The 56214-nt window shown below is 64.0% G+C and carries 57 protein-coding genes and 1 pseudogene; 37 read left to right on the top strand and 21 right to left on the bottom strand.

The annotated features are described in order from the left end of the window. Nucleotides 1-90: 90 nt before the first annotated feature. Together IVA82_RS45155 and IVA82_RS45150 are read right to left on the bottom strand one after the other, a co-directional pair. Complete coding sequence (locus tag IVA82_RS45155; RefSeq protein ID WP_247388151.1) at nt 91-237, bottom strand: hypothetical protein; 147 nt, start codon at nt 235-237, stop codon at nt 91-93. A 70-nt stretch (nt 238-307) separates the two neighbouring features. Continuing rightward, a complete protein-coding gene (locus tag IVA82_RS45150) occupies nt 308-472 on the bottom strand; it encodes a Flp family type IVb pilin (RefSeq protein ID WP_148739057.1) in 165 nt (54 codons plus the stop codon). 266 nt (nt 473-738) lie between these two features. Here IVA82_RS45150 and IVA82_RS45145 point away from each other — a divergent pair, with 266 nt between their 5' ends. Further along, nucleotides 739-1566: a sterol desaturase family protein gene (locus tag IVA82_RS45145; RefSeq protein WP_247388150.1), complete on the top strand. Its 828-nt coding sequence runs from the start codon at nt 739-741 to the stop codon at nt 1564-1566. A 161-nt stretch (nt 1567-1727) separates the two neighbouring features. Then, on the top strand, nt 1728-2222 hold the full coding sequence (locus IVA82_RS45140) for a pilus assembly protein N-terminal domain-containing protein (protein ID WP_148739055.1): 495 nt from the start codon (nt 1728-1730) through the stop codon (nt 2220-2222). Nucleotides 2223-2360: 138 nt separating this feature from the next. Here the strand turns inward: IVA82_RS45140 and IVA82_RS45135 are convergent, their stop codons facing one another. The 3 genes from IVA82_RS45135 to IVA82_RS45125 form a co-directional block, all read right to left on the bottom strand. Beyond that, the gene (locus IVA82_RS45135) at nt 2361-2573 is read right to left on the bottom strand and encodes a cold-shock protein (protein WP_007599788.1); all 213 of its coding nucleotides are present in this window, start codon (nt 2571-2573) and stop codon (nt 2361-2363) included. Between the two features lie 269 nt (nt 2574-2842). Further along, on the bottom strand, nt 2843-3127 hold the full coding sequence (gene infA, locus IVA82_RS45130) for a translation initiation factor IF-1 (RefSeq protein ID WP_247388149.1): 285 nt from the start codon (nt 3125-3127) through the stop codon (nt 2843-2845). 24 nt (nt 3128-3151) lie between these two features. Then, entirely contained in the window at nt 3152-4720 is a 1569-nt protein-coding gene (locus IVA82_RS45125; protein WP_247388147.1) for a DEAD/DEAH box helicase, read from the bottom strand. Nucleotides 4721-5224: 504 nt separating this feature from the next. On the opposite strand from IVA82_RS45125, the gene urtA reads away from it, so the two are divergent. The 15 genes from urtA to IVA82_RS45050 all read left to right on the top strand — a co-directional run bounded on the left by urtA (nt 5225) and on the right by IVA82_RS45050 (nt 19269). Next, nucleotides 5225-6547, top strand: coding sequence for an urea ABC transporter substrate-binding protein (urtA, locus tag IVA82_RS45120; RefSeq protein ID WP_247388146.1), 1323 nt, complete (start codon nt 5225-5227; stop codon nt 6545-6547). Between the two features lie 84 nt (nt 6548-6631). After that, nucleotides 6632-8242: an urea ABC transporter permease subunit UrtB gene (gene urtB, locus IVA82_RS45115; protein ID WP_148739052.1), complete on the top strand. Its 1611-nt coding sequence runs from the start codon at nt 6632-6634 to the stop codon at nt 8240-8242. Next, on the top strand, nt 8239-9408 hold the full coding sequence (urtC, locus tag IVA82_RS45110) for an urea ABC transporter permease subunit UrtC (protein WP_247388145.1): 1170 nt from the start codon (nt 8239-8241) through the stop codon (nt 9406-9408). Before urtB ends, urtC begins: the two co-directional genes overlap by 4 nt. A gap of 5 nt (nt 9409-9413) precedes the next feature. Beyond that, a complete protein-coding gene (gene urtD, locus IVA82_RS45105; RefSeq protein WP_247388144.1) occupies nt 9414-10175 on the top strand; it encodes an urea ABC transporter ATP-binding protein UrtD in 762 nt (253 codons plus the stop codon). Between the two features lie 3 nt (nt 10176-10178). Then, entirely contained in the window at nt 10179-10874 is a 696-nt protein-coding gene (gene urtE, locus IVA82_RS45100; protein WP_148739049.1) for an urea ABC transporter ATP-binding subunit UrtE, read from the top strand. Nucleotides 10875-10924: 50 nt separating this feature from the next. Continuing rightward, a complete protein-coding gene (locus IVA82_RS45095) occupies nt 10925-11770 on the top strand; it encodes an urease accessory protein UreD (RefSeq protein ID WP_247388143.1) in 846 nt (281 codons plus the stop codon). Between the two features lie 39 nt (nt 11771-11809). Then, nucleotides 11810-12112, top strand: a complete 303-nt coding sequence (locus IVA82_RS45090; RefSeq protein ID WP_247388142.1) for an urease subunit gamma — start codon at nt 11810-11812, stop codon at nt 12110-12112. A 9-nt stretch (nt 12113-12121) separates the two neighbouring features. After that, nucleotides 12122-12427, top strand: coding sequence for an urease subunit beta (locus tag IVA82_RS45085; RefSeq protein WP_247388141.1), 306 nt, complete (start codon nt 12122-12124; stop codon nt 12425-12427). A gap of 55 nt (nt 12428-12482) precedes the next feature. Beyond that, nucleotides 12483-13022 (top strand): HD domain-containing protein, encoded by a 540-nt coding sequence (locus IVA82_RS45080; RefSeq protein WP_247388140.1) that lies wholly within the window; start codon nt 12483-12485, stop codon nt 13020-13022. Between the two features lie 37 nt (nt 13023-13059). Further along, nucleotides 13060-14775, top strand: coding sequence for an urease subunit alpha (gene ureC / locus IVA82_RS45075; protein WP_247388139.1), 1716 nt, complete (start codon nt 13060-13062; stop codon nt 14773-14775). 129 nt (nt 14776-14904) lie between these two features. After that, a complete protein-coding gene (locus IVA82_RS45070) occupies nt 14905-15204 on the top strand; it encodes a putative quinol monooxygenase (protein ID WP_247388138.1) in 300 nt (99 codons plus the stop codon). A gap of 12 nt (nt 15205-15216) precedes the next feature. Then, a complete protein-coding gene (gene ureE / locus IVA82_RS45065; protein ID WP_247388137.1) occupies nt 15217-15831 on the top strand; it encodes an urease accessory protein UreE in 615 nt (204 codons plus the stop codon). After that, on the top strand, nt 15812-16540 hold the full coding sequence (locus IVA82_RS45060; protein ID WP_247388178.1) for an urease accessory protein UreF: 729 nt from the start codon (nt 15812-15814) through the stop codon (nt 16538-16540). Before ureE ends, IVA82_RS45060 begins: the two co-directional genes overlap by 20 nt. A 156-nt stretch (nt 16541-16696) precedes the next feature. Then, nucleotides 16697-17320: an urease accessory protein UreG gene (ureG, locus tag IVA82_RS45055; protein ID WP_247388135.1), complete on the top strand. Its 624-nt coding sequence runs from the start codon at nt 16697-16699 to the stop codon at nt 17318-17320. A 299-nt stretch (nt 17321-17619) separates the two neighbouring features. After that, nucleotides 17620-19269: an HWE histidine kinase domain-containing protein gene (locus IVA82_RS45050; protein WP_247388134.1), complete on the top strand. Its 1650-nt coding sequence runs from the start codon at nt 17620-17622 to the stop codon at nt 19267-19269. A 7-nt stretch (nt 19270-19276) separates the two neighbouring features. Here IVA82_RS45050 and IVA82_RS45045 read toward each other — a convergent pair whose 3' ends face one another. The 5 genes from IVA82_RS45045 to IVA82_RS45025 form a co-directional block, all read right to left on the bottom strand. Further along, entirely contained in the window at nt 19277-19930 is a 654-nt protein-coding gene (locus IVA82_RS45045; protein ID WP_247388132.1) for a TetR/AcrR family transcriptional regulator, read from the bottom strand. A 47-nt stretch (nt 19931-19977) separates the two neighbouring features. Further along, the gene (locus IVA82_RS45040; protein WP_247388131.1) at nt 19978-21120 is read right to left on the bottom strand and encodes an OpgC domain-containing protein; all 1143 of its coding nucleotides are present in this window, start codon (nt 21118-21120) and stop codon (nt 19978-19980) included. A 194-nt stretch (nt 21121-21314) separates the two neighbouring features. Next, entirely contained in the window at nt 21315-21770 is a 456-nt protein-coding gene (locus IVA82_RS45035) for a hypothetical protein (RefSeq protein ID WP_247388129.1), read from the bottom strand. Nucleotides 21771-21836: 66 nt separating this feature from the next. Then, nucleotides 21837-22208 carry a DUF883 family protein gene (locus IVA82_RS45030; protein WP_247388128.1) on the bottom strand — a complete coding sequence of 124 codons (372 nt, stop codon included), beginning with the start codon at nt 22206-22208 and terminating at the stop codon, nt 21837-21839. A gap of 78 nt (nt 22209-22286) precedes the next feature. Continuing rightward, complete coding sequence (locus IVA82_RS45025) at nt 22287-23399, bottom strand: AI-2E family transporter (RefSeq protein WP_247493941.1); 1113 nt, start codon at nt 23397-23399, stop codon at nt 22287-22289. A gap of 210 nt (nt 23400-23609) precedes the next feature. On the opposite strand from IVA82_RS45025, the gene IVA82_RS45020 reads away from it, so the two are divergent. From IVA82_RS45020 to IVA82_RS45010, 3 genes are all read left to right on the top strand, one after another. Beyond that, nucleotides 23610-24386 carry a L,D-transpeptidase gene (locus IVA82_RS45020; protein WP_247388126.1) on the top strand — a complete coding sequence of 259 codons (777 nt, stop codon included), beginning with the start codon at nt 23610-23612 and terminating at the stop codon, nt 24384-24386. A gap of 17 nt (nt 24387-24403) precedes the next feature. Continuing rightward, on the top strand, nt 24404-25054 hold the full coding sequence (locus IVA82_RS45015) for a DUF2865 domain-containing protein (protein ID WP_247388125.1): 651 nt from the start codon (nt 24404-24406) through the stop codon (nt 25052-25054). 353 nt (nt 25055-25407) lie between these two features. After that, nucleotides 25408-25563 carry a Thivi_2564 family membrane protein gene (locus IVA82_RS45010; RefSeq protein WP_011084288.1) on the top strand — a complete coding sequence of 52 codons (156 nt, stop codon included), beginning with the start codon at nt 25408-25410 and terminating at the stop codon, nt 25561-25563. A 78-nt stretch (nt 25564-25641) separates the two neighbouring features. Here IVA82_RS45010 and IVA82_RS45005 read toward each other — a convergent pair whose 3' ends face one another. The 4 genes from IVA82_RS45005 to cysD all read right to left on the bottom strand — a co-directional run bounded on the left by IVA82_RS45005 (nt 25642) and on the right by cysD (nt 31206). Next, entirely contained in the window at nt 25642-25842 is a 201-nt protein-coding gene (locus IVA82_RS45005; RefSeq protein ID WP_187435802.1) for a CsbD family protein, read from the bottom strand. A gap of 95 nt (nt 25843-25937) precedes the next feature. Further along, nucleotides 25938-28103 (bottom strand): malate synthase G, encoded by a 2166-nt coding sequence (locus tag IVA82_RS45000; protein WP_247493940.1) that lies wholly within the window; start codon nt 28101-28103, stop codon nt 25938-25940. A gap of 372 nt (nt 28104-28475) precedes the next feature. Next, nucleotides 28476-30392, bottom strand: coding sequence for an adenylyl-sulfate kinase (gene cysC / locus IVA82_RS44995; protein ID WP_247388123.1), 1917 nt, complete (start codon nt 30390-30392; stop codon nt 28476-28478). Between the two features lie 19 nt (nt 30393-30411). Further along, nucleotides 30412-31206 carry a sulfate adenylyltransferase subunit CysD gene (gene cysD, locus IVA82_RS44990; protein ID WP_247388121.1) on the bottom strand — a complete coding sequence of 265 codons (795 nt, stop codon included), beginning with the start codon at nt 31204-31206 and terminating at the stop codon, nt 30412-30414. A gap of 245 nt (nt 31207-31451) precedes the next feature. On the opposite strand from cysD, the gene cysG reads away from it, so the two are divergent. The 12 genes from cysG to IVA82_RS44930 all read left to right on the top strand — a co-directional run bounded on the left by cysG (nt 31452) and on the right by IVA82_RS44930 (nt 42684). After that, a complete protein-coding gene (gene cysG, locus IVA82_RS44985) occupies nt 31452-32888 on the top strand; it encodes a siroheme synthase CysG (RefSeq protein WP_247388120.1) in 1437 nt (478 codons plus the stop codon). Continuing rightward, nucleotides 32885-33202, top strand: coding sequence for a DUF2849 domain-containing protein (locus tag IVA82_RS44980; RefSeq protein ID WP_247388119.1), 318 nt, complete (start codon nt 32885-32887; stop codon nt 33200-33202). The genes cysG and IVA82_RS44980 overlap by 4 nt, the downstream gene beginning before the upstream one ends. An 11-nt stretch (nt 33203-33213) precedes the next feature. Beyond that, nucleotides 33214-34869: a nitrite/sulfite reductase gene (locus tag IVA82_RS44975; protein WP_247388118.1), complete on the top strand. Its 1656-nt coding sequence runs from the start codon at nt 33214-33216 to the stop codon at nt 34867-34869. Further along, nucleotides 34856-35371 carry a DUF934 domain-containing protein gene (locus IVA82_RS44970; protein ID WP_247388117.1) on the top strand — a complete coding sequence of 172 codons (516 nt, stop codon included), beginning with the start codon at nt 34856-34858 and terminating at the stop codon, nt 35369-35371. Before IVA82_RS44975 ends, IVA82_RS44970 begins: the two co-directional genes overlap by 14 nt. Further along, the gene (locus tag IVA82_RS44965; RefSeq protein ID WP_247388116.1) at nt 35368-36093 is read left to right on the top strand and encodes a phosphoadenylyl-sulfate reductase; all 726 of its coding nucleotides are present in this window, start codon (nt 35368-35370) and stop codon (nt 36091-36093) included. Before IVA82_RS44970 ends, IVA82_RS44965 begins: the two co-directional genes overlap by 4 nt. A 124-nt stretch (nt 36094-36217) precedes the next feature. Further along, on the top strand, nt 36218-37219 hold the full coding sequence (locus tag IVA82_RS44960; RefSeq protein WP_247388115.1) for a sulfate ABC transporter substrate-binding protein: 1002 nt from the start codon (nt 36218-36220) through the stop codon (nt 37217-37219). Between the two features lie 36 nt (nt 37220-37255). Next, nucleotides 37256-38092 carry a sulfate ABC transporter permease subunit CysT gene (cysT, locus tag IVA82_RS44955; RefSeq protein WP_346658785.1) on the top strand — a complete coding sequence of 279 codons (837 nt, stop codon included), beginning with the start codon at nt 37256-37258 and terminating at the stop codon, nt 38090-38092. An 11-nt stretch (nt 38093-38103) separates the two neighbouring features. Then, nucleotides 38104-39015 carry a sulfate ABC transporter permease subunit CysW gene (gene cysW / locus IVA82_RS44950; RefSeq protein ID WP_247388113.1) on the top strand — a complete coding sequence of 304 codons (912 nt, stop codon included), beginning with the start codon at nt 38104-38106 and terminating at the stop codon, nt 39013-39015. Continuing rightward, entirely contained in the window at nt 39005-40039 is a 1035-nt protein-coding gene (locus IVA82_RS44945) for a sulfate ABC transporter ATP-binding protein (RefSeq protein ID WP_247388112.1), read from the top strand. The genes cysW and IVA82_RS44945 overlap by 11 nt, the downstream gene beginning before the upstream one ends. Before the next feature lie 93 nt (nt 40040-40132). Next, nucleotides 40133-40636 carry a CAP domain-containing protein gene (locus IVA82_RS44940; protein ID WP_247388111.1) on the top strand — a complete coding sequence of 168 codons (504 nt, stop codon included), beginning with the start codon at nt 40133-40135 and terminating at the stop codon, nt 40634-40636. 78 nt (nt 40637-40714) lie between these two features. Continuing rightward, nucleotides 40715-41893, top strand: coding sequence for a patatin-like phospholipase family protein (locus IVA82_RS44935; RefSeq protein ID WP_247388110.1), 1179 nt, complete (start codon nt 40715-40717; stop codon nt 41891-41893). 2 nt (nt 41894-41895) lie between these two features. Beyond that, entirely contained in the window at nt 41896-42684 is a 789-nt protein-coding gene (locus tag IVA82_RS44930) for a 3-hydroxybutyrate dehydrogenase (RefSeq protein ID WP_247388109.1), read from the top strand. Between the two features lie 176 nt (nt 42685-42860). Here the strand turns inward: IVA82_RS44930 and IVA82_RS44925 are convergent, their stop codons facing one another. From IVA82_RS44925 to IVA82_RS44915, 3 genes are all read right to left on the bottom strand, one after another. Beyond that, entirely contained in the window at nt 42861-43682 is an 822-nt protein-coding gene (locus tag IVA82_RS44925; protein ID WP_247388107.1) for a sulfite exporter TauE/SafE family protein, read from the bottom strand. Between the two features lie 209 nt (nt 43683-43891). Continuing rightward, nucleotides 43892-45250: an oligosaccharide flippase family protein gene (locus IVA82_RS44920; protein ID WP_247388175.1), complete on the bottom strand. Its 1359-nt coding sequence runs from the start codon at nt 45248-45250 to the stop codon at nt 43892-43894. A 298-nt stretch (nt 45251-45548) separates the two neighbouring features. Beyond that, nucleotides 45549-46388 carry a protein-disulfide reductase DsbD domain-containing protein gene (locus IVA82_RS44915; protein WP_247388106.1) on the bottom strand — a complete coding sequence of 280 codons (840 nt, stop codon included), beginning with the start codon at nt 46386-46388 and terminating at the stop codon, nt 45549-45551. A gap of 142 nt (nt 46389-46530) precedes the next feature. On the opposite strand from IVA82_RS44915, the gene IVA82_RS44910 reads away from it, so the two are divergent. Further along, nucleotides 46531-47175 carry a YqgE/AlgH family protein gene (locus IVA82_RS44910; RefSeq protein ID WP_148739013.1) on the top strand — a complete coding sequence of 215 codons (645 nt, stop codon included), beginning with the start codon at nt 46531-46533 and terminating at the stop codon, nt 47173-47175. Nucleotides 47176-47377: 202 nt separating this feature from the next. Here IVA82_RS44910 and IVA82_RS44905 read toward each other — a convergent pair. Further along, a pseudogene (locus IVA82_RS44905) lies at nt 47378-48261 on the bottom strand (TauD/TfdA family dioxygenase). A gap of 228 nt (nt 48262-48489) precedes the next feature. On the opposite strand from IVA82_RS44905, the gene IVA82_RS44900 reads away from it, so the two are divergent. Both IVA82_RS44900 and IVA82_RS44895 read left to right on the top strand, forming a co-directional pair. Continuing rightward, nucleotides 48490-49227 carry an SDR family oxidoreductase gene (locus IVA82_RS44900; RefSeq protein ID WP_247388105.1) on the top strand — a complete coding sequence of 246 codons (738 nt, stop codon included), beginning with the start codon at nt 48490-48492 and terminating at the stop codon, nt 49225-49227. Between the two features lie 64 nt (nt 49228-49291). Beyond that, on the top strand, nt 49292-49666 hold the full coding sequence (locus tag IVA82_RS44895; protein WP_247388104.1) for a CsbD family protein: 375 nt from the start codon (nt 49292-49294) through the stop codon (nt 49664-49666). A 58-nt stretch (nt 49667-49724) separates the two neighbouring features. Here the strand turns inward: IVA82_RS44895 and IVA82_RS44890 are convergent, their stop codons facing one another. Continuing rightward, complete coding sequence (locus tag IVA82_RS44890) at nt 49725-51422, bottom strand: SGNH family hydrolase (protein ID WP_247388102.1); 1698 nt, start codon at nt 51420-51422, stop codon at nt 49725-49727. Nucleotides 51423-51603: 181 nt separating this feature from the next. Next, entirely contained in the window at nt 51604-52983 is a 1380-nt protein-coding gene (locus tag IVA82_RS44885) for a lytic murein transglycosylase (RefSeq protein WP_247388101.1), read from the bottom strand. Between the two features lie 200 nt (nt 52984-53183). Here IVA82_RS44885 and IVA82_RS44880 point away from each other — a divergent pair, with 200 nt between their 5' ends. Further along, on the top strand, nt 53184-54059 hold the full coding sequence (locus tag IVA82_RS44880; protein ID WP_247388099.1) for a UTP--glucose-1-phosphate uridylyltransferase: 876 nt from the start codon (nt 53184-53186) through the stop codon (nt 54057-54059). Between the two features lie 123 nt (nt 54060-54182). Here the strand turns inward: IVA82_RS44880 and IVA82_RS44875 are convergent, their stop codons facing one another. After that, nucleotides 54183-55679: a diguanylate cyclase gene (locus IVA82_RS44875; protein ID WP_247388098.1), complete on the bottom strand. Its 1497-nt coding sequence runs from the start codon at nt 55677-55679 to the stop codon at nt 54183-54185. A 139-nt stretch (nt 55680-55818) separates the two neighbouring features. On the opposite strand from IVA82_RS44875, the gene IVA82_RS44870 reads away from it, so the two are divergent. Next, nucleotides 55819-56088 carry a hypothetical protein gene (locus tag IVA82_RS44870; protein WP_187435799.1) on the top strand — a complete coding sequence of 90 codons (270 nt, stop codon included), beginning with the start codon at nt 55819-55821 and terminating at the stop codon, nt 56086-56088. Nucleotides 56089-56214 lie beyond the last annotated feature (126 nt).

Here is a 56214-nt window from a genome sequence, read left to right as displayed (position 1 = left end):
GGCGTCGCCGGCAATGCTAGCCGGCAGTGCTAAACAAACCGACAATGGCGACAGCAGCTTTGGGGTCGGAGCTCGCCGCCGGGGACTCTCTCACCAGAGGCTGGCAATGCGCGCGGCGAGCGCGACCATCGCAAGCAGCAGCGCAAGGCAGACCCAATATGTCGGCGCCTCGGTCCGCGCCGCGTCTGCCTGGCTTGCCGCAAATGCGGCATCGGTTCTGTATTTTCGCAACGCCACTGGAACTCGCCGTGTCCGAAAACACAAAGGCCCCGGAGGTCCGGGGCTTTTGCCGTCGTGCGTCGGTCGCTTACTTCAGCGACGAACTGATCGAGGTGAACTTGGCATTCAGCGTGGTGCCGAGATTGTTGACGACGGTGATGATGGCCAGCGCGATGCCGGCGGCGATCAGGCCGTATTCGATGGCGGTGGCGCCGGACTCATCCTTCACGAAACGCGCGATCAGGTTGTTCATGAACTAAACTCCATCTGGGGTGGGGTCGCCTCATCGGCGCTATTGACGCGATGACCATGAGAGCCGAGCTCTTTCGGTAGAGTTAATTCAGCCCGGGAAACCCGGCGTCTGCGCGGTGCTTTTGGCCAGAGTGAATTTCGCCTTAAGACGGCAGTTGCAATTCGCTCGTGCTCGGAATGCGCTGCTGGTGCACGGCGAACTTCACCCTCCCTTAAATCTAGCGGAGTAGGCCTAGAGGAGACCAGGAATTCGGAAGCGAGGCGACGATGTCGAGCCTACCCATGCAGGTTGCCCTGATGCTCGGCGAGACCATCGAGAAGGTGATCCCCATTACCTTCGGGCTGGCGGTGGTCTTCACGGTGCTCGAGCATTTCTGGGCCTGCAATCCCGGCGCGCCGTGGTGGCGAAAGCGGGAAATCATCACCGACATCTGCTATTGGTTCTTCGTTCCGGTGTTCGCCCGCACCATGCGGATTGGGCTCTTGATCGTCGGCGCAGGCGTCGTCTTCAATATCCACGACGCCGACGATCTCATCGCCTTCTACGACAATGGTCATGGCCCGCTGTCGCAGCTGCCGCTCTGGGTACAGGGCGTGCTGTTTGTGGTTCTGGCCGATTTCATGCTGTACTGGCTGCACCGGCTGTTTCACGGCGGCGGGTTCTGGAAGTACCACGCGATCCATCACTCCTCGGAGGAGCTGGGCTGGATTTCGGCGGCCCGCTTCCATCCCGTCAATCTCGTGCTTGGCACGATCGGTGTCGACGTCGTGTTGCTGATGGCCGGCATTTCCCCGAACGTCATGATCTGGGTCGGCCCGTTCACCACCTTCCACTCGGCCTTCGTGCACGCCAACCTGAACTGGACCTTCGGGCCGTTCAGATATTTGCTGGCGACACCGGTGTTCCACCGCTGGCATCACACGTCGCTCGAAGTGGGCGGCGACACCAATTTCGCCGGAACGTTTCCGATCTGGGACATGATGTTCGGCACCTTCCGCATGCCGGCGGGTGAATTGCCGCAGGACTACGGCAAGGACGAAGCGACCATGCCGAAGGAGATTGCGGGCCAGCTCGCCTATCCGTTCCGCCGCTAGGACCGGATACGGGCCTTGAGGCCGCAAAACGCCGGTCAGTTCAAACAATAGTCGGCGAGTTTGCGGAACGTTCACGAATTGAGGGCAGGCTAGCCGTGTCGGGCGCCGGCTCCGCTTTCCGAATCGTTTCTGCCGGTTTGTGACGTCCCGGGAGTAAGTGTATGCGTAAAGAGTTGCTGCGCCGCCGCGCGCGCGTCTGCCTTCTGGTTGCGGCCGCAGTGCTGGCGTCGCCAGCCGCTGGCCAAGCCGAGTCCACCGCCGACGCCATCGCCGTCAATGTCGACCAGGCCAAGCTGGTGCGGCTGCCCGGCAAAGTGGCGACCATTGTGGTCGGCAATCCCCTGATCGCTGACGTCACGCTCCAGCCTGGCGGCATGATCGTCGTGACCGGGAAAGGCTATGGCGCCACCAATTTCGTCGCGCTGGACCGCGGCGGTGAGATTCTGGTCGATCGCCAGATCCAGGTCGAAGGTCCGAGCGACCGGCTCGTCACCGTTTATCGCGGGATCGAGCGCGAGTCCTATAGCTGTATGCCGATCTGCCAGCGCCGCGTGACGCTCGGCGATAGCGATGCGTACTTCAACAACACGATGAACCAGGCCGGTTCGTTGAGCAGCAATGCCAGCAACGGCGGCGCAGCCGCCAAGACGAACTAGCAAGACGAACTAGCAAGACGAACTAAACTAGCAAGAGCGCGGCCGCTCGTTCCAACATGAAAAAGGCCGTGCATTACGCACGGCCTTTCCCTTGGGCTTGTTCGCTCGGCCCGATCCAGGTCGAAGGCGGGGGCTGGCTCAGCCGGCGGAGCGAAGATTGTCGGCGGCCGACTTACCCGACCGGCGATCGGCCACGATCTCGTACGAGATCTTCTGGCCTTCGCGCAGCGTGCCGAGGCCTGCGCGCTCGACGGCGCTGATGTGTACGAACACGTCCTGGCCGCCGTCGTCGGGCTGAATGAAGCCAAAGCCCTTGGTCGCGTTAAACCACTTCACGGTTCCCATGCTCACGGGGGTAGTTCCTTCTCAGATAACACAATGTAAGAGCCTGCTCGCGCAGGCAGGTTAGATCGAATTTTTGGAAGGGTCGTCAGCGTGTCTGAACCGGCTGTACCGGTGGATGCCAATGTCGTCCGGCCGAAAATCGATAAGTTGATTTTATTGGAATTAAGACGCCAAAACAATCCTGCGCGCACGATTTTTTGATCCGCCGCGGTTTGCGCGGCGGACCAGCATGCAGGTCAGCATTTTAATTCCGCAATTGCGTGCGGATGGATCACTTAGCGTCGGCGGAACTGGCCACCCGCCCCGCGCCGCGGCGGTCCACTGGACGTGGAGGGACGTTCGTCCTTGTGACGGAAAATCAGCCGGCCCTTTTCGAGGTCGTAGGGCGACATTTCCACCGTCACGCGGTCGCCCGCCAACGTCTTGATGCGGTTCTTCTTCATCTTGCCGGCGGTGTAGGCAACGATCTCGTGCCCGGCGTCGAGCTGCACACGGTAACGCGCGTCGGGGAGGATTTCAGTGACCAGTCCTTCGAACTGGATCAGCTCTTCCTTAGCCATGAATTACTCCAGGTCGATGGTCGGCTAATTCGAATAGGGTTTGCGGGTCGGTTGGCCCATCGGCCGACTCTCGCGGCGCAAAAAGGCCACGCCTTGTATCCCATCAGGCTTGCCTGCGCTATGCGCCGAACGCTGTTCCGGTCGGTCGGTTGACGATGAGTGCATTTTTCCACCGGACTGGCGGCGGCGAGATCCCTTGGCGGCGTTCTGGCTGCTGCCGGGCCGTCCGTCAACATGCCGGCCTTCACCGTGCCGACCTTCGCCGGGCCTTCCATCGCCCTGCTTGCCGGCGCTATGCCGTCCGTCACTACGCCTTTCGTCGGCGCGTCGGCCCTCGCCGTTGCGTCCCTCACCATGCCTTGCGCCTTGCGGGCGTTGGCCCGGGCGGCCCGGGCGTCCCTGCCGCTGCTGTGAGGCGGCTGGGCCCGCATCGTTGCGCCCTGCGTCCGTGCGGTGGTCCTCCCGCGGCAGCGCCACGCGGATCAGCCGCTCGATGTCGCGCAGATAACCGAGCTCCTCACCGCCTGCGACCAGCGAGATCGCGGTGCCCTCGGCGCCGGCGCGCGCGGTGCGGCCGATGCGGTGGACATAGGTCTCGGGCACGTTCGGTATGTCGAAATTGATGACGTGGGTAATGCCGTCGACGTCGATGCCGCGGGCGGCGATGTCGGTGGCGACCAGGGTGCGGATCTCGCCGGAGCGGAACTGCGCCAGCGTCCGTTCGCGATGGTTCTGCGACTTGTTGCCATGGATGGCGCTGGCGGCGATGCCGGCCCTCTCGAGCGTCTTCACCACCTTGTCGGCGCCGTGCTTGGTACGGGTGAAAACCAGTGCGCGGTTGATCGGCTCGTCCTTCAGAAGCTTGGTCAGCACGGCGGGCTTGGCCGAGAAGTCGACCTGGATGATGCGCTGATTGATCCGCTCGGCCGTCGAGGACACCGGGGTGACCGCAACGCGGGCGGGGTCACGCAGCATCGCGTCCGCGAGCTCGGCAATGTCCTTGGGCATTGTGGCCGAGAAGAACAGCGTCTGCCGCTTGATCGGCAGCTTGGCGACGATTTTGCGGATGTCATTGATGAAGCCCATGTCGAGCATGCGGTCGGCTTCGTCGAGCACCAGGAATTCGACGCTTGAAAGCTTAAGCCCGTTGCTCTGCACGAGATCGAGCAGGCGGCCGGGGGTCGCGACCAGCACGTCGACGCCCGGCATGAGCGCGCGGACCTGGCGCCCCATCGGCACACCGCCGATCGCGAGCGTCGAGGCAAGGCGAACGTGGCGGCCATAGGCGTTGAAGCTGTCGAGGATCTGGCCGGACAGTTCGCGGGTGGGCGAGAGCACCAGCACCCGGCAGGTCTTGGGCTGCGGCTTGATGCGATTCTCGAGCAGGCGATGCAGGATCGGCAGCGCGAAGGACGCAGTCTTGCCGGTTCCGGTCTGGGCGATGCCGACCACGTCCCGGCCGGTCAATGCCAACGGGATGGTCTGGGCCTGGATGGGGGTGGGCGTGACGTACTTCTCTTCGGTGAGAGCACGCGAAATGGGTTCGGCGAGGCCGAAATCCTGAAACGAAGTCAAAAGGTGGGTTCTTTCCATGTCAAAAGCGGGCGCCCGGCGCAGTCTGCGGGGCGCGCGCAAGAGGGTGTCGAGAGGACACCTGCGTGTTTGGGGTGTCGGATGGGCTTGATGGGATGGGGCAAGCCAAACGCCCGTAAGGGCCTAAGAACACGCGGCTCGCAACGACCGCTTGATTCGCAAGAGGTCTCCCGCGTCATATGGAACATCCAGGGGGCGTTTTCAAGGCAGGTCCGCCCCGAATGGCGACTGCGGTGTAGAAATAGCTATGCCGGAAATTTAGACAGAAGCGCAATTCTGCTCATAAAATAGACTGTTTGCCACATTAGCATACATTTTGTTCGCCCAATTTCTGAGCAAGTGGAGTGCGGCGAAACTTTGATTTCGAGTAAATAATCAAATTAAGTCAATGGCTTGAGCGGCACTCAGCCCATGGCATGGTTCTTGCGATTCCGTTAATCGCAGGCGGCCGTGGGGCCGTTTCGCAGCGTTTTTTCACGTCTGCGTCAGGGAGATGATACAATCATGCTTACCAAATCCACTCACGATATAGCGGCGTCATTTAGCCGCCGCGGCGTGCTCGCCGCGACCGCCGGACTGATGCTCGGTCTGGCCTCATTGACCGGCGCGAAGGCCGCCGACGACACCATCAAGGTCGGTGTCCTCCATTCTCTCTCCGGCACCATGGCCATCAGCGAAACCACGCTGAAGGACACCATCCTCTTCCTGATCGACGAGCAGAACAAGAAGGGCGGCGTGAACGGCAAGAAGCTCGAGGCCGTCGTCGTCGACCCCGCGTCCAACTGGCCGCTGTTCGCCGAAAAGGCGCGCGAGCTGATCACCAAGGACAAGGTAGCGGTCGTGTTCGGCTGCTGGACCTCGGTGTCGCGCAAGTCCGTGCTGCCGGTGTTCAAGGAGCTGAACAGCATCCTGTTCTACCCCGTGCAGTACGAGGGTGAGGAAAGCGAGCGCAATGTGTTCTACACCGGTGCCGCGCCGAACCAGCAGGCGATCCCGGCCGTCGACTACCTGATGAAGGAAGAGAAGGTGAAGCGCTGGGTGCTCGCGGGCACCGACTACGTCTACCCGCGCACCACCAACAAGATCCTGGAAGCCTATCTGAAGTCGAAGGGTGTCGCCCAGGAAGACATCATGATCAACTACACGCCGTTCGGTCACTCCGACTGGCAGACGATCGTGGCCGACATCAAGAAGTTCGGCTCAGCCGGCAAGAAGACCGCGGTGGTCTCGACCATCAACGGCGACGCCAACGTTCCCTTCTACAAGGAGCTCGGCAACCAGGGCATCAAGGCCAAGGATATCCCGGTCGTCGCGTTCTCGGTGGGTGAGGAAGAACTCGCCGGCATCGACACCAAGCCGCTGCTCGGCCATCTCGCCGCCTGGAACTACTTCCAGTCTATCAAGTCGCCGGAGAACGAGAAGTTCATCAAGGCGTGGCAGACCTACACCAAGAATCCGAAGCGCGTGACCAACGATCCGATGGAAGCGCACGTGATCGGCTTCGACATGTGGGTCAAGGCGGTCGAGAAGGTGAAGTCGACCGATCCCGACAAGGTCATCGACGCTCTCCCGGGCATCGAAGCCAAGAACCTGACCGGCGGCACCTCCAAGATGCTTCCGAACCACCACATCACCAAGCCGGTCTTCATCGGCGAGATCAAGGCGAACGGTCAGTTCGACGTGGTCTGGAAGACGCCTGGCCTCGTTGCTGGCGACGCCTGGTCGAAGGAGCTCGACGGCTCCAAGGATCTGGTCGGCGATTGGGTCGGCAAGAAGTGCGGCAACTTCAACACCAAAACCAACAAGTGCCTCGGTTCGGGCTCCTGATCCGAATCTGACGCTCCACTGGACGACCGGAGAAGGCGGCGATCCCGCCGCCTTCTCCACACATTTCTGCCGGGGTCATTCACAGTGCCAGCCAATTTGTCCGCTCGTCTCTGTTCGCTTGCGCTCTCGTTGTTCCTGATCGTGTTCGCGCTGCCGGCCTTCGCCGGTCCGTTCGAGGATGCGGTTTCCAAATTCGCCAACGACGATTTCTCCGACACGGAAGAGGCGATCGGCGCGGTCGCAAGCAGCGGCAACCCGTTGGCCTACCCGATCATCAGTGCGCTCCAGGACGGCCGCCTGATGGCCGATCCGGACAGCAAGAAGGTTTACGTCACCAGCGCCGACGGCAAGTCGATCGATGCTGCGACCGGCCAGCCGGTGGCCAGCGTTCCCGACAGCGCGAGCGCGGTCCGTCTCAACAATCGTCTACGCCGCAGCGTCGACGCTGCGGTCGGCGGCCTGACGCTGATGTCGCCGGACCTCGGAATGCGCCTGCAGGCCGCGCAATCCGTCTTCAAGTCGCATGAGGAGACGGCGCTCGATGCGGTTGAAGGTGCGCTTGCCAAGGAAACCAACAGGTCCGTCAAGGCCACGCTGGGCGACGCGCGTGCCGCAATCCTGCTGTACAAGCCCGACGCTACCGAAGTGCAGAAGCTCGAGGCGGTCGCCACCATCAAGGCCCGCGGCGACCAGGAAGCGCTCGCTCTGCTCACCGGCATCGGCAGCGATCAGCCCGCCTCGGTGACGAAAGCCGCCGCGAGCGCAATCGGCTCGATCCAGAGCTCGCTGGCGGTCTGGTCCATGGTGCAGAATGCCTGGTACGGCCTCTCGCTCGGCTCCGTGCTGCTGCTCGCGGCGATCGGCCTTGCCATCACCTTCGGCGTGATGGGCGTCATCAACATGGCGCATGGCGAGATGGTGATGATCGGGGCCTACACCACCTTTGTGGTGCAGGAGGTGATCCGCACCCGCTATCCCGGCCTGTTCGACTATTCGCTGCTGATCGCCGTGCCGCTCGCCTTCCTCGTCGCCGGTGCGCTCGGCGTCGTGATCGAGCGCAGCATCATCCGATTTCTCTATGGCCGTCCGCTGGAGACGCTGCTTGCGACCTGGGGCCTGTCGCTGGTGTTGCAACAGGCTGTGCGCACCATGTTCGGTCCGACCAACCGCGAGGTCGGCAATCCCTCCTGGATGAGCGGTGCCTTCGAGCTCGGCCAGATCACCATCACCTATAACCGGCTCTGGATCCTCTGCTTCACGCTCGCGGTGTTCGCGATCCTGCTCGCGATGCTGCGCTACACCGCGCTTGGCCTCGAGATGCGCGCGGTGACGCAGAACCGCCGCATGGCGGCCTCGATGGGCATCGCCACCTCGCGCGTCGACGCGCTGACCTTCGGCCTCGGTTCCGGCATTGCCGGCATCGCCGGCGTGGCGCTGTCGCAGATCGACAATGTCAGCCCTAATCTCGGCCAGAGCTACATCATCGACAGTTTTATGGTCGTGGTGTTCGGCGGCGTCGGCAATCTCTGGGGCACGCTGGTCGGTGCCTTCACGCTCGGCATCGCCAACAAATTCCTGGAGCCTGTCGCCGGCGCCGTGCTCGGCAAGATCGCCATCTTGGTTCTCATCATCCTGTTCATTCAAAAGCGCCCGCGCGGCTTGTTCGCGCTCAAGGGGCGGGCGGTGGAAGCATGACGCCGCATATGCTGACGCGATCGCTCGACCGCGGCGCAACCGTCTTTTTGTTGGTCGTGGCCGCGTTGGGGGTATTGATCCCGCTTTCCAACCTGCTGCTGCCTGCCGGCTCGTTCCTGCAAGTGCCGACCTATCTCGTCGCGCTCTGGGGCAAATACGTCTGCTACGCCATCCTCGCGCTCTCGATCGACCTGATCTGGGGCTATTGCGGCATCCTCTCGCTCGGCCACGGCGCCTTCTTCGCGCTCGGCGGCTACGCGATGGGCATGTACCTGATGCGGCAGATCGGCACGCGCGGCGTTTACGGCAATCCGGTCCTGCCCGACTTCATGGTGTTCCTGAACTATTCGAAGCTGCCCTGGTACTGGTACGGCTTCGACATGTTCTGGTTCGCCGCGCTAATGGTGCTGGTCGTGCCCGGCCTGCTCGCGTTCTGCTTCGGCTGGCTCGCCTTCCGCTCCCGCGTCACCGGCGTCTATCTGTCGATCATCACGCAGGCGATGACCTATGCGCTGCTGCTCGCGTTCTTCCGAAATGATTTCGGCTTTGGCGGCAACAACGGCCTGACCGATTTCAAGGACATTCTGGGTTTCAATGTCCAGGCCGAGGGCACCCGCGCCGCGCTGTTCGCACTCAGCTGCCTGGCGCTGATCGCCGGCTTCCTGATCTGCCGCGCGATCGTCTCCTCCAAGCTCGGCAAGGTGCTGATCGCGGTGCGTGACGCGGAATCGCGCACGCGCTTCCTCGGCTATCGCGTCGAATCCTACAAGCTGTTCGTGTTCACGGTGTCGGCCTGCATGGCCGGCGTCGCCGGCGCGCTTTATGTGCCGCAGGTTGGGATCATCAATCCATCGGAATTTGCGCCGGGCAATTCGATCGAGGCGGTGATCTGGGTCGCGGTCGGCGGCCGCGGCACGCTGATCGGTGCGGCGCTCGGCGCCGTCGTCGTCAACTACGCCAAGACGTTCTTCACCTCCGGCATGCTCGCGCCGTACTGGCTGTTCATGCTGGGTGCCATGTTCATCCTGGTGACGCTGCTGCTGCCCAAGGGCATCGTCGGCACCTTCAACGCCTGGTCGGAGTCGTCGAGAGAAAAACGCCCGGCCGAGGCCACCAGGAGCGCCGCAGCCGAGGACGGCGTCACCGAACCGAAGATGGCGGAGTAGGCGCAATGAACGTCATGGACACACGCGCGACCTCCGCGATGCTCTATCTCGACGGCGTGCACGTCTCGTTCGACGGCTTCCACGCCATCAACAACCTCTCGCTGACACTCGAACCCGGCGAGATGCGCGCCATCATCGGCCCGAACGGCGCCGGCAAGACCACGATGATGGACATCATCACCGGCAAGACCAAGCCCGACGAGGGCACGGTGCTGTTCGACGGCGTCACCGACCTGACGCGGCTGGACGAGACCCGCATCGCCGAACTCGGCATCGGCCGCAAATTCCAGAAGCCGACCGTGTTCGAGAGCCAGACCGTGCAGGACAATCTGCTGCTCGCGCTCAATGTCGATCACAGCGTCAAGGGCACGCTGTTCTGGCGCGGCAGCAACGCGGAATCGGAGCGCATCGACAAGGTGCTGGAGACGATCCGTCTCACCGAGGCGCGAGGCCGCCTTGCCGGCAGCCTCAGCCACGGCCAGAAGCAATGGCTCGAGATCGGCATGCTGCTGGCGCAGGATCCGAAGCTTCTGCTGGTCGACGAGCCCGTCGCCGGCATGACCGACGTTGAGACCCATCTCACCGCCGAATTGCTCAAGGAAATCAACAAGACCCACACCGTGATGGTGGTCGAGCACGACATGACGTTCGTGCGCGAACTCGGCGTCAAGGTCACCTGCCTGCACGAAGGCACCGTGCTCGCGGAAGGCACCATCGACCAGGTCTCGTCGAACGAGCGGGTCATCGAAGTGTATTTGGGGCGCTGAGCGATGCTTGAGGTCAAGGACATCAACCTGTTCTACGGCGCAGCGCAGGCTTTGCGCGGCGTCTCGATCGCGGCCGAGCCCGGCAAGGTCACTTGCGTGCTCGGACGCAACGGCGTCGGCAAGACCTCGCTCTTGCGCGCCATGGTCGGTCAGTATCCGATCTCGTCGGGCGCGATCGTGTTCGACGGCGACGACATCACCTCGCTCAAGCCCTATGAGCGGGCCCGCAAGGGCATTGGTTTCGTGCCGCAGGGCCGCGAGATTTTTCCACTGCTGACGGTCGAGGAGAACCTCAAGACCGGCTTCGGTCCGCTCAAGCGCCAGGACAAACATATCCCCGACGATGTGTTCTCGCTGTTTCCCGTGCTGCAATCCATGCTCGGCCGGCGCGGCGGCGACCTCTCCGGCGGCCAGCAGCAGCAGCTTGCGATCGGGCGCGCGCTGGTGATGCGGCCGAAGCTGCTGCTGCTCGACGAGCCGACCGAGGGCATTCAGCCCTCGATCATCAAGGATATCGGCCGCGCGATCTCCTATTTGCGCAACCTCGGCAGCATCGCCATCGTTCTGGTCGAACAATATCTCGACTTTGCCTGCGAACTCGGCGACAGTTTCGCGGTGATGGATCGCGGCGCGGTGAAATTTACCTGCGACCGCACCAATCTCGATGCGAGCGAGATCAGCCGCCAGATGGCGCTGTAAGCCAGGAAACCGAAGGCCAGACATCCCGCCGCGACCGGCTGGGGAGGCGGATGCGCAGCGAACGATCAGCCAATTTCTCTGACTTCGAGACTTCGGTATTCGAGGCGAATCGTGCCCGCGGCGCAGTGCGGTTCGACGTGCACGCGCGCGACGGCATAACGCGACGCGGCGTCGTGCATGAATCGGGCTCGCTGCGCGTGCGCTTTCCCTCGACGGAAGATGAAGGCCTGTCCGGCATGTTCGTCAACACGGCCGGTGGTGTCGCCGGCGGCGATCGCTTCGACATCGAGATCGCAGCGGCCGACACAGCGCGCCTGACTCTGACCACAGCGGCTGCGGAAAAGGTCTATCGCACGCCGGGCCCGGCGGCGCAGCTCAGTGTCGCATTGAAGGTCGGCGCCAGCGCGCATCTGTCCTGGCTGCCGCAGGAGACGATTCTGTTCGACCGGGCCCGCGTACGACGCCGCTTCGACATCGACCTTGATGCGACGGCCTCGCTCCTACTGTGCGAGATCGTGGTGTTCGGGCGCACCGCCATGGGCGAGCGGATGGAGCAGGGTGAGTTCGTCGATCGCTGGCGGCTGCGCCGTGGCGGTAAGCTCGTCTTCGCCGAGACCGTCCGGCTCGACGGCAATATCGGCGCAAAGCTCGCGCGATCGGCGGTCGCCAAGGGCGGCGCGGCGATCGGCACGGCGCTGATCGTTCCCGCCAACGAGGCGCTGGTCGAACGAATCCGCGAGGCCTCGGACTCCTTCGCCGCCGAGGTCGGGATATCCGCCTGGAATGGATTTGCAATGGCGCGGTTCTGTGCCCAAGATGCAGCCGCGTTGCGGGCCGACATGATGGCCGTGCTGGCGCGCACCGGTGCGGTCCTGCCGCGGCTCTGGTTGAATTGACGCTGGCTGAATTGATGTGTTGAACGGAAGAGATTTCGCATGAACCTGTCTCCCCGCGAAAAGGACAAGCTTCTGATCTCGATGGCGGCGATCGTGGCGCGCCGCAGGCTCGATCGCGGCGTCAAGCTCAACCATCCTGAAGCGATCGCGATCATCTCCGATTTCATTCTCGAAGGTGCGCGCGAGGGCCGCACCGTCGCCGAATTGATGCAGGCCGGCGCGCAGGTGCTCACCCGCGACCAGGTGATGCCGGGCATTCCCGAGATGATCCACGACATCCAGGTCGAAGCAACGTTTCCGGACGGGACCAAGCTCGTCACCGTGCACGAGCCGATCAGGTAGGAGCAAAACATGATTCCCGGCGAACTCTTCATCCAGGACGGCGAGATCGAGCTCAATGCCGGCCGCAAGACCGTGACGCTGACGGTCGCCAACACCGGCGACCGACCGATCCAGGTCGGCTCGCACTACCATTTCTTCGAGACCAACCCGGCCCTGAAGTTCGACCGCAAAAAATCCCGCGGCATGCGCCTCGATATCGCCGCCGGCACCGCCGTCCGCTTCGAACCCGGCCAGACCCGCGACGTCCAGCTCGTCGCCGTGGCCGGCAAGAAGACCATCTACGGCTTTCGCGGCGACGTGATGGGGAAGCTGTGATCTCCACAGGAACGAGCGCGGCACGGCACGGTTGAGACGAAAACGGAGGTTTGCCATGCTCTCACCCGTCCGCCTCATCTCTGAAGCTGCCGAACTCGCCGCGCACCGTCACAACGGCATGTCGCGCAAGGGGCGCGGCAAGGAGCCCTACATCAACCATCTCGCCGAGGTGGCGAACCTGCTCGCAACCGCGACCGATGGTACCGATGCCGAGCTGGTCGCGGCCGGCTGGTTGCACGATTCGATCGAAGACACCGACACCACGCGCGAAGAGCTCGCGCAGAAATTCTCCGAGCGTGTCGCGTCGCTCGTCGCCGAGTGCACGGACGATATGAGCCCGCCGAAGCCAGAGCGCCGGCGCCGGCAGGTCATCGATGCGCCGAAAAAGTCTGCCGGGGCAAAGCTGATCAAGATCGCCGACAAGATCAGCAATATCGGCGCGCGCATTCATTCCGATCCGACCGCCGAGGAGCGCGACGATCTCGCCGACTATGCCGATTGGGCCGAGCAGGTCGTCGCCGGTTGCCGCGGCGGCAACCCATGGCTCGACACGACATTCGATACCACGGTGCTCACAGCAAGGGCTTCGCTGTGAGCACCAATCCAACATTCAACCGCAAACGGGGCTTGTGATGTCCGTGAAGATCAAACGTTCCGTCTATGCCGACATGTTCGGCCCCACCACCGGTGACAAGGTGCGGCTTGCCGACACCGACCTCATCATCGAGGTCGAGAAGGACTTCACCACTTACGGCGAGGAGGTGAAGTTCGGCGGCGGCAAGGTGATCCGCGACGGCATGGGGCAGTCGCAGGTCACCAACCGGCAGGGCGCGGCAGATACCGTCATCACCAATGCGCTGATCGTGGACCACTGGGGCATCGTGAAGGCCGACGTCGCCATCAAGGACGGCATGATCGCCGGCATCGGCAAGGCTGGCAATCCCGATATCCAGCCGGGCGTCACCATCATCATCGGTCCCGGCACCGACGTTATCGCGGGCGAGGGAAAAATCCTCACCGCCGGCGGCTTCGACAGCCACATTCATTTCATCTGCCCGCAGCAGATCGAGCACGCGCTGATGTCGGGCGTCACCTCGATGCTGGGCGGCGGCACCGGTCCGTCGCACGGCACTTTCGCCACCACCTGCACGCCCGGGCCGTGGCACATGGGGCGGATGATCCAGTCGTTCGACGCGTTCCCGGTCAATCTCGGCATTTCCGGCAAGGGCAACGCCTCGCGGCCCGCGGCGCTGGTCGAGATGATAAAGGCCGGCGCCTGTGCGCTGAAGCTGCACGAAGATTGGGGCACCACGCCGGCCGCCATCGACAATTGCCTGTCGGTCGCCGACGACTACGACATCCAGGTGATGATCCACACCGACACGCTGAACGAATCCGGCTTCGTCGAGGATACCATCAAGGCGTTCAAGGGCCGCACCATCCACGCCTTCCATACCGAGGGTGCCGGCGGCGGCCATGCGCCCGACATCATCAAGGTAGCCGGCTTGAAGAACGTGCTGCCGTCCTCGACCAATCCGACGCGGCCGTTTACCCGCAACACCATCGACGAGCATCTCGACATGCTGATGGTGTGCCACCACCTCGATCCATCGATCGCGGAGGATCTGGCGTTTGCCGAAAGTCGCATCCGCAAGGAAACCATCGCCGCCGAAGACATTCTGCACGATCTCGGCGCGCTCTCGATGATGTCCTCGGATTCGCAGGCCATGGGCCGGCTCGGCGAGGTCATCATCCGCACCTGGCAGACCGCCGACAAGATGAAGAAGCAGCGCGGATCGTTGCCGCAGGACAAGAGCAAGGACAACGACAATTTTCGCGTCAAGCGTTACATCGCCAAGTACACGATCAATCCCGCGATCGCCCATGGCGTGTCAAAGCTGATCGGATCGGTGGAGAAGGGCAAGCTCGCCGATCTCGTGCTGTGGTCGCCGGCCTTCTTCGGCGTCAAGCCGGACTGCATCGTCAAGGGCGGCTCGATCGTCGCCGCGCCCATGGGCGATCCCAACGCCTCGATTCCGACGCCGCAGCCGGTGCACTATCAACCGATGTTCGGTGCATTCGGCAAGGCGCGCACGGCGTCCTCGGTGGTGTTCACCTCGAAGGCCGCGGTCACCGGAGGCCTCGCGCGCAAGCTCGGCATCGACAAGAAGCTCTATGCGGTCCAGAACACCCGCGGAAAGATCTCGAAGAAGAGCATGATCCACAACGACGCCACGCCCAACATCGAGGTCGACCCGGAAACCTATGAGGTGCGCGCCGACGGCGAACTGCTCACTTGCGCGCCGGCCGAGGTGCTGCCGATGGCGCAGCGGTATTTCATGTACTGAGAATAGCGCCTCAACGCATGTCCCCGGCCGTGGCTCCAGGGGCCGATTTTACGGTTTTGCGTTCGATCCCGCCTGGTCTAATGTCCCGCCCGGTATCTTACCTCAGAAGAAAAGCCGGGAGGATTTCTCGTGATCTATGTCGTTGCCACTTTGACCATCAAGCCCGAGACGCGCGCCGAATTCATTGCAGCCGCCACCGCCTGCATCAAGGAGACGCGGAAAGAACCCGGCAATATCGCCTATGATTTGCACGAGAGCGTCACTGATCCGGCCAAGATGGTGTTCGTCGAGCAGTGGGAAAACATGGAGGCGCTGGGGCCGCATCGCGCTGCCGAGCACATGAAGACGTTCGGCCGCATGGCGGTGAAATGCTTCACGGCGCCGCCGAAGATCGAATACATCACGCCCGGGAAGGTCGAGACACGGTAACAGGGTAAAAGCATGATCCGGGCGACACAGGTCAAGGGACAGTACCGATTCGCGGAAGCGCCGGCGGATACCGTCGTGCTCGATTTCGACGATCGGCACCGCCGCCGCATGGCGATGACGGGCACCCGCGGCCTTGAGTTTTTGCTCGACCTGGAAAACGCCGTCGCGCTGCGGGGCGGCGATGCGCTGGTGCTGGAGGATGGGCGGCTGGTCGAAGTGGTTGCCGCCCCGGAGCCGCTGCTCGAGATCCGCGGCCACGATCCGCACCACCTCATCCGCGTCGGCTGGCATCTCGGCAACCGCCATTTGCCGACCCAGATCATGGCCAAGGGCCTGCGGATCCGCCGCGACCATGTCATCGAGGCCATGGTGAAGGGGCTCGGCGCCCGTGTCATCGAGATCGAGGCGCCGTTCGATCCCGAGGGCGGCGCCTATGCGGATGCCGGTCACGCGCACGGCCACGACGACCACGCTCATCACGATCATGCCCACGACCATCACGGCCATGACCACCACGATCACGATCATGCCGGGCATGACCATGGGCACGGTCATCATCACCACGACGAGCACTGCGACCACCCCGACCATCACCACGGCGATAGCCATGCTCATGACCACAAATGAGCCGACCGGCGCCGGCCGCCTCGCCGAGCGCGAGGCGGCGGCGCTGTACCGGCTGATGACGTGGCTGTCGCCGGCGTTCCCTGTCGGCGGCTTCTCGTACTCAAGCGGCATCGAATGGGCGGTCGAGGCGGGTGACATCGTCGACACCGCCTCTTTGGTCGACTGGCTCGATGCGATGCTGGGCGACGGCTCTGGCTTTTGCGACGCGACGTTTCTGGTCCATGCCTATCGGGCCGCGGAGGCGGGCGAGGAGGCCTCCTTGCGCGATATCGCCGAGCTCGCTGTCGCCTTCGTGCCGTCACGCGAGCGGCAACTCGAGACGACCTCGCAGGGACGCGCCTTCATCGACATCACGCGCGCGGCCTGGGATGCCGACGGACTGGATGCCATGGTCGCGGCATGCAGCACGCCGCTGATTTATCCCATCGCCGTCGGCGTGGTCGCCGCGATGCACGGCGTGCCGCTGGCCCCGACGCTGCACGCCTTCCTGCATGCGCTGGTCTCGAACTGGATCTCGGCGGCAAGCCGGCTCATTCCGCTCGGTCAGACCGACAGCCAGCACGTTCTGGTGACGTTGGAAGCTGCCGTCGGCGAGACCGCAAATCGTGCGCTGGTTGCGACATTGGACGATCTTGGCAGCGCAACGTTTCGCGCCGATCTCGCCAGCCTGCGGCACGAGACGCAGTATACGCGGCTGTTCAGGTCATGAGCGCGATGCGCTTTACTCCGTCGTCCCGGCGAAGGCCGGGACCCATAACCACGAATGCGCGTGGTTATGCACGGGCGTGGCTCCAGCTAGCCGCGACCACGAGCTTCGGTGGCTATGGGTCTCGGCCTTCGCCGGGACGACGATAGGAAAGAATCAATGCCTACTTCTCACGGCCCCTTGCGCGTCGGTGTCGGCGGTCCCGTCGGATCGGGCAAGACCGCGCTGATGGACCTGCTCTGCAAGACCATGCGCGATCGCTACGACATCGCCGCGATCACCAACGACATCTACACCAAATGGGATGCGGAATTCCTGGTGCGCTCGGGCTCGCTGACGCCTGACCGCATCGCCGGGGTCGAGACCGGCGGCTGCCCTCATACCGCGATCCGCGAGGATGCTTCGATGAACCTGGCCGCGGTGGCGGACATGCGCGCGAAATTTCCCGAGCTCGACCTCGTTCTGATCGAGTCCGGCGGCGACAATCTCGCTGCCACTTTTTCCCCAGAGCTTGCCGACCTCACGATCTACGTCATCGACGTGGCGGCCGGCGACAAGATCCCCTCCAAGGGCGGCCCCGGCATCACCCGGTCCGACCTTCTGGTCATCAACAAGATCGACCTTGCGCCCCATGTCGGCGCCTCCCTGGAGAAGATGGAGACGGATGCCAAGCGCATGCGCGGCACGCGTCCCTTTGTCATGACCAACCTCAAAAAGAGCGAAGGGCTCGACCGCATCGTCGGCTTCATCGAAGCCAAAGGTGGACTGCACCGGGCGGGCTGACCAGCGCGACGACATAGCGCAGGCTTTTCCGCCGTTAATGCCTGGGGCAAAAGCTGCAAACCATGGAACAAATTCCCGGCACCGCGATTGAGTACCTTCGGTGCCCCGGGGCAAGCCGTCCTGACCTCATGAGCGGCCGGGCGGATTAAGCATTTGAGGCGACCCAAGTTGCGTACTGATGCCTCCTCCTTCATTATCTCCGTCACTGGGGTCCACTCTGTTCCGGCACATGGCCGTTCGAGCGGCATTGATATGCTCCGTATTTATTGCCGACCTCCTGCTTTCGCCTGAGTAATCGCGTGGTCCGGCTGGGTTTTATCATTGGCTTCATCGCTCTGCTCGGAGCCCTGCTCTCCGGGCTTGCAGCCTATCGCGTCCACGATCAGGAGCTGGCGTTGGACCGGATCGCGCTGGCGCGCGCGATCGACGTTCATGCCAGCCTGGTCCAGGACCGGCTGACCGAACGCGAGCTGCTCGCGCGTGTCGCCTCCGGCCTGTTCCGAGCGCCGTCGGTGATCAAGCCGAACATGCTGGAGCCGCTGCGCTCGGCCATCTACGCCTTCAAGACCGATTTCGTGGTGGCCGGCTGGGTCGCCCGGCTGAAGCCAACCGAACTGGCGGCAGCGCAGACGGCCATCGCGGGTGCCGGCTTCCCAAACTCGCGGATCCGCACCTACGACGACAAGCCAATCGATCCGGCGAGTGTCACCTGGCCGATCGACGTGCTGATGGATCTCGAGCCGCGCAGTGACGAGACCAAGACGTTGCCCGGCCGCAGCTATGATCAGGATCAGGTTCGCAACGCGATGCTGACGCGTGCCCGCGTGGAGAAGCGGTCGGTTGCCTCCGATCCGGTTGCTCTGCTGCGTGGGAATGGAGCGATTGGCGTCATCGTGGCGGCTCCCGTGATTCCCGAGGGCGCGGTGGAGCCGGCCGGCTTCATCACCTTTTCCTATGAGCTCGCTTCGCTGATGCTGACCAATGACGACATGTCGCTGTTCTCGGTCGCGCTCAAGGATCCGCGCAGGGACGGTGGCGAACTGGTCGCCAACGACCAGGGCGTGGTGTCCGCGCGCAACGCGCAGCCGGACGGCTCGGTGCCGTCGGCGACGCGAACCGTGAGCTTCGGCGGCCGCGACTGGCAACTCGGCTATTACGCGAAGACCAATTCGGCGCGACGTGCCGAGCAGACCGCGATCATCGTGGCCGCGATTGGCTTCGCCATCACCGCCATGGTGTGCGGCTTGTTCGGCTACGTTGCCTACAACAATCTGCGGCTCAGCCGGGAAATCCAGGTCAGAATTGGTTTCGAGCGCCGGCTGACGGCGGTCATCGACGAGCTCAACCACCGGGTCAAGAACATCCTGGCCGTGATCCAGTCGATCGTAACGCGGACGTTGCGTCATGGCTCCGACATCGACGTCGCGCGCGAACTCCTGATCGGCCGTATCCACGCCATGTCGAACGTGGTCTCGCTGCTCAGCGAGAGCCAGTGGCAGGGTGTCAAGTTGAAGGGCCTGTTCGAGGCACGCGCCATTCCGCATGCCGACCGCATCGCCGTCAGCGGCCCGGACATCGCGGTCAGCGCGCGTGCCGCGCAGAGCCTGTCGCTGCTGTTTTTCGAGCTCGCCTCGCACTCGGACGAGGGCTTGTCACTGGTCGGCAAGCATCCGCACATCACCGCGAATTGGACGGTGACGGGCGAGGCGCCTGGCGAGGTCTTCCAATTCCGCTGGGAGGAATTCAACACCAGCGAGGCGACCCGCCGCCCCGATTCCGATTTCGGCCTGATCCTGCTCGACCGGGTCGCGCCCGAAGCGCTCGGCGGCACCGCCAAGCGGTTCTTCACCGAGGCCTCCTACGTCTACGAGCTGACCGCGCCGATGGAGACGGTCGTCGACATGTCCGAGCGCGACCGCACCGAGAAGTTTTCGCAGCCGGTGAGATAGATCGCGGCTAGTCCTTCGGCCGCAACACGAGGTCGACTAGGGTCCGCGCGTAGCTCGGCGTGATCGGGGCAATGCCGAAGACGTAGCGGTAGAACAGGCTGCCATAGATCGCGTCGTAGAGATCCTCGGGCTGCCCCTCGGCCAGGATGCTGCCGTCACGCTGGCCTGCGGCGATCATCTCGACCAGCGCGTCGCGACGCAGTTGCAGATAGCGTGCGTAGAATAGCTCCGCCGAGCCGGTCCGGGAGATGCATTCGGAGATGACGGCAAGCTGCACTTTTCCGAACTCGCCCTGAAGCGCCTCGGCATAGGCCGCAGCATGACGACGCGCACGCGCCGCGGGGCTGCCGGCACCGACTGGGGGTAGCGGCAGCATTTGCGCGGCATGGTGCAGGAAGGCGTCGATCAGCAGCGCCTCCCGCGACGGCCACCATTTGTAGATCGTCATCTTGGAGACGTTGGAGTGGCGCGCCACCGCGTCGATCGTGGTGACGGTGGCTCCCGTGGCGGCCATCAGCGCATAGGCGCTTTCGAGAATGGCGTTGGTGGTCTCGATCGAGCGCGGCCGGCCGCGCCGGGGCGCAGTGTCGGCCTCTTCACCCCCGCCTTTTGCCGTCACCACGCCCGGTCTCCTTGCACAGACGCCGCCTTCGCCCGGCATAGCTCAGCCGCAGCTTCGGGCCTAGCGGAATCGAGACGTATCGGCGGTCAGGCCTGCTGTCGCAATGCCGCGGGCAGATCCTGCCGCTTCGACCAGGAGATGTAATAGGCGACCGCAGCCATCGCTGCGAAGCCGACCAGGCTTACCGCGATCTGCATCACCACCAGATTGGCGCCGGTGATCAGGATCAGATGGCCGGCGAAGGACAGGAACACGCCGACGCAGAACACCGCGAGCCATTCCTCGCCGCATTTGATGACCGCCTGAAGCGGTCTCAATCGCAGGCCGGGATGGTCGGCCGGGACGAGATATGTTGCGAGGAAAGCGAGCGCGAGGAAATGGACCACACGATAAGGCGCGAGGTTTTCCTTGTCGGTCAGCGTGATGCTGTTGAGCACGATATCCGGCAAGAGGGCGGCAAGCGCCGGCGAGTGGCGCATCAGCGTGATCCCCATCGCGAACACGAGATAGGCGCCCGCGAGCACGCGCAGCCAGGACATGCGATGCAGCGCGCGGCCCGACGCACCGGTAACGGCGAACCAGCCGCCCAGCACCATCAGCATCTGCCAGCAGAACGGGTTGAAGGTCCACTCCTGATCGGGATAGAGCCGGAAATTCCAGTCGAACCAGCGCGCCGCGAAATACAGCGCGATCGATGCCGCCAGCGTCAGGTTCGGCCGTCGCAGCAGCCCCCACAGCGCAAACGGAAAGAACGCCATCAGCGGGATCATCAATTGCAGGAGATCGAGGTTCAGCGGCTCTTCCTGCAGCACCAGGCCGCGGACCAGGATGCGCAGCGGGTGCTCGAGGATGCCGGAGATGTTGTATTCGTGGATGATCTCCGGCGCCATCGATTGCGAGGCGACATAGGCGATGGTGTCGATATAGATCACGAACAGCACGACATAGGCGGCGTAGAGCCTCCAGACGCGGCGGAAAATGCGTGTCGCCGCGACGACGTAGCCGCGCTCCAGCGCCATTCTGCCGTGGATGATGGCAACGCCGTAGCCCACCACGAACACGAACAGATCCGCAGCACCGCTGAAGCCGAAGTTTCGCAGCGTCAGCAGGTTGACGACGTTGTTGGGGATGTGGTCGACGAAAATCGACCAGTTGGCGATGCCGAGCGTCAGATAGAGCCTGGCGTCGGGTTGGAATGCGGAGAGGTTCGCCTTGACGGACGGTTTCATCGCGGAAAATGACTTTTGGAATCAGGGGCGCCGCTTTTAGCGGCAACCGCCCGCCTATCCGAGTAGCGTTTGCGTGAATGGAGCCTGATCTGTCCGGCTGCCGAGAAATTACGCAAGCCGCGGCCCAAGTCGCGGCCGTCGGATCGCCCGGCCCCGTTGCCCGGATGACGTCCTGCTGTCCGGAGGTCTGACCGCTACTCGGCGGGCTCAGCCGATGCCTCGTCCGGCGCGCCGGCGCGGCTCGCCATGATTCCGAGTGCGATGCCACCGATCGCAAGGATCGGCAGCAGCCGCTTGACTCCGATGGCGCGAACGATCTGCAGTCCCGTCGCGAGCAGCATCGGATCGGCCAGCATGCTCTGCGCCGCCGATTTCGCGGCGCGCTCGGCCGCGATCTTGGCGCGCTTCTGCACCTCGCGCTTGTAGCCCCAATAGGTGCCGGCGGAAGTGAGCGCCAGCAGAAAGAAGATGGCGGCGCCAGCGAGACAGGCCTGAACCGGACCATATTTCTCCAGGACCGAGATGAAGACGGCGGCGCAGAGGAAGCATGTCGTCACGAACAGCGCGAATGCCGCGGCGGCGGCAAGCGATGTCAGCCGGACAGTCGTGCCGGTGGATGCACTGATCCCGTCGATGATGCGCTGAAGCATGGCCTTGCTCCTCAAATGCCCACAAGCCGCGGCGCTGCAGCCGCGGTCTTGAGGCCGTTCGCGGCCTTACCGGCGCCAGGCGGCGCCGATCAGGAAACCGATGCCCAGCGCGAGCGCGACCGTCGCGAGCGGTCGCTGCGTGATCGCATCTTCCAGCGTCTCCTCGATCGATCCGTAAGCGTCTTGCGCAGCATCCATCATCGCGCTGCCGCGCTCGGACATGTCGTCGATCGCGGAATCCATGTTCTCGCGCGCCTGACGATAGCCACGGCGGGCCTGCTTGCTCGTGGACTTGGAAAAGGTATTGAGCGCGTCGGTGATCTGATCGGTGAGGGTGGCGATATCGCTTTTCACGGCTGCTATATCCTTCTCGAGGCGTTCTCTGCTGGCTTTGTCGGTCCAGTCTCTCATCCCGGATTCGGCATTGGTCGTAGACATCGGGAGCTCCGAACTATTGACGACTGAGGCAACCGGAAAACGTTTCGTCGTCGGGTAAGTTCCGTTCACGGAAACCGGTCAGTCCTGCGGAAGCTGCGGCGAATCCGTCGGCAGAAGATGCTCCTTCAAGATCAGCGCGACGATCAGAAGCGGCGACGACAGGAAGGCGCCCATCGGACCCCATAGCCAGGTCCAGAACGCCAGCGCCAGCAGCACGGCAAGCGCATTGAGCGCGAGCCGCCGGCCGATGATGGTCGGCGTGACGAAATGTCCCTCCAGGAAGGTGATGCCGCCAAAAGCAAGCGCCGCCATCAGGCCGCCGCCGATGGTCGGGAACGCGACCAGTCCCACCACGACCAGAATGGCGAACATGGCGACCGGCCCGATGATCGGGATGAAATTGAGAGCCGCCGCAAGCGCGCCGAGCCCGGCCGGGTTAGGCATGCCGGTCAGCGCGCAAACGATGCCGGCGGCGATGCCGACGCCGACATTGATGACGGTGACGGTCAGGAGGTAGTTGCCGAGATGGACCTCGATCTCGTTGAGGATTCGTAGCGTACGCAGCCGCGCGTCGTGATCGCTGAAAGTCATGATTATCGCTCGCCGCAGGTCGCGCCAGCTCGCGATGAACAGGATGAGTGTGGCGAAGAACAGCAGGAATTCGGTGAAGGTCGGCGACAGGAATTCCAGCGTCGGCTGCACCCATTCGAATTTGGGCATCTGGAAGCTCGGTAGTCCGTCCGAGCCGCCGACCAGGGTCTGCAGCTCCTGCCAGAGCGCAAGCGGCCGGTCGAACACGTGCAGCTTGTCCTTCAGCTTTGCTCCGAGTTCGGGCAGACGGGAGCTCCATTCCATCACAGGCGAAGCGATCAGCGCGACAACGAAGCTGACCACGGCGGTCCCGGCGACCACGATCAGCACGGCGGCGAGCCCCCGCGGCACCTTCCGCTTTTCCAGAAAGGTCGCTGCCGGAGACAGCATGGTGCCGATGACAAAGGCCATCACCACGGGCAGAAAGAATGCCCTTCCGACGTAGAGCACCGCGACTACGGCGATCAGGAGCAGTCCGGCGAGCGAGAAGGCGACGAATTCGGTGCGACGGATCACCGGCGGCAGTTCGCTATGACTGTCTGCAAGCGGGGTGCCTTCGCCGTCACCGGGGTTCATACGTTCACTGGGAAGGACGCGCACAACACCTCTCCGGCACGGAAGCCCCTCGGCCCGCGCGCCCACGACAGGCCGAGAACGTGCGATCGCCACACGGGTTCCATCGCGGCCTCGTGAAGATGCGCTCGCTTGACTGTGACATAGCTGCCGCATCCCGGGGCGGAACTTGAGTCGGCTCGGCCGCGTTTAGCCGGCAGCGCATCACCCAGATGCACAATTCTAACGGGGCGGCACATGACGAAATTCTCTGCATTCCACCGCCGGCTTTCGCCGCGCGTGCTCACCACTGTTGCTTTTGTCACAGCTTTGCTGACGGTGCCCTTCGCGGCACAGGCGCAGACGTTCGGCTATACGCCGATGCCGTCGCAGGCCTTTCCACAGGACCCGAGCTATTCGCAGGGCTATGCGCGCCAGGAGCCGCAGGCCGCCGACGAGGACGCCGTGCTGCCCGATCGGCTGCGCAGGCAGATCGTCAGCTTCGACAAGAACGAGCCGGCAGGCACCATCGTCATCGATACCGGCAACACCTATCTTTATTACGTTCTCGGCAATGGCCGCGCCATCCGCTACGGCGTTGGGGTCGGTCGCGACGGCTTCACCTGGTCAGGCGTGCAAAGCGTGGCGCGCAAGGCGGAGTGGCCGGACTGGCATCCGCCGGCGGAAATGATCGCGCGTCAGCCCTATCTGCCCCGCTTCGTTGCCGGCGGCCCCGGCAACCCTCTCGGTGCGCGTGCGATGTATCTCGGCGCGAGCCAATACCGCATCCACGGCACCAACGATCCCACCACTATCGGCAAGTTCGTGTCCTCCGGATGCATCCGCATGACCAATGAGGACGTCATCGACCTGTTCGGTCGGGTCAATGTCGGCGCCAAGGTCGTGGTGCTGCCCAAGAACGCGCCGCTGATGGCCAAGGGGTACGACAGGGGCGGTGAGCGCAAACGTCCGGCGGTGACGACGCTCCCCGCGGGCCGCCAGGCGTTGAACGCCTCGGCGTCGTCGGTGAACTAGGAGTTGAACGAGGTCACATGGGTAAATGTTCGATCGGCAAGCTGGCTAGCGGCGCGGCGGCATTGTTCACCGTCGCCTCTCTCGGTCTCGTGCTGGCGCCGTCGGCGCAGGCCGAGGATTTTTTCTCGGCGCTGTTCGGCGCGTTCGGAGCGCGGCCTCCACAGATCCGGATGCCGTTCCCGAACGATGACATGCCGGGCTACGACTCCCCGCGACAGCGGGCCGCCTATGGCGGCGGCGCCGCCTATTGCGTGCGCGGCTGCGACGGCCGCTATTTTCCGGCGCAGGGTGCAGATAGCGAAAGCAAGGCGCAATCCTGCAAGAGCTTCTGTCCGACCGCCGAAACCTCGCTGGTATATGGCAGCAATATCGACGACGCCACGACCGAGGGCGGAAAATCCTATTCCGAACTTCCGAACGCGTTCCGCTATCGTAGTGAGATCGTCGCGGGCTGCACCTGCAACGGCAAGAGCGCAGCCGGGCTCGCACAGGTCAAGGTCGAAGACGATCCCACCTTGCGCAAGGGCGACATCGTCGCTGGCGCCGACGGACTGGTGGTCGCCAACCGCAACGCAAATGACCGGCACGGTGTCGCAATGAACTTCTCGCCGCTGCCGGAATCGATCCGCGCAAAATTCCGCCAGGTGCCGGTGGTGGCGAAGGAGTAGGGCGCGCTTCCTGCTCCTGCATCGTCGTCCTGGCGAGAGCCAGGACCCAGCTCGCCGAGCGAAACGATCAGCGAGGCTTCGCCCGCGGTGTTGCGGAGCAGCCAGGCGTTCTGCTTGATCGACAGCAGCTGGTTGATCTCTGCGTTCTGGTGGTTGACGGTGGCGGCCAGGATGTTCGAGAGCTTGTCGAGCGTATCGAGCAGGCATCTGAAACGACAAGGTCAAAGCTTTAGGCGGGCGGCCTATCGTAGGAGTACTGAACTACTAGAAGTTGCAAGGGTTGCCAGTGTGGAACCAGCGCGGGCGACAGGCGTTAGAACATCGTTAGCAATTTGCCTGAAGGGGGCCCTGCGATGCTGGTCGGTGTACTCGTCACCTTTCTCGTCGTCATTCTCGTGCTCTATCTCATCAACATGCTGCCGATGGACGGCCGTGCCAAGCAGATCGCGCGCGTCGTCGTCATCATCATCGGCGTCGTGTCGCTGCTGAAATACCTGACGGTGTTCTAGCGCGGGCAGGGTCCCTCGCATCGTCGCCGTCGCAGCGAAAAAGCCCCGGCTTGCGCTGGGGCTTTGTTTGCGGCTGCTTCAATGCAGCGACTTGAGCCAGTCGTCGACATCCTGACGCACCTGGTCCTTGGCCTTGCCGTAGCGTTGCTGGAGCCGGCCCTCCAGTTGCTCGCGGCGGCCCTCGATCAATTTGAGATCATCGTCAGTGAGCTTGCCCCATTTCTCCTTGGCGGATCCCTTGAACTGCTTCCAGTTTCCTTCGATGCGATTCCAGTCCATGACCATCTCCCATTGGTTGATGGCCCGACAACGCAAGCGGCGCGCGGCCGTTCCGCTGCGCGACGCGACGTTTCGCCCGCTCGATGCAATCCTCGTCAGCCTCCTGCCTTCGCTTCGCGGCGGCGCGCGGTGAGGATGTATTCGGTGTAGCCGTTCGGCTGCTCGCGCCCCTTGAAGATCAGGTCGCAGGCCGCCTTGAACGCGACACCGTCGAAGGAGGGCGCCATCGGCTGATAGAGTGCATCGCCGGCGTTCTGCTTGTCGACGACGACGGCCATGCGCTTGAGGGATTCCATCACCTGCGCTTCGGTGATGACGCCCTGGTGCAGCCAATTGGCGAGGTGCTGGCTGGAGATGCGCAAGGTCGCGCGGTCCTCCATTAGGCCGACGTCGTGGATGTCGGGCACCTTGGAGCAGCCGACGCCCTGATCGATCCAGCGCACGACGTAACCCAGAATGCCCTGGCAGTTGTTGTCGATCTCCTGCTTGACGTCGTTGGGCGCCCAGTTCGACTTCGACACCGGAATGGTGAGGATGTCGGAAAGCTTCGCACGAGGCCCGCCCTTGGCGAGCTCCTGCTGGCGCGCGATCACATTGACCTGGTGATAGTGCAGCGCGTGCAGCGTCGCCGCCGTCGGCGAGGGCACCCAGGCGGTGGTGGCGCCCGCTTGGGGATGGGCGAGCTTCTGGGCCAGCATGTCCGCCATCTTGTCCGGCGCCGCCCACATGCCCTTGCCGATCTGGGCGTGCCCGGGCAGGCCGTCGATCAGGCCCATGTCGACATTCCAGTCCTCATAGGCCTTGATCCAGGCCTGCGCCTTCATCTCGTTCTTGCGGATCATCGGACCCGCCTCCATCGAGGTGTGGATCTCGTCGCCGGTGCGGTCGAGGAAGCCTGTGTTGATGAACATGATGCGCTTGGAGGCGCGCTGGATGCAGACCTTGAGATTGACGGTGGTGCGCCGCTCCTCGTCCATGATGCCGACCTTCATCGTGTTCTCGGCAAGGCCCAGCATCTTCTCGACGCGGTCGAATATCTCGCAGGTCAGCGACACCTCGTCCGGGCCGTGCATCTTCGGCTTGACGATATAGGCCGAGCCGGTGCGGCTGTTCTTGACCTTGGAGTTGCCCTTCAGGTCATGAATCGCAAGCAGGCCGGAGACGGCGGCATCGAGCAGGCCTTCCGGGATCTCCTCTCCCTTCTCGTCCAGCACCGCATCGGAAAACATGTGATGGCCGACATTGCGCATCAGCAGCAGGCTGCGGCCATGCAGCGTCACCTCGCCCTTGCCGTCTGGCGTCTTGTAGGAGCGGTCGGTGTTGAGCGAACGCGTCAGCGTCTTGCCGCCCTTCTCGAAATCGGCCGAGAGCGTGCCGTTCATCAGGCCGAGCGTGTTGCGGTAGACCAGCACTTTGTCTTCGGCGTCGACCGCGGCAACCGAGTCCTCCATGTCGAGGATGGTGGAAACTGCGGACTCCATGATCATGTCGGCGACGCCGGCCGGATCGTCCTTGCCGATCATGTTGTTGCGGTCGATCTTGACCTCGACGTGCAGGCCGTTGTTGACTAGCAGCACGGCGGAAGGCGCCGCGGCATCGCCCTGGAAGCCGGCAAACTGCGCCGCCTTCTTCAGCGCGGTGGCGTTGCCGCTCTTCAGCTTCACCGCGAGCTGGCTGGCGACCACGCTATAGGCGGTGACGTCGGTGTGGCTGCCGGTCGCGAGCGGAACGGCGGCATCGAGGAACGCCTTGGCCTTGGCGATCACCTTGTCGCCGCGCGCCTTGTTGTAGCCCTTGCCCGCGTCGGCGGCATCGTGTGGGATCGCATCGGTGCCGTAGAAGGCGTCGTACAGCGAGCCCCAGCGTGCATTTGCCGCGTTCAGCGCATAGCGCGCATTGGTCAGGGGCACGACGAGTTGCGGGCCGCAGATCTTGCCGATCTCCTCGTCAACGTTTGCCGTTTCGACCTTCTGGGTCGCCGGCTCGGGCAGGAGATAGCCGATCTCCTTCAGGAAGGCGGTGTATGCGTTGATGTCGAACGGCTTGCCCTTGTTGGCGCGATGCCAGTCGTCGATCTTGGCTTGCAGCGTGTCGCGAACCGCCAGCAGCGCGCGGTTCTTCGGCCCCAACTCCTTGATGATGGCGGCCAGCCCGGCCCAGAACGCGTCGGGTGCGATGCCGGTATTCGGGGCCGCTTCCTTGGCGATGAAATCGAACAGGAGGGGGGCGATCTTCAGTCCGTGGGCGTCGACGCGTTCCATGATGGGCTTTCTTGTTGGAAATGGCTGTTTTTGGCTGCTTTTGACCCGACAGCAGCAAAATGCGCCCGCAAAGGACGGCTTTCAGGCTCTATTAGACCCAAAATCGAGGCCGTGAGAAGGCCCCCGACGTCTGTCAAAATGTCAAGGCGAGGTGGCGTCCGGTCGGACCGCGTCTTCATGTCCGATGCGAAAATACCAGGCACGCCCTCTCACCGGTGTCGTCCTGGCGAAAGCCAGGACCCATTACCCCAGGAAGGAGTTTGGCGAAGACTCGTCGTCCGGTATTGCCACCGTGTCTCACGGTTAGATCACGCGGTATGGGTCCTGGCTTTCAACAGGACGACACCGGTGGTGTGGCACAACAATGCGCCCTCAAATATTCGCCGCGAGATCCACGACCTCGTCGAACAGCACGCCGGTGGTCTTCAGCATCTGCTCGATGGCATCGGTCGCATCTGCGACCGAACGCGTGGCGGTGTCGATCACGAGTTCGGCGGCCTCGGGCTTCTCGTAATCGTTGCCGATACCGGTGAAGGACGCGAGCGCTCCCGCGCGGGCCTTCTTGTAGTGGCCCTTGGGGTCGCGCTCCTCGCACACCTCGGCCGGCGTCGCGACGTGGATCTCGCGGAACGCGGTATCGGCGATACGGCGTGCGGTGGCGCGGTCCTCGCGGGCGGGCGAGACGGCGGCGACGATCGCGATGTGACCGTTGCGGGCGAGATGCGTGGCGACTTCGGCGAGACGGCGGATGTTCTCGCTGCGATCAGTGGCGGAGAAGCCGAGGTCGCTGTTGAGGCCGGCCCGCACGGTATCGCCGTCAAGCAGGATCGGAGAGCCGCCGTTCGTAAACAGCCGCCGCTCCAGCGCTTTCGCCAGCGTCGACTTGCCGGATGCCGGCAGGCCGGTGAGCCAGACCACCGCGCCGTTGTGGCGATAGCGTGCGGAGCGCTCATCTAGCCGCAGCGCGGACTCCACTGGCACGATGTCGACCGGCTCGGCGCGCTGGCCGGCATCGACCGACAGCACGAGGCCGCCGCCGGCGATGCGCCCCGAGACTTCGATAACGAGGCGCCCGGTGCGCGGATTCTCGGTGTAGGGATCGGTCGCGATCGGATGGGACAGCGAGATATCGATCTCGCCGACATGGTTGCGCCCGATCGCCTTGTTCTCGACGCTCGAAAGCTCGCCGGGATCGACCGCCTTCTCGATCGCGACCACGGTGGCGCGGCTTTCCTTCGGGCCGCAGCGCACCAGGAGCTGGTCGCCCTTGGCGAGCGGCTTGTCGTGGAGCCAGAAGATGCGTGCGCGTAGCCGCCGCGTCTCGCGGGGGGCGGCGCTTGCATGCGCGATGATGTCGCCGCGCTCGACGAACAGCTCGCGGTCGAGCGTGATGCCGACCGAGCGGCCAGCGCCCTGACGTCCGGCGACCGGCGACACCGGCCAGCTCTCGACCGACTTGATCCTGGCGATCTTGCCGGCTGGCATGATCACGATCTCATCGCCGGCAACCAGGCTGCCGGATTCGATGCGGCCGGCGACGATGCGGCGATCGTCGAACTTGTAGATCGCCTGCACCGGCAAACGCAGCGCCAGCGCCTCGAGCGGTCGCGCTGGCTCCAGCCGGTCCAGCGCCTCCACCACCGTCGGTCCCCTGTACCAGGAGATGCGGTCGGTGCGCTCGGCGACGCCGTCGCCGTCGCGCGCGGAGATCGGAATCACAGCCGTCGGCGTCACGCCGAGGCTTTGCAGATGCGCCGAAATCTCATCGCTGATCGCCTTGAAGCGTTCGGCGGCGAAGTCGACACGGTCCATCTTGTTGACGACGATTGCAACCTGCTTCACGCCCAGCAGATGCAGGAGATAGCCGTGCCGGCGAGTCTGGTCGCGCACGCCTTCGAGCGCGTCTATGATCAGCACCGCGCCGTCGGCCTGCGAGGCGCCGGTGATCATGTTGCGCAGGAATTCGGCGTGGCCGGGCGCGTCAATCAGCACGATGTCGCGCGAATTGGTGCGGAAGCGGATCTGCGTGGTGTCGATGGTGATGCCCTGGTCACGCTCGGTCTGGAGCGCGTCGAGCAGGAACGACCATTCGAACGGCATGCCGCGCCGTGCACTGACGGCTTTGAGCATTTCGAGCTTGCCGTCGGGCAGGCTGCCGGTCTCATGCAAAAGCCGGCCGACCAGTGTCGACTTGCCGTGGTCGACATGGCCGACGATGACGATGCGGACCTGCGGCCGCGTCGTGCCGTTCGGGGTGGCGGGCGAGGCAGACGGGACGATCATGTTCATAGCCGCGTTGCGTCCTGGGTCAGAGATAGCCGGCGACGCGCAGACGCTCGAAAGCATCCTCGGTCTCGTGGTCGAGCGCGCGTCCCGCGCGCTCCGGCACCTTGGTCTGTTCGAGCTCGATCAGGATCTCGTCGATGGTCGATGCGGTCGAATTCACCGGATTGGTGATGTCTTGATCACCCAGCGAGCGATAGCGCTTGCCGTTCTGCGAGAGATAAAGCGGGATGATCGGGATGTTCTCGCGCTTGGTGTAGGCCCAGATGTCGGCCTCGGTCCAATGCAGGATCGGATGGATGCGCAGATGCGCGCCCTGCGGCGGCGAGGCGTTGAAATGATCCCAGAACTCCGGCGGCTGGTCGCGCACGTCCCAATTGCCTTCGAGCCCGCGCGGCGAGAACACGCGCTCCTTGGCGCGCGTCGCCTCCTCGTCGCGGCGGATGCCGGCGATCAGGCCGTCAAAGCCGAATTTGGCGAGCGCCATCTTCAGCCCTTCAGTCTTGCGCGCGGCAGAACGGGCCGCAGGCGGCAGCGTTGGGTCGACGGCATCGATCGGCGGGCAGGGCTCGACGCGCAGGTCCAGATCCCACTCCTTGCCGTAGTGATCGCGGAAGCGATACATCTCCGGAAACTTCTTGCCCGTGTCGACATGAAGCGCCGGGAATGGCAAGCGGCCGAAGAACGCCTTGCGCGCCAGCCAGATCATGACGTTGGAGTCCTTGCCGAGCGACCACAGCAGCGCAATCTTCTTCAACCGTGCAAAGGCCTCGCGGAAGATATAGATGCTCTGCGCCTCGAGCTGGTCGAGATGGTCCATGCTTGGGGCAAGTTCAGCAGAAAATTCTTGAGCACGTGCGCGCTCGGTGAACGCAGGGCTGCTCAGTCGATCAGCAGCGGAATCGTCCTTGAGAAGATGCATCTCTGCCACTTTGCGTTTGGAGGCGAAAATTCTATAGTTTCGGCGCGGGGGAGAAGAAAAAATTTTCTCTTTGCGCGCTCGAAACGAGACATATATAGAAAATAATTCCAGTCAACCCCGTATGTGGGGGAAGCGAGTATCGCATGCGGTTCTTGCCGGTGTTTCTCGATCTCAAGGCCGGTCCGATGGTCCTCATCGGCGCGGGTGAGCTTTTGCGCGCCAAGCTGCGCGTGCTCGTCGCTGCCGGCGCGCGCCTCCGCGTGCACGCGATTGACGGCAATCACGACCTCGGCCTCGGATCTGGTGACACGGCGCAGGTGACGCTCGCCGACGGCGATCCGCTCACCACTGATCTTTCCGGCGTCATTGCCATCGTCTGCGCAGGTGCGGGCGATGTCGGTGTGGCGATGTCGGTGCGGGCCAAGGCTCTGGGCCTGCCCGTCAACGTTATGGACGACCTCGAGCATTCCAGCTTCATCTTCCCGGCCATTGTCGATCGCGGCGACGTCGTGGTCGCGGTCGGCACCGGCGGAACGTCGCCGGTGGTGGCGCGGCGCGTGCGTGAGAAGATCGAGGCGCTGCTGCCGGCGCGCATCGGCGAACTCGCCGAGTTCATCGGCGGCTTTCGCAAATCCATCAACGAGCGCATCGCCGAGTTTCCGTTGCGCCGGCGCTTCTGGGAGCGCGTGATCGACGGTCCAATTGGCGCCGCCGTGCTCGCCGGCCGCAAGGGCGAGGCGGAAACCGCGCTTGGGAAGATTTCAGATCCGTCCGCCTTCGCCCGCGCGGACAAGCCGGAAGGCTCTGTCGCGTTGGTCGGTGCCGGTCCCGGCGATCCCGATCTGCTGACCATCAAGGCGCTGCGCGTGCTCCAGGATGCCGATATCGTCTTTCATGACGAGCTGGTTTCGCCTGAGATTCTCGACCGCATCCGCCGCGACACCGCGCGCATTCCGGTCGGCCGCCGCGTCGGCAGGCCCGGTATCGGCCAGGCCGCCATCAACAAGCGCATGATCGAGGCTGCACAGGCGGGCCAGCGCGTGGTTCGGCTGAAGGGCGGCGATCCCTTCGTGTTCGGCCGTGGCGGCGAAGAGATCGAAGCCTTGCGCGCGGCCGGTATCGCCTATTCGATCGTTCCCGGCATCACCGCTGGACTCGGTGGTGCCGCCGATTTCGAAGTGCCGCTGACCTATCGTCACGAAGCGACCCGCATCACCTTCCTCACCGCGCACAAGGCTCGCGATGCCGAGACGGTCGACTGGTCGACGCTGACCGACACCAAAATGACCGTCGTCGTTTACATGGGCATGACCGCGGCACCTGCCGTGCGCGCCGGCCTGTTTGCCGCCGGCCGCTCGCCGGAAACGCCGGTCGGCGTGTTCGCCGGCGTCACGCGTCCCGATGCGCAAGGCGCCATCGGCACGCTCCGCGACCTGCCCGAGCTCGTGCGGCGGATCAACGGTGGTCCCGCCATTCTCATCATCGGCGACGTGGTCCGGCATGCCGGCTCCCTGCGCCGCGAAACTTCCGAGAAAACGCCAAAGCAAATCATCTCTGACCTCCTGGATGCAGCCGAATGACCTCTCCGCTTGAACAGAAGAAAATCAAGATCGCCGGCCCCTCGGTCGTGACCGCCAACCGTACCTGGGACGGCATCGTGGTCTACCGCACCGCCGCCAACGGCTGGTCCGCGGACTTGTCGGAGGCCGCGATCGTGCGTAACTCCGACGAGGCGAAAACGTTGCTTGCCGAGTCCGTCGCCGATGACGTCGGCGCGATCGGTCCCTATATCGCGCCGGTGCAGATCGGCGAGGACGGCAAGGTCCAGCCCGGCAATCTGCGCGAACAGATCCGCCGCACCGGTGTGACGATCGGGTCGCCGGTCCAGGTTTAAGGCACTCTCTGATGTATGCTTACGACGAAATCGACCGCACGCTCGTCAACGAGCGCGTCTCGGAATTCCGCGACCAGGTGAAGCGCCGCCTCTCGGGCGAGCTCACCGAGGACGAATTCAAGATCCTGCGCCTGCAGAACGGCGTCTATCTGCAACTGCACGCCTATATGTTTCGTGTCGCGATTCCCTACGGCACGCTGGCGTCGAACCAGCTGCGGCAGCTCGCCCATGTCGCGCGCAAATATGACCGCGGTTACGGCCATTTCACGACGCGGCAGAACATCCAGTTCAATTGGATCAAGCTTGCGGAGCTGCCGGATGCGCTGGCTGATCTCGCCGAGGTCGGCATCCACGCGATGCAGACGTCCGGCAACAACATGCGCAACGTCACCTCGGACCAGTGGGCCGGCGTCGCACCCGGCGAGATCGAGGACCCGCGCATCTGGTCGGAGCTGATCCGCCAGCACACCACGCTGCATCCGGAATTCTCGTTCCTGCCGCGCAAGTTCAAGATCGCGATCACCGCATCGGACCATGATCGCGCTGCGATCAAGATTCACGACATCGGCCTGCGCCTGATCAAGAACGAGAAGGGTGAGACCGGGTTCGAGGTGCTGGTCGGCGGCGGTCTCGGCCGGACGCCGTTCATCGCCAAGACCATCAAGCATTTCGTCCACGGCCGCGACATCCTCAGCTATATCGAGGCTATCCTGCGCGTCTACAACCAGTACGGTCGCCGCGACAACATCTACAAGGCGCGCATCAAGATCCTGGTGCACGAGCTCGGCATCGAGAAGTTCTCGCGCGAGGTCGAGGATGAGTGGCAGCACATTCGCAATTCCTCGCTCCAGATCGACGACGAGGTGATCGAGGACATCCGCTCGCGCTTCACCTATCCTCCTTACGAGAAGCTGCCGCATATGCCGGACGAGTTGCGTCAGGCGGCGGCCGATCCCGGCTTCGAGGCGTGGCGCAAGAACTCGATCGCCTCGCACAAGAACCAGGGGTACTCCATCGTCACCATCTCGCTGAAGCCGATCGGTGCGCCGCCCGGCGATGCCACCGCCGAGCAGATGGACGCGCTGGCCGATCTCGCCGACAAATATTCATTTGGCGAGATCCGCGTCGGCCACGAGCAGAATCTGGCGCTGCCGCACGTCGCCAAGCGCGACCTGCCGGCGCTATGGAAGGCGCTCGACAAGCTCGGCCTGGCGACGCCCAACGTCAACCTGATCACCGACATCATCGCCTGCCCCGGGCTCGATTACTGCTCGCTGGCGAATGCGCGCTCGATCCCGATCGCGCAGGAACTGACGCGGCGCTTTTCCAATCACGAGCTCGCCAACCTGATCGGCCGGCTGCACATCAACATCTCCGGCTGCATCAACGCCTGCGGCCATCACCATGTCGGCCATATCGGCATTCTCGGTGTCGAGAAGAACGGCGAGGAGGTCTATCAGATCACCATCGGCGGCCGTGCCGACGAGAATGCCGCGCTCGGCAATCTGATCGGTCCCGGCGTGAAATTCGACGAGGTCGCAGATGTCGTCGAGGACATCGTGGAAGCCTATCTGGCGCTGCGCGAACGGCCCGAAGAGCTGTTCATGGACACGGTAAAACGCCTCGGCGTCGAACCCTTCAAGGAGCGCGTCTATGCCACTCGTTAAGGGCGGAAAGATCGTCGACGACAGCTTCGCCAAGCTTGCCGTCGATACGCCGCTGCCCGCCGACGGCGACATACTGGTGCCGGCCGAACGCTTCCTGAGCGAGATGGAAGCGTTGCTGGCGCGTGTCGGCAAGGTCGGCGTGATCTGGCCCAACAATCGCGACATCAGCGAACTGGCGCCGCATCTCGGCAAGCTCGCGGCCGTGGCGCTGGTGTTCCCGACCTTCCGCGACGGCCGCGCCTACAGCCAGGCGCGGCTGTTGCGCGAGCGCTACAATTATCGCGGCGAATTGCGCGCGACAGGCCAGGTGCTGCGCGACCAGTTCGTATTCATGCTGCGCGCCGGCTTCGATTCCTTTGAGGTCAAGAAGCAGGCGGACGCGGAGGGCTTCATGCAGACCGCAAAGCGCTACTCGGTGTTCTACCAGCCGACCGGTGATGGCCGGATCACCGCGCTGCACCGGCGCATGCAGCTGCGTCACTCTGAAGGTGTCGGCACGTGAACGCAGTCGCATCTCGGGTATCGTCAGTCTCCGGACTGCCCTCGGCGGAGAAGCTCGATCGCGCGCTGCGCGATGCGTCGCCCGCGGAGGTCATAGCCGCGGCCCTGAAGGCGGTTGGCCGCGAGAAGCTCGCGCTGGTGTCCTCCTTCGGCACGGAATCGGCGACGCTGCTCAAGGTGATGGCGGATGTCGATCCGGCGATCCCCGTGGTCTTTCTCGATACCGGCTGGCTGTTCGAGGAGACGCTGGCCTATCGCGACACGCTGATCGCAACGTTGGGCCTGAAAGATGTCCGCTCGATCAAGCCGGCCGAGGAGACGCTGTCGCGCGAGGATCCTGACCGCGAGCTCTGGTTCTCCGATCCGGACGTCTGCTGCCGCATTCGCAAAGTGGAGCCGCTGGCGCGCGCGCTCAAGCCGTTCGCGGCCTGGATCAACGGCCGCAAGCGCTTTCAGGGCAATGCGCGTGCCGACATTCCGGTCGTCGAGGACGATGGCGCGCGGTTGAAGTTCAATCCCTTCGCCAACGTGTCGCGCGAGGAGATCGAAGCGATTTTCGTCCGCGCCAAATTGCCGCGGCATCCTTTGGCTGCGTCCGGATTTCTGTCCGTTGGATGCATGCCTTGCACCAGCCGAACGGCAGCGGGCGAGGACGAACGTGCCGGCCGGTGGCGCGGCCGCGCCAAGACAGAATGCGGCATTCACACGATGAAGATTTCGTAGCACAGCTAGGCTGCCACGCTACGAACAAGGAAATCCGGTTCCGTTGACTTGAACGTGTTTCGCCCCGAGTTATGTCTGCACGCCTTCGTTGACACTGAGGTCCTCGAGGTGAATGGAGATGGACATGATGCGCCGTATCGTTCCGCTCGCGGCAGGCCTGATCCTGACAGGCTTCTTGGCAAGCTCGGCTTTCGCCGCAGATATCAATCTGCTGAACGTGTCGTACGATCCGACGCGCGAGCTCTATGCCGAATTCAACAAGGCGTTCGCGAGCGCCTATCAGAAGGAGACCGGCAAGAGCGTCGAGATCAAGCAGTCGCACGGCGGCAGCGGTTCGCAGGCGCGCGCGGTGATCGACGGGTTGCAGGCCGATGTGGTGACGCTCGCGCTCGCCTATGACATCGATGCCATCGCGAGCAAGGGTCTCACCGTGGCCGACTGGCAGAAGCGGCTGCCGCAGAATTCTTCACCCTATACCTCGACCATCGTGTTCCTGGTGCGCAAGGGCAATCCCAAGGGCGTCAAGGACTGGGACGATCTGCTCAAGCCGGGCGTCGCCGTGGTCACGCCGAACCCGAAGACCTCGGGCGGGGCGCGCTGGAACTATCTGGCGGCGTGGGGCTATGCCCAGAAGAAGCTCGGCTCGGCCGACAAGGCCAAGGACTTCATCGGCAAACTCTATCAGCAGGTGCCGGTGCTCGACACCGGAGCGCGTGGCGCGACCGTGACGTTCGTCGAGCGCGGCGTCGGCGACGTGCTCCTGGCCTGGGAGAACGAGGCGTTCCTCGCCTTGAAGGAGTTTGGACCCGCGAAATTCGAGATCGTAGCGCCGCCGCAATCGATCCTGGCCGAGCCGCCGGTTACGATCGTCGACAAGGTTGCCGATAAAAAGGGCACGCGCAACGCCGCCGACGCCTACCTTCAATATTGGTATACCAAGGAAGGTCAGGAGATCGCCGCGCGCAATTTCTACCGTCCGCGCGATCCCGAGATCGCCAAGAAGTATGAAAATTCCTTCGCCAAGGTCGAGTTGTTCACCATCGACGACGTGTTCGGCGGCTGGACCAAGGCGCAGAAGGAACATTTTGCCGACGGCGGCGTCTTTGATCAGATCTACAAGAACTGATCGGGCGCGGTCGGAGGGGCTTTAGCAGGGGGCCGGGTGAGCGCAATCGCAGCACGACGCCGGACGTTGCCGGGCTTCGGTCTCACCATGGGGCTGACGCTTTCCTGGCTGTCCGTGATCATCCTGATTCCGCTCGCGGGCCTGTTCCTGAAATCGCTTGAGCTCAGCCCCGAGCAGTTCTGGAACATTCTCTCGAGCCGCCGCACCCTGAACGCGCTCAGGGTGTCGTTCGGCCTCGCCTTCGCGGCGGCCTGCGTCAACCTGGTGATGGGCAGCATCATCGTCTGGGCCTTGGTGCGCTACCGCTTCCCCGGGCGGCGTTTGTTCGATGCCATTGTCGACGTGCCCTTCGCGCTGCCGACCGCAGTTGCTGGCGTCGCACTGACCGCGCTATTCGCCGAGAAAGGCTGGCTCGGGGCGCCGCTCGCGGCGATGGGCATCAAGGTGGCGTTCACGCCGGTCGGCATCTTCGTCGCCATGATCTTCATCGGCATTCCCTTCGTGGTGCGTACCGTGCAGCCGGTGCTGCAGGATCTCGATCCTGAGATCGAGGAGGCCGCCGGCAGTCTCGGCGCCAGCCGCTGGCAGACCATCATTCGCGTGATCCTGCCCTCGCTCGGGCCGGCACTGCTGACGGGGCTCGCGCTCGCCTTCGCCCGTGCGGTCGGCGAATACGGCTCGGTGATCTTCATCGCCGGCAATTTGCCGAACGTGTCCGAGATCGCGCCGCTCCTGATCGTGATCCGGCTCTCCGAATTCCGGTACGCCGATGCAACCGCCATCGCGGTGGTCATGCTCGTCGTCTCCTTCGTCATCATCTTCGCCGTCAACCGGCTCCAGCGCTGGGCGCAGAGCCGGATCCCGGTGCGCTGAGGTCGGATGCGATGACGATGCAGCTTGCAGATTCCGTTTCGCTTTCGCCGTCGGAGGCCAAGGCGCGCGCACATGCGGCGGCTGCGCGCGACAACCTCCGCACCGAGCCGAGGGCGGTGCGCATCGTCATCATCACGCTGGCAGTGTCTTTCCTTTCCGTCTTCGTCGTGCTGCCGCTGGTGGTCGTGTTCGCGCAGGCGTTCTCGAGAGGAGTCCTGGTCTATCTCGCCGCGCTCGCTGAGCCGGAGGCGCTGTCCGCGATCAAGCTGACGCTGCTGGTGGCGGCGATCTCGGTCGGCCTCAATCTCGTGTTCGGTCTGGTCGCAGCCTGGGCCATCGCCAAGTTCGACTTCAAGGGCAAGACATTCCTGATCACGCTGATCGACCTGCCGTTCTCGGTGAGCCCGGTGATCTCGGGCCTCGTCTTCGTGCTGCTGTTCGGCGCGCAGGGCTATTTCGGCGGCTGGCTGCGCGATCACGACATCCAGGTCCTGTTCGCGGTGCCTGGTATTGCCTTGGCCACCACCTTCGTGACCTTCCCCTTCGTGGCGCGGGCACTGATCCCGCTGATGCAGGAGCAGGGCACGCAGGAAGAGGAGGCCGCGATCTCACTCGGCGCCTCCGGCCTTCAGACCTTCTTCCGCGTCACGCTGCCGAACATCAAATGGGGCGTGCTCTACGGCGTGCTGCTCTGCAATGCCCGTGCGATGGGCGAGTTCGGCGCGGTCTCCGTCGTCTCTGGCCACATCCGCGGCGAGACCAACACCATGCCGCTGCTGGTCGAGATCCTCTACAACGAATACCAATTCGTCGCCGCGTTCGCGATCGCCTCGCTGCTGGCGATGCTGGCGCTGGTCACGCTGATTGCAAAGACCATTCTCGAACGTCATCTCGACGAAGGACACGATGCCCGTGACCATTGAAGTCAGGAATCTCGTCAAGAAATTCGGCAGCTTTGCAGCCCTCGACGGCGTCGACCTCAAGGTCGACAACGGCGAATTGCTGGCGCTGCTCGGGCCGTCCGGCTCCGGCAAGACAACCTTGCTGCGGATCATCGCCGGCCTCGACTGGCCCGACTCCGGTGAAGTGTCGTTCAATGGCGAGGACGCGCTGGCGCAGGGCGCGCGCGAACGCCACGTCGGCTTCGTGTTCCAGCACTACGCCTTGTTCCGCCACATGACGGTGTTCGAGAACGTCGCCTTCGGCCTGCGCGTGCAGCCGCGCGCGGTCCGGAAGGACGAGGCGGCGATCCGCGCGCGCGTCAAGGAGCTGCTCGATCTCGTGCAGCTCGATTGGCTGGCGGACCGCTATCCGAGCCAGCTCTCCGGCGGCCAGCGCCAGCGCATCGCGCTGGCCCGTGCGCTCGCGATCGAGCCGCGCATCCTGCTGCTCGACGAGCCGTTTGGCGCGCTCGATGCCAAGGTGCGCAAGGAGCTGCGCAAGTGGCTGCGCTCGCTGCATCACGAGATCAACGTCACCTCTATCTTCGTCACCCACGATCAGGAAGAGGCGCTGGAAGTCGCCAACCGCGTCGTGGTGATGGACAAGGGCAGGATCGAGCAGATCGGTTCGCCCGACGATGTCTATGAAAGCCCGGCCACCGCCTTCGTCCATGGCTTCATCGGCGAATCCATCGAGCTTCCCGTTCGGATTGCCGACGGCGTGGTCCGGCTCGGCGACCGGCCGCTTGCCCTTGCGGCAGATGGGCTTGCGCCTGGCGCGTCAAGACTGTTCGTGCGGCGACACGACATGCTGGTCGGCCCGCCCGGAAGCGGCGCCTTCGAGGGCGCCGTGCAGCACGTCCGGAATTTTGGGCCCGTGCAACGCGCTGAGGTCGCACTATCGGGCGGTGAAACCATCGAGATCGACGCCCCCCGCGACAAGGAACTGCGCGCCGGCGACGCGATTGGTCTCGAGCCCCGCCGCTACCGGATCTTTGCAGGCTAGGTGTCCCGGCCGAAGGTTCAAATTTTCCGCAAAATTCACCTTTCAGCCACGGTTGATATGCAACAACGGCCCCTCATCTGGGGGCTCTGATTCATGCGCGCTGCGGCCGCAATACTCATCACTTTGCTGCTCGCCGGCTGTGCCGGCAACGAAGTGCCGGTTCAGCAGCCGTCGATGTATGCCGACATGGCTGTTCCGGGCGCAAAGCTCGATGCGCAGGCGGCCGCGGTGATGATCTCCCAATACCGCCAGAACAATGGCCTCGGCACCGTCGTCATCGATCCCGAGCTGATGCGGCTTGCGGACTCCCAGTCCCAGGCCATGGCGGCTGCCAACAAGATGGACCATGACGTCCGCGCGCCCCTGGCTAAGCGGCTAGCCACTGGCGGTTATCCGGCGGCGGTGGCCGTCGAGAACGTCTCGGCCGGCTATCATACGCTGGCGGAAGCGTTTTCCGGCTGGCGCGACTCGCCTCCGCACCGGGCCAACATGCTCAAGAGCGGTGTCACAAAATTGGGCATCGCGGCGGGCTATGCTCCAGGCACCAAGTACAAGGTGTTCTGGACCATGATCCTGGCAGCGACCGACCCTCGATAAGCCAGACTTGATCCCGGGATGCATTGACGCCGCGGCGATCTGTCGCCACGGTCGCTCGCCATCTGCTATTGTTCCCGCATGACCGATCACACCAGTCCGCAATCCACCAGTGTCCCCGCGAATGCGCAACGCGTCCTGGTTCTCCAGGGCGGCGGTGCGCTCGGCTCCTATCAGGCTGGTGCCTATCAGGCCCTGTGCGGTTACGGCTTCGAGCCGGAGTGGGTCGCCGGCATCTCGATCGGCGCAGTCAACGCTGCCATCATCGCCGGCAATGAGGGCCACATCCGCGTCAAGCGGCTCAAGGAATTCTGGGAGATGGTCTCGGCGCCGGTACCGTGGAAGCCGATCGGCAAGAGCGACCACAGCCGCGAGCTGTTCAATTCGACTAGCGCCGCGCTGATCGCCACCTTCGGTGTGCCCGGCTTCTTCACGCCGCGTCTCCCGCCTGCGCCGCTCTGGCCCCCTGGCAGTCCGCAGGCGCAGAGTTACTACGACACCGCGCCGCTGAAGAAGACGCTGGAGCGGCTGGTCGATTTCGACCGCATCAACGACTTGAAGACGCGCCTGTCGGTTGGCGCCGTCGGCGTCACCTCGGGCAATTTCAAATATTTCGACAACCACGAGTTCAAGAAGCTCGGCAAGAAGATCGGCCCCGAGCACATCATGGCCTCCGGCGCGCTGCCGCCGGGCTTTCCATCCGTCGTCATCGACGGCGAGCACTACTGGGACGGCGGCATCGCCTCCAACACGCCGCTCGACTATGTGCTCGACGCCGAGCTCCAGCGCGACATGCTGATCTTCCAGGTCGACCTGTTCAGCGCGCGCGGCGACTTGCCGGCGTCGCTGCTCGACGCCACCGAGCGCGAGAAAGACATCCGCTTCTCCAGCCGCACGCGGATGAACACCGACAAGAACAAGCAGCTGCACAATGCCCGCAGGGCGGTGCGCGACCTGATCGGCAAGTTGCCGGACTATCTGAAGAACGACCCCTCCGTCGAATTCCTCGCCAAGGCGTCGCGTGAAAGCACTGTCACGGTGGTGCATCTCATCTATCGCAGCAAGAACTACGAATCCTCGTCCAAGGATTACGACTTCTCGCATGTCGCCATGGTCGAGCATTGGGAAAGCGGTGTGCGCGACGTGCATCTGTCGATGCGCCACAAGGACTGGCTCGACAAGCCGCAGTCCGGCGAGACCATGGTGACCTACGATCTCACGGGGGACGTCACTGCGCCCCCGGTAAAAAGGAGCGAATGAATATGGGTAGTCTGTCAGGCAAGAACGCCGTCGTGACCGGTTCGACCAGCGGCATCGGCCTCGCCTATGCGCGCGCCTTCGCCGCTGCCGGGGCCAATGTCGTTATCAACGGCTTCGGCTCGCCCGAGGACATCGAGAAGGAGCGCGCCAAGATCGAGTCCGATTTCGGCGTCAAGGCGGTCTACTCGCCGGCCGACATGACCAAGCCGGCGGAAATCGCCGGGATGATCGCGCTCGGCGAAAAGACCTTCGGCTCGGTCGACATCCTCGTCAACAATGCCGGCATCCAGTTCGTCTCCCCGATCGAGGAGTTTCCGCCGGAGAAGTGGGACCAGATCATCGCGATCAACCTGTCCTCGGCCTTTCATGCCATCCGCGCCGCCGTCCCTGGCATGAAGAAGAAGGGCTGGGGCCGCATCATCAACACGGCATCGGCGCACTCGCTGGTCGCCTCGCCGTTCAAGTCGGCCTACGTGTCGGCCAAGCATGGCATTGCCGGGCTGACCAAGACCGTGGCGCTGGAGGTCGCGACCAGCAAGATCACCTGCAACTGCATCAGCCCCGGCTATGTCTGGACGCCGCTGGTCGAGAAGCAGATTCCCGACACCATGAAGGCCCGCAACCTCACGCGTGAGCAGGTCATCAACGACGTGCTGCTCGACGCACAGCCGACCAAGGAGTTCGTCACCTCCGAGCAGGTCGCGGCGCTGGCGCTGTTCCTGTGCAGCGACGATGCCGCGCAGATCACCGGCACCAACCTCTCGATCGACGGCGGCTGGACCGCGGAGTAGGGCGGCGCTATTTCAACTGGCTCTTTGTCATGCCCCGCGCAGGCGGGGCATCCAGTACGCCGCGGCCTATCGATTCAACCACAGCCGTCTCGGAGTACTGGATCGCCCGGCCAAGCCGGGCGATGACAGCGAGAATGGAGCGCCGTTTTTCCGTTCCTACCCTGCCCCTTTTCCCCTCAATGCGTCCCCAGAGCCGTCACGATCGCGGATGACAAGTTCAATTCCGTGAACATGATCTTGCCGGCGACCACGAAGAGGACGCTGGCGAGCGTCAGGCGCAGCACCGTTTCGGGGACGCGCGTGGCGCTGTAGCTGCCGATGATGATGCCTGGCAGCGAGCCCAGCAGCAGAACGCCCATCAGAGCCCAATCCACGTCGCCGAGCGCCCAGTGTCCAATCCCGGCGACCAGCGTCAGCGGCACGGCGTGCGCGATGTCGGAGCCGACGATGGTCGCCATCGGCAGGCGCGGGTAGAGCAGCAGCAGCACGGTCACGCCGACAGCGCCGGCACCGACGGAAGAAATCGAAACCAGCACGCCGAGCACGATACCGGTGACGACGGTTGCGATGGCGGTGCTGCGCTCGTCGATCTGCTCGAGGCGCCGACGATAGCGTTCCATGATCGACTTGCGGAAGATCAGCGAGGTGGCGGTGAGCAGCAGAGCGAAGCAGAGCACGAGGTTAACGAGATTGCGCTCGGAATCACTTTTGAGATCGAGCTTCCAGAGCACGAACAGCGTCAAGGCGCTCGCGGGGATACTGCCACAGGCGAGCCGCAGCACCGCCGGCCAGTGCACGTTGCGCGACCAGCCATGCACCACACTGCCGCCCGTCTTGGTGGCGGCCGCATAGAGCAGGTCAGTGCCGACCGCGGTAGCGGGGTGGACGCCGAACAGCAGGATCAGGAGCGGCGTCATCAACGATCCGCCACCCACGCCGGTCATCCCGACAAGGAGGCCGACGCCGAATCCGGAGGCGACGTAGAGCGGATCGATCATGTCTGGGGAATCTTAGGTTTATCTCGTCAGCGGGGCAATACGACGTAGAATAAACTTTCCCTGGTAGGCAACTGCTTCGACGGAATAAGAGAAATCCTGCCTATATCGGCTAATTGGCAGACGATTTGCCCTATTCGCCAGCTTCCGGCGGAACGTATCTTCCGTGGGGGACGGCAAGGGGCGGCAAGGGATAGGACGGAGAGGCCCGGCTACCTTCCAAACGCCAGCACGTGCAGGCCCAGCCGCTGCCGCACGATCCAGAACAGCAGCACCGTCTCGAAGCTGAGCGAGATCGAAGTCGCGGCTGCGGCGCCATGGCCGCCGAAGCGCGGCACCAGCGCGATGCAGAGCAGCAGATTCATCACGAATGCCAGCCCGTAGGCCAGGGCGCAGATCCTCTGCTCACCTAACATGTTGAGCAGGCGCTCGACCGGGCCGATCGCAGCGCGCACCACCAGCCCGATCGCGGCGACGAACATGATGTCGTAGCCGACCGTGAATTGCGGCCCGAACAGCCGGAGCAGCGGCTTGCCGAGCGCGAGCAGCACCAGGGTTGCGGCCAGCGACGGCCAGAACGTCCAGTTGATGGCGTGCGCCACATAGGCCGACAGCCGCGCCTTGTCGCCAGCTGCGTTGTATTCGGCGAAGCGGTGCGCGGTCGTTGCCGACATCGCGTAGTGGATGAAGGAGACCAGCGCCAGCGTCTTGACCACGGCGAAGTAGACGCCGACCTCGCCGGAGGGGCGAAACTGCTGAAGCACCAGCACGTCGGTGTAGGACAACAGTAGGTAGAAGCTCTCGACCAGCAGGATTGGCAGCGAGACGGCGAGCCAGCCCCTGACGTCATAGGTCCTGGGACCTGGCTCGATGTGGCCGGCGAGCCTGCGGTTCAGCACGACCATCTGTCCGGTCATCGCGATCCACACTGCGCCGGCGCTCGCGACCATCGCGGCGACCGCACCGAGATGGTAGCCGAGCAGGAATGCGCCGGCCGTGATGCCGATGATCAGCGCCTGGCGGATGATGAATTGCGGCATCAATCCGAGCTGCATCCAGTCGTGCGAGCGCGCGATGCCGTCCTGGGTGTTGGCGACGACGAAGGCAGGCAGCGTCATGCAGCCGATATAGAGCGGCAGCTCTTCGGCGGGATCGATCCATGGCGCGAGCAGTTTGACGAGGCCGGCGAGCCCCAGCGACACCAGCAAGGACGCGGCAAAGGTCAGCCAACGGCTGCCGGAAAGAAAGCCGCGCAGCAGCGCATGCTCGCCCGCGATGCGGTAGTCCGGAATGATCTTTTGCGCGGAGGCCGAAATGCCAAAATCCATCATGCTGCCGAGCAGCAGCACCCAGGTCCAGACATAGACGTAGACGCCGTAGTCGGAGGTGCCCATCCAGCGCGCGAGCAGAACTTGCGAGACATAAGCAAGGCCTGCGCTGATCACACGGATGATGAAGATGGTGCCGGCCAGCCGCCGCGTCAGCGACGCTTCGCTGGACCCGCCCGTCAATTTTCCGCGCAGCCGCGCGATGAGCCCGGCCTGTGTGGTCGTTGCGGGTTCTGCATCCATCACGGCCACGTCGAAAATCCCCAAGGCGTCCCGCATGCAGCGGCAACCTTCGGAACTAGCAACCATTCGTTAAGATTCGGTTGGGCGGGCGTCCCATCCGCGGTGTCGTCTCGGACAAGCGTAGCTCCTGGCAACGCGTAGCGTTGTCCGCAGCAGAGCGCAGATCCGGGACCCATACCCCCAGGGAGCAATGATTGCGCGAGCTCGCAACCACGAGTCTTCGCCAAACCACTTCCTGTGGCTGGGTCCCGCATCTGCGCGCGCTTGAGGCGCGCTTGTCCGGGACGACAGCTCGGGATCACTCCAAATTCGTATTGAACTCGTACGACTTTTCTGGCCCGACCAGCGTGAACTTCAGCGCGGCGCCGTCAGGCTTAGCGCCCGGCGGCAGTCCATCGAGCTCGAAGGTGAAGCGCTTGACGCCGGGCGGGCTGTGCTCGTCCAGCGTGGGGATCGGCAGCGACCAGTCGAGCGTCGGTCCTTCCACGAACAGATTGACATTGCGGCTATCCGGAGCGACCACGTCGACCACCACCTTTTTGGCGCCGTCGCGCTTGACGTCACGGATGGTCAGCGGATTGGGATCGCCGATATTGGCGGGCTTGGGCACGGTATCGAGCGCTGCACGCAGATTGGCGTCCTCGGTCGAAGCGACGCTGTTGAAGCCAAGCTCGACGCTGGCCTCGACGGGAATGCAGAGTTTTTCGCACACCGCGTAGTTGATCTCGGCGCGCAATGTCACCGGCTTGTCGGCCGCCTTGGCGACGATGCGCAGCGGCAGCACGATCTGGTTGTGATAGCCGATGGAGTGACCGCCTGCGCCGTCGTCGAATTTCAGCGGCGCCGGCCACATCACTGTCACCGCCTCGACATTGTCCGACTTCGAGAAGTCGAACCGCGGCGGAACGCCGGAATCGCCGGGCGTGCGCCAGTAGGTCTTCCATCCCGGCTGGAGCTGGAAGGCGATGCCGCCGAGCAGGACCGCGCCGCTGCGCGAGCCCGCCAGCAACCGCACTGCGGAATGACCGTCGCGTTGCCAGGGCGAAGCGTCGCCGGCCCGGGCGGTCATCGCCAGCGACGTTGCGAGCAGGGTTGTTGCGACGCCAATCGCCGCACGCATGGGAACTATGGAGAACATGGCACGTCTTTACAGGGGCGCCCCAGGGCAAACCATTGAATTGCTTGTGATGGATGCACTTGAATCAGCTCCCTGCAAGCCTTGATTTGACAGCGGCGGAGCCCGACATCAGGATGGGAATTGAAACCGGAGTGCTTCAGCGATGGCTCCCGCAGGTAAAAGGACTGGCGACAGCACCCGGAGCAGGGGCTCCACGCCGCCGAATTCCGCCGGGTATCTCGACGGCCGGCTTCTGATCGCGATGCCGGTGATGGGTGATGCCCGTTTCGAGCGTTCGGTGATCTATCTCTGCGCCCATTCGGCTGAAGGCGCGATGGGCATCATCGTCAACCACCCGGCCGGCAGCATCGATTTTCCCGAGCTCCTGATGCAGCTCGGTATCATCAAGAAGGGCGAGCACATCAAGCTACCGGAGAACGCCGAAAGCATGAAGGTGCTGCGCGGCGGTCCGGTCGATACGGGGCGCGGCTTCGTGCTGCACTCCAGCGACTTCTACATCGAGAATGCAACGCTCAGGATCGACGACGGCGTCTGCCTCACCGCGACCGTCGACATCTTGCGGGCCATCGCCAAGGGCTCCGGCCCGAAGCACGCCATCCTTGCGCTCGGCTATGCCGGCTGGGCGCCGGGCCAGCTCGAGACCGAGATCCAGAGCAATGGCTGGCTGCATTGCGACGCGGATGCGGATCTGATCTTCGGCGACGACGTCGACGACAAATATGCCCGCGCCCTGCACAAGATCGGCATCGATCCCGGCATGCTCTCCAACGAGGCGGGGCACGCGTAGCTTGTTCTGTCGTCCTGGCGAAAGCCAGGACCCATTACCCCAGGGAGCAGTTGTTGAGGCAGGCTGGTGACCACCAGCCGTCGCCAAACTGTGTCCTGTGGTAATGGGTTCCGGATCGGCGCTCGCTTCGCTCGCTGGTCCAGGACGACGTGAGAAATTAAAGCCACCGCGCATTTGCCGGCTTCGCCGACGACAGCCGTGCCTACTCCGCCGCCTGCTGCTGCACCGTCGGCTCCGTTCCCGCCACCGTGGCGCGGCGCATGTCGCGGGGCTGCGACTGGTCGTAGCGGCGGACGCGGTGCATGGTCTGGCGGTTGTCCCACATCACGAGATCATGCAGCTTCCATTTGTGGGCGTGGACGAACTCGGCTTGCGTCGCGTGCTCGTTGAGGTCGCGCAGCAGCAGCCGGCCCTCCGGCACGCTCATGCCGACGGCCTTGCCGGCATGCGATGAGAGATACAGCGACTTGCGGCGATGCACGGGGTGGGTGCGCACCAGGCGTTGCAGCACCGGCTTGAACATCTCCTTTTCGTCGTCGGTATACTCCGTGAAGCCGAGCGAGCCGCGCGAATACATCAGCGAATGCTCGCAGACGAGGTCCTCGATTTCCGTCTTGGTCTCCTCGTCCAGCGCGTCATAGGCCGCGCGCATGTCGGCGAACTCGGTGTTGCCGCCCTTGGGGTTCACCACGCGCGCCGACAGCAGCGAGAATTTTGCCGGGATCGAAACGAGCTGTCGGAGTGCCACAGGCAATTGCCGAGATTGAACAGATGCGCGCGGCTGTCCTTGGCCAGCGGCTTGCCGTCCTTGCCGAGGTTGGAAACGTCGTTGAGGCCGGTATTGAGCCGGTAGTCCTTTTCCTTGGTCACGGTGCCGCCGCGCGCGTCCTCGCGCTGGCCGAAATTGAACGCGAAGGCCATCTGCTGATCGTCGGTGATGTCCTGGTCGTGGAACACGAGCACCGCATATCTGTCCATGGCGGCCTCGACCTCGTGCGCTTCGCTCTCGGTGAGAGGCTTGCGCAGGTCGAGGCCGGAAACCTCGCCGACAAAATATTTCTGAAGCTGCCGGATGGCGATCGTCATGGCGTTTCTCCGCGAACCGCGAGCGGTTGGCCCGCTCTGCTGGTAAAAAAGCTACTCCCGCGCGCGGCCGTGTCAACGCCCCGACGGCATGCCTCTCACGCGTTGCGCGCCGTCAGGCCGCCGTCGACGGGGATCATCGCACCGGCAAGGAACGACGCTGCCGGCGATTGACAAGGCTGGCCTCGATACGCAGAGAGGTCAAACAAGCAAAATCAAAAGGAGACCGCGATGGCGAACGAGCTCGATTTCTCAGGCAAGCAGGTGCTGGTGGTCGGCGGTTCCAGCGGCATCGGCAACGGCATCGCGCAGGCCTTTCGGACCAGGGGCGCGCAAGTTGCTGTTTGCGGTACGCGCGCTCACGCCAAGGAATATTCTCAGCAAGAAGGGTCTGACCTCACAGGTCTCGCTTATGCGCAGCTCGACGTCAGCAACGCCGGTGCGATCGAAGCGTTCGAGCCGTCCTTCGACCGGCTCGACGTGCTCGTGCTCGCGCAAGGCGCGGTGCTGTACCGGCGCGGCGAATTCGAGATGAGCGGTTTCCGCAAGGTGGTCGAGGTCAATCTGATGAGCCTGATGGCCTGCGCGACGCGGTTTCATTCCATGCTGCGGGATGCAAAGGGCGCGCTGATCATGGTGTCCTCGACCGCCGCCTATCGTTCCACCATGGGCAATCCCGCCTACAACGCATCGAAGACCGGTGCGGTCGGATTGACGCGGACATTGGGTGAGGCCTGGTCCGAGGACGGCATCCGCGTCAACGGCATCGCGCCCGGCCTCGTCGACACCAAGATGACGAAGGTGACGACCGACAATCCCAAGCGGCTCGAAGACGCGCTGTCGCGCATTCCGCTGCGACGATTGGGCACGCCGGCCGACATGGCGGGCGCGGCGCTGTTCCTGGCGTCGCCGCTGTCCTCCTACATCATCGGCCAGACCCTCGTCGTCGATGGCGGGCTCATTCTGTAGGCAAATGCAAGGAACCGCGTTGCTTTTGATCGGTTACTTCGGCTGATTACCGAGGAGGATTATCATGGACGCGGATCGGATCATCGGATCAGCAAAGGAAATGGCGGGCGGCGTGGAAGGCACCGTGGGCGAGATGGCGGGAGATGCGAAGACGCAGGCGTCAGGCAAGGCGCGCGAGGCCGCCGGCACCGTGCAGAACCTGTACGGTCAGGCGAAAGATGCGGCGCGCGATGCCACGGACACCGCCGCGAGCTACGCCAAAGACGCCTATGAAGCAGGCCAGGACACGTTCCGCGACGGCACGCAAACGATCGCGCAGAAGGTGCAGAATAACCCGCTCGGCGCGCTGCTGGTCGCCGGCGGCATCGGCTTCGCACTTGCCCTGCTGATGTCACGCCCCGCCCGTCGCCCGCCGCCGCGCTGGCGCTATTACGGCTGAGGCCAGGCACGTCATTCCGGGGCGCGCCTCCGAATGACATCTCAAGACGGAGAGGCGACTACCGGAACACTTCCGCCGCCCGCCCGACGTTGCCCGGCGGACGCGGGATCGCGGGGTTGGGATTCGGATTGCGCGGCGGTGCCAATTGACGTGGCGGCGGAGAGCCGAAGCCGAAGCCGAAGAAATCACGCATTGACGGGGTTGCCTGCGCCGGCTGCTGCTGCACCGGCGGCTTCTTCGGCGCAGGTTTTGGCGGCGTGATCGCTGCGGCCGCACCCGGCGCACCGCCGTCAGGTGTTGTCGCGGCCATCGGCGTATCGCCCTTGGCCTGCTCGCGTCCGACTTCGCGGCGCGGCCAGGCATAGTCGTCGGCGCGGCCCGCAGGCGCTGCCAGCGGCTCGCCCTTGACCAGCGTCTTCGCAGCGAGGGCATCGACGGGGGCGGGACGCGAGCCCGGTCCACCCAGCAATTGATCGGTCGAGATCGAGGCCGCAACCAGCGGCACGATCGGGCCGGCCAGCGGCCGCGGCGCGGGCTTGCCCGGCTCGGCGCTGGTGTCGGGCGTCGCCGGCTCGCTCGGCAGCGCGATCGGGCCTGAGCGTCCCGCAAGCAGGCGGGTGATCTCGCGCTCGACATAGTGGGCGAGCTTGCGGGCGCCGGGCTTGGTGAAATAGACGCCGTCATAGCTGCGGAGCTGGCGGATCTGGCCCTCGAAGTCCGGGCCCTTCTGGAGGAAGCGGCCGGCCTCGTCGACAAAGCCGTCCCAGACATCGACATAGGTGATGCCGGCCTTGGCCGCGCCCTCGCGATAGAGCGAATCCAGGAACAGCATGTCGGCCGTGCCCTTGGGTCCGCGGATCGCGGGCAGGCCGACCCAGAGTACCGGCACGCCCTTGCTCTTGAGAACGTTGGTCAGCTCCTCGATCTTCTTGCCGTAGAGTTCGACCCAGCGGTCGTCGCGGAATTCGTAGAGACCGTTCGGGTTGCGCGCGGTCTTCTCGGGCGTTGCGATCGGCGGTGTATCGGCATTGTCGGCGTCATCCTGCGGCAGGTCGGTATCGACCGGCTTGTCGTCCGGCTTCGCAGCGGCGTCGGCGTTGGGCTTGGCGTCGCCTGGCTTTGCGTCACCTTTTCCTTGCGGCTTGGCGCGTGCGCCCTTGTCGTTCTTCTTGTCCTTGTCCGCGGGCTTGTCGGATTTCTCGGGCGCGGCCTCGCGGATCGCGATGCGGTCGTTGAGGCCGAGCATGACGACGATGACGTCCGGTTTTTCGGTCTCGAGAATACCCTTCGCCGCGGCCGCCCAGTCCGAGGGCTCGCCGCGCGGTTGGTACTTGATCAGGCCGGACGTGGTCTTGTGCTTGCGGATCACGCCCATGTCGGGCTGCTCGGTGTAGGCGTCTTCCAGGCCGTAGGCGAGCCAGTCGGCCATGCCGTCGCCGATCACCAGCACGTTCTTGTCGGGAATCGTGTCGCGTTTGCTAGGTGCCGGCGCGCGCGAAAAATCCTGGCGCGGCGCTTGCGGCTGTTGCTGCTGGAACGGCGCAAAGAAATCGCCGCCGAACCATCCGCCGCCGCCTCCGCCGCCCCGTGGTGGTGGCGGGGCCGCGCGCTGCGGCGGGCCGCCGAAGCCGGGGAAGTTGAAAAATTGCGCCGAGGCGGGCCCCGCGACCGACACCAGGATCGCAAGCGCCGTCCCCAGCGCGATCAACGGGCCGGTCTCGGTCAGCGCCTTGAACAGGGACTTATGCTTCGACATGCGATTTCGGGCACGCGCAAGGGGATCGGAACGGGTTCAATATAATAACGGAATCCGGCCGCAAACGGGCAGATTCTCTCGCGGATTTTCTTATGGTCTCTCTAGGCCATACACGGGGATCAGCGGTCCCCGTCAAGGCCGGCGGGCAAAATCCCTGTTCAGGGTTACTTTCGGCGCGATTTTACCGTCCCCGCAGCCGTTCCAGCGCGTCCGAGGAGGCAAATCCGTCCGCCGGCACCCCGATCGAGGCCTGGAAATTGCGCAAGGCCTCGCGGGTCTGGCCGCCGAACTGGCCGTCCGGGGTGCCCTTGTAGAAGCCGCGCTGGGCCAGCAGCTGCTGGAGTTCCAGCCGCTCGGTGCGGGACAATTCCCGTTCCTGGCGCGGCCAGGGCTGCACGAAGGGCTGGCCGCCACGCAGGCGGTCGGCGAAATGGCCGATCGCCAGCGCATAGGCCTCGGCCGGATTGTACTTCATGATAACGCGGTAATTCTGCAGCATCAGGAAGCCCGGTCCCTGCGCGCCGGCGGGCGCCAGCAGATAGGCTTTCTCCGCCGGTTGCGGAAAGGGCTGGTTGGCCGGGCGTTTGAGCCCGAGCTTCTCCCACTGTGCGATCGTCATCGCCTTGGCGCGATCGGCCAGCATGTAATTGAAGCCCTGCGGCACCACGACCTCGTAGCCCCAGGTCTGGCCGCTCTGCCAGCCGTCCTTCTTCAGATTGTTGGCGGTGGATGCGATCAGGTCGGTCGGATTGTCGACCACGTCGCGCCGGCCGTCGCCGTCGCCGTCCACGGCAAAGCGCTTGAACGCGGTCGGCATGAACTGGGTCGGACCGAAGGCGCCGGCCCAGGAGCCGCGCATCTGTTCGGGCCTGAGATCACCGCGGTTGAGGATTTCCAGGCCGGAGAGGAATTCGTCCTTGAAATAGGCCTGGCGGCGGCCGATGCAGGCCAGCGTCGCAGTCGATTGCAGCACGCTGCGATCGCCCATCTGGGTCGAGTAGTTGGATTCGATGCCCCAGATCGAGGCGATGATGGTGCGATCGACGCCGGTGGTCTTTTCAGTGGCGTCGAACTGCGCCTTGTACTTGGCGAGGACCTCGCGGCCCTTGGCGAGGCGGTTGTCGTTCACGAGGATGTCGAGATAGTCCCAGATCGACTTGGTGAACTCCGGCTGCGAATCCATCAGGTCCATGATGCGCAGGTCGGGCGTGAGCCCCGCGGTGAAGCGTTGAAAATTCTCCTGCGTGATGCCGCGCCGTGCGGCATCGGGCCACATCGCAGCGACGCAATTGTTGAAATTGGAAGCGGCTTCGCGGATTGCCGATGCGCTCATCAGCGGATGGCCGGACGCGCCGTCCTCGCCGCTCCAAGGTTGAGCGCCGCCGGGCGCAGGCTGCGAGGGCGCCGGGTTCGCGCCGGAGAAAATACCGTCGAACAGGTTCGACAGGCCGTTCTGCGCCTGGGCGCGCGCGGAGACAGGTAGCAGCAGAGCGGCCGCAACCATCGTTGCGCCGGTCAGAGATCCAGCGCACTTTGCCAGCCCTGCCACTGATTGCATCATGTCCCCACCCGTCCGGCCAAAAATCCGCCTTCAGGAGGCCTTGTTACAGTTGCCAATAGCTTAACAAAGGTGAAATTTGTGGGCCCCCTTTTTTCACTCAAGGGGGCGGGGCCCTACATCCGCCTTTGTTACCGGCTGCAAACCGGGTAGCAAGCCGTCATTGCATCTTCACGCGCGTCTCAAGGTATTCGATCAATCCCATGAAAATCCGCAAAGCCGTATTTCCCGTCGCCGGCCTCGGCACCCGCGTCCTGCCCGCCACCAAGGCGATGCCGAAGGAAATGCTGACCATCGTCGACAAGCCGCTGATCCAGTACGTCTATGACGAGGCCAGGGAAGCCGGCATCGAGCATTTCATCTTCGTCACCGGCCGGAACAAGAATGTCATCGAAGATCATTTCGACCGGATGTTCGAGCTCGACGCCACGCTGGCGGCGCGCGGCAAGAAGACCGAGCAGGACGTTCTGGCGCAGAACCAGCCCGAAGCCGGCGCCGTCAGCTTTACCCGCCAGCAGGCGCCGCTCGGCCTCGGGCACGCGGTCTGGTGCGCGCGCGACATCGTCGGCAATGAGCCGTTCGCGGTTGTGCTGCCGGACGAACTCGTGCTCAATTCGCCCGGCTGCCTGAAGCAGATGATCGAGACCGCGGCCACGCTTGGCGAGAAATCCAATGTCATCGCGGTGGAGGCGGTGCCCGACCATCTCACACATCAGTACGGCATCTGCGGCGTCGGAAAACGCACCGGCAAGATGTTCGAGGTCGATGGCATGGTCGAGAAGCCGGCGAAGGGCACCGCGCCCTCCAACCTGTCGATCACCGGCCGCTACATCCTGCAGCCGGAAATCTTCAAGATCCTTCAGACCCAGGAGCGCGGCGCCGGCGGCGAGATCCAGCTCACCGACGCCATGATCGGTCTCGCCAAATCGCAAAAGTTCTATGGCGTCGAGTTCGAGGGCGAGCGCCACGATTGCGGCTCCAAGCCCGGCTTCCTCCGCGCCAACATCGCCTACGGCCTCAAGCGCCCGGAGCTGCGCGAGGGCCTGATCGCCGAAATGAAGAAGTATCTGGGGCAGTAGGGCGAGGCTGTTTCCCACCGTCATTGCGAGCGAAGCGAAGCAATCCAGGAATGCTTCCGCGGAGAAAGCCTGGATTGCTTCGTCGCAAGAGCTCCTCGCAATGACGGCGTTGGAGTAGCCGCCTCACGCCACCAGCGACAGCTTCGGCAAGCTTGCGACCACGGACTGGTTGCGGCCGCCGGCTTTCGCCGCATAGAGCGCCTTGTCTGCGGCAGCGACCAGGATCGGCCAGTCGATGTCTGCCGTGGGAACGAGACTCGCGATGCCGCAGGAAACGGTCGATGTCGCCTGGTCGTCGGACCAGCCCTGCACCTTGCCGCGGATCGTCTCTGCGATCATGAAAGCGTCGGTGGCCGAGGTGTCCGGCAGCAGCACCGCGAATTCCTCGCCGCCATAGCGCGCGGCGCAGTCGCCGGCGCGGCGCACCGAATCCGAGATGCAGATGGCGATGCCGACCAGCACCTGGTCGCCGGCCTGGTGGCCGAACGTATCGTTGTAAGCCTTGAAGTGATCGGCATCGATCATCAACAGCGCAACGGGTGTCTTCTGACGCATGGCGCGGCGCCATTCGAGGTCGATCACCTGGTCGAACTTGCGGCGGTTGCGCAAGCCGGTGAGGGCGTCCGTCGTCGCCATCTCCTCGAGCTTGCTTTCGGCTTCGGCGCGCCGGCCAATCTCGCGGGCGAGCACCAGGGTCGAGGCCAGCACGAACAGGATGAGTGCCAGCACCACTGCACCGATGCGATAGGCTTCCTTCTGCCACAGCTCGAACACGGCGGCCAGCGGCTTGCCGGCCACGACGAACAGCGGGCCGGAGGCGTTGCTGCGCACGTACAGACGCGGTGTTGTGTCCACCGGCCCGCGGCCCGCATAGGACCCGCCCGCCTGGAGATTGTCCGGCTTCCAGGTCTGGACCGTCGCCAGATTCTTGCCGATGATGTCGAGGTCGAACGGCCGCCGCATCATGATGGTGCGGTCTCGCCTCAGCACCGTGATGGTGTCCGCGGGATCAAGGCTCAGCCGCTCGAACAATTCGTGGAAATAGCTGAAGCGGATCGAGCCGGCGACGACGCCAAGAAAGCCGCCGTCGGTGTCGCTGAGGCGGCGGCTCAGCACGATGGAATAGGCGCCGCGAAACAGCATCGGGCGGCTGATGAACAATCCGGCGCCGGGATTGTCGCGGTGCACCTTGAAGTAATCCTCGTCGCTCCGGTTCTCCGCAAGCGGATCGAGCGTGGAGGCGTCGATGGTCAGCCTGCCGTCGGCATCGAACACCTGGATGGCGCCGAAATGCCTCGCCGTGGTCGCATGATCGAACAGGATGAGATGGCGGATCGGCTTCGAGACCGTGGCGATCTCGGGCAGCAGCATGTTGCTGGCGACCGCCTTCAGGGACAAATCGTAGATCTCGATGTTGCGGCTGATGTCGGACTCGATGGTCGTTGCCAGGTTCTCTAGGGTCTGGCGCGCCAGCGCCTCCTCGCCGCGGCGCATGTCCAGCATGACGTTGACGCAAATGGCGGAAAAGCCGATCACCGTCACCACGGACGAGATGATCAGCAGTTTTGCCGAAATCCGCCATGGCCGGCGGGCCGTGACGTCGCGCCATCCAGACAGCATCGCTCGCTCCCGACATTAGTGGATGCGCCCGAAAGCTTGAGTAGTGTTTAAGCCGGGACGGCGCTGTCGCAATGAGTTAAGAAACGGTTTATGCAGCTCCCGGTTTTGAGCAAACCAGAGCATCGGACGAGGGACGACGGTGAACGACTACGACGCGTTGCGCGACTACCTGATGCGGCAGAAGCAGACGGAATTCGTGCTGAGCTATGAGCAGATCGAGGAGATCATCGGCGCGGCCCTGCCGCGCGCGGCGCATCGTGCCTCGTGGTGGGACAGCCTGCGCAGCCCCGACATCCAGATGCCGCAGCGCGAAGCCTGCCTCGCCGCAGGGTTTGTGGCGACGCGGATGCCGGACGGCCAGAGCGTGCGGTTCACGAAGCGGAAAAGCGACCGGAGACGTCCTGGGTGAGCACTGCTCTTCCCCTCTCCCCTTGTGGCAGGGCTGTCCCGGGAAAATCACACATAGATGAGCTCCAGCTGGTCGAGAGAGAACCTGGGCTTTGGCTTGCTGGGATTGACTGGCGGAGGCTTGTCG

The sequence above is a fragment of the Bradyrhizobium sp. 142 genome (assembly GCF_023074015.1).
GTDB lineage: Bacteria > Pseudomonadota > Alphaproteobacteria > Rhizobiales > Xanthobacteraceae > Bradyrhizobium.
Note: the sequence above shows the minus strand (reverse complement) of the source record. Positions and strands in the feature narration are given on the sequence as shown.

Coding starts and splice junctions, on each gene's coding strand:
- IVA82_RS44925 (WP_247388107.1), bottom strand. CDS start 43,682: ATGATCGATCCGCTCTACGTCGCCTCCGGATTCGGCGTCGGCCTCCTT.
- IVA82_RS45125 (WP_247388147.1), bottom strand. CDS start 4,720: ATGGAAAGAACCCACCTTTTGACTTCGTTTCAGGATTTCGGCCTCGCC.
- IVA82_RS44980 (WP_247388119.1), top strand. CDS start 32,885: ATGACCTCTCCGCTTGAACAGAAGAAAATCAAGATCGCCGGCCCCTCG.
- ureC (WP_247388139.1), top strand. CDS start 13,060: ATGTCCGTGAAGATCAAACGTTCCGTCTATGCCGACATGTTCGGCCCC.
- IVA82_RS45020 (WP_247388126.1), top strand. CDS start 23,610: ATGACGAAATTCTCTGCATTCCACCGCCGGCTTTCGCCGCGCGTGCTC.
- IVA82_RS45035 (WP_247388129.1), bottom strand. CDS start 21,770: ATGCTTCAGCGCATCATCGACGGGATCAGTGCATCCACCGGCACGACT.
- IVA82_RS44885 (WP_247388101.1), bottom strand. CDS start 52,983: ATGATGCAATCAGTGGCAGGGCTGGCAAAGTGCGCTGGATCTCTGACC.
- IVA82_RS44915 (WP_247388106.1), bottom strand. CDS start 46,388: ATGTTCTCCATAGTTCCCATGCGTGCGGCGATTGGCGTCGCAACAACC.
- IVA82_RS44910 (WP_148739013.1), top strand. CDS start 46,531: ATGGCTCCCGCAGGTAAAAGGACTGGCGACAGCACCCGGAGCAGGGGC.
- IVA82_RS45085 (WP_247388141.1), top strand. CDS start 12,122: ATGATTCCCGGCGAACTCTTCATCCAGGACGGCGAGATCGAGCTCAAT.
- IVA82_RS44880 (WP_247388099.1), top strand. CDS start 53,184: ATGAAAATCCGCAAAGCCGTATTTCCCGTCGCCGGCCTCGGCACCCGC.
- IVA82_RS44935 (WP_247388110.1), top strand. CDS start 40,715: ATGACCGATCACACCAGTCCGCAATCCACCAGTGTCCCCGCGAATGCG.
- cysC (WP_247388123.1), bottom strand. CDS start 30,392: ATGAACATGATCGTCCCGTCTGCCTCGCCCGCCACCCCGAACGGCACG.
- IVA82_RS44940 (WP_247388111.1), top strand. CDS start 40,133: ATGCGCGCTGCGGCCGCAATACTCATCACTTTGCTGCTCGCCGGCTGT.
- IVA82_RS45015 (WP_247388125.1), top strand. CDS start 24,404: ATGGGTAAATGTTCGATCGGCAAGCTGGCTAGCGGCGCGGCGGCATTG.
- IVA82_RS45140 (WP_148739055.1), top strand. CDS start 1,728: ATGCGTAAAGAGTTGCTGCGCCGCCGCGCGCGCGTCTGCCTTCTGGTT.
- IVA82_RS45030 (WP_247388128.1), bottom strand. CDS start 22,208: ATGTCTACGACCAATGCCGAATCCGGGATGAGAGACTGGACCGACAAA.
- IVA82_RS44920 (WP_247388175.1), bottom strand. CDS start 45,250: ATGGATGCAGAACCCGCAACGACCACACAGGCCGGGCTCATCGCGCGG.
- IVA82_RS45045 (WP_247388132.1), bottom strand. CDS start 19,930: ATGCCGGGCGAAGGCGGCGTCTGTGCAAGGAGACCGGGCGTGGTGACG.
- cysD (WP_247388121.1), bottom strand. CDS start 31,206: ATGGACCATCTCGACCAGCTCGAGGCGCAGAGCATCTATATCTTCCGC.
- IVA82_RS45000 (WP_247493940.1), bottom strand. CDS start 28,103: ATGGAACGCGTCGACGCCCACGGACTGAAGATCGCCCCCCTCCTGTTC.
- IVA82_RS44875 (WP_247388098.1), bottom strand. CDS start 55,679: ATGCTGTCTGGATGGCGCGACGTCACGGCCCGCCGGCCATGGCGGATT.
- urtD (WP_247388144.1), top strand. CDS start 9,414: ATGAACGTCATGGACACACGCGCGACCTCCGCGATGCTCTATCTCGAC.
- IVA82_RS44960 (WP_247388115.1), top strand. CDS start 36,218: ATGATGCGCCGTATCGTTCCGCTCGCGGCAGGCCTGATCCTGACAGGC.
- IVA82_RS44900 (WP_247388105.1), top strand. CDS start 48,490: ATGGCGAACGAGCTCGATTTCTCAGGCAAGCAGGTGCTGGTGGTCGGC.
- ureE (WP_247388137.1), top strand. CDS start 15,217: ATGATCCGGGCGACACAGGTCAAGGGACAGTACCGATTCGCGGAAGCG.
- urtC (WP_247388145.1), top strand. CDS start 8,239: ATGACGCCGCATATGCTGACGCGATCGCTCGACCGCGGCGCAACCGTC.
- ureG (WP_247388135.1), top strand. CDS start 16,697: ATGCCTACTTCTCACGGCCCCTTGCGCGTCGGTGTCGGCGGTCCCGTC.
- IVA82_RS44895 (WP_247388104.1), top strand. CDS start 49,292: ATGGACGCGGATCGGATCATCGGATCAGCAAAGGAAATGGCGGGCGGC.
- IVA82_RS45040 (WP_247388131.1), bottom strand. CDS start 21,120: ATGAAACCGTCCGTCAAGGCGAACCTCTCCGCATTCCAACCCGACGCC.
- urtA (WP_247388146.1), top strand. CDS start 5,225: ATGCTTACCAAATCCACTCACGATATAGCGGCGTCATTTAGCCGCCGC.
- IVA82_RS44890 (WP_247388102.1), bottom strand. CDS start 51,422: ATGTCGAAGCATAAGTCCCTGTTCAAGGCGCTGACCGAGACCGGCCCG.
- IVA82_RS45080 (WP_247388140.1), top strand. CDS start 12,483: ATGCTCTCACCCGTCCGCCTCATCTCTGAAGCTGCCGAACTCGCCGCG.
- IVA82_RS44975 (WP_247388118.1), top strand. CDS start 33,214: ATGTATGCTTACGACGAAATCGACCGCACGCTCGTCAACGAGCGCGTC.
- IVA82_RS45150 (WP_148739057.1), bottom strand. CDS start 472: ATGAACAACCTGATCGCGCGTTTCGTGAAGGATGAGTCCGGCGCCACC.
- cysG (WP_247388120.1), top strand. CDS start 31,452: ATGCGGTTCTTGCCGGTGTTTCTCGATCTCAAGGCCGGTCCGATGGTC.
- IVA82_RS45090 (WP_247388142.1), top strand. CDS start 11,810: ATGAACCTGTCTCCCCGCGAAAAGGACAAGCTTCTGATCTCGATGGCG.
- cysW (WP_247388113.1), top strand. CDS start 38,104: ATGACGATGCAGCTTGCAGATTCCGTTTCGCTTTCGCCGTCGGAGGCC.
- IVA82_RS45060 (WP_247388178.1), top strand. CDS start 15,812: ATGCTCATGACCACAAATGAGCCGACCGGCGCCGGCCGCCTCGCCGAG.
- IVA82_RS45005 (WP_187435802.1), bottom strand. CDS start 25,842: ATGGACTGGAATCGCATCGAAGGAAACTGGAAGCAGTTCAAGGGATCC.
- urtE (WP_148739049.1), top strand. CDS start 10,179: ATGCTTGAGGTCAAGGACATCAACCTGTTCTACGGCGCAGCGCAGGCT.
- IVA82_RS45145 (WP_247388150.1), top strand. CDS start 739: ATGTCGAGCCTACCCATGCAGGTTGCCCTGATGCTCGGCGAGACCATC.
- IVA82_RS45010 (WP_011084288.1), top strand. CDS start 25,408: ATGCTGGTCGGTGTACTCGTCACCTTTCTCGTCGTCATTCTCGTGCTC.
- IVA82_RS44970 (WP_247388117.1), top strand. CDS start 34,856: ATGCCACTCGTTAAGGGCGGAAAGATCGTCGACGACAGCTTCGCCAAG.
- infA (WP_247388149.1), bottom strand. CDS start 3,127: ATGGCTAAGGAAGAGCTGATCCAGTTCGAAGGACTGGTCACTGAAATC.
- IVA82_RS45095 (WP_247388143.1), top strand. CDS start 10,925: ATGCGCAGCGAACGATCAGCCAATTTCTCTGACTTCGAGACTTCGGTA.
- IVA82_RS44930 (WP_247388109.1), top strand. CDS start 41,896: ATGGGTAGTCTGTCAGGCAAGAACGCCGTCGTGACCGGTTCGACCAGC.